This is a genomic window from uncultured Cohaesibacter sp. (assembly GCF_963556055.3).
Taxonomy (GTDB): domain Bacteria; phylum Pseudomonadota; class Alphaproteobacteria; order Rhizobiales; family Cohaesibacteraceae; genus Cohaesibacter.
The window spans coordinates 1-57671 of record NZ_CAUVYE020000020.1 but is presented as its reverse complement, the minus strand read 5'-3'; the positions used below and the strand labels follow the sequence as shown (position 1 = coordinate 57671).

Here is a 57671-nt window from a genome sequence, read left to right as displayed (position 1 = left end):
CGGCCCGAACCTGCTCATCCTCGACGAGCCGACAAACCATCTCGACATTGACAGCCGCGAGGCGCTGGTTCATGCCATAAATGACTATGAAGGCGCGGTGTTGCTCATCTCCCATGACCGTCACCTGATTGAAGCCTGCGTCGACCGTCTCTGGCTGGTCCATGATGGAACCTGCAAACCCTATGATGGCGATCTGGAGGACTATCGGCGTCTTTTGCTTGCCAATCGCAACAATCCGGATAGCACGGAAAAAGAAAAGACAAGCACCAACGACATCAATCAGGCACAGGAAAAACGTCGTTCTGCGGCCGAAAAGCGCAAGGAACAGGCTCCCTTGCGCCGGAAAATTCAAGCAGCAGAGCGTGACATGGACAAGATCCGCGAGCGTATCGGCAAGATCGACGACATGCTCGCCGACCCGGATCTCTATGCCAAATTCCCCGAAAAAGGAGCCAAGCTTTCCAAAGATCGCTCTGATCTTGCCACGCTCCTTGAAAAGCTCGAGGAAAAATGGCTGGAAATGTCCGAAGAGATTGAAGACTGAGGACTACCAGCGGTTTGCCATATCAAAACAGGACTGCACCGTACCGTTTGAAAAGCGAACAACCTTGACCTTCTGATCGTTGCTGTAAAGACCACAATAATGCTTCATGGTCGAAGTCATCTGGATAAAGAAGGCACCATGCTTCTGATTGTCCACCCAATGGCCACGGATCTGGTTTCCCTTGGTATCGTAATAGGTTCCCTGCCCATTCCGTTTGCCATCTCTCCATTGCCCGACATAGGATGCACCGTCGGCGTATGACATCTTGCCTTGCCCGTTATACTTGCCTTTTGACCAACGCCCACGATAGACGTTACCGCTGGGAAATTTGATGGTGCCCTCACCTTCTCGAATATTGCGAACAAGATTGCCTTCATACACATTGCCGTTGGAATAGGAACACACCCCGAAACCGGAGATCTTGCCATCACTGAAGACACCCCGGCACTTGGTCCCGTTGCTATATTGGAATGTGGCCTGACCTGACATCTTGCCCCAGGAAAAGCCGCCTGAATATACCGATCCGCTATTGAAACGAAAGGTTCCGGTTCCGTGAGGCAGTTTCTTTTCTCCACTCTGGATATATTTTCCCTCATAGACCCCATCCTTGAAATTGATGGTAATGGCCGAGGCACCGGTGCAGGACAGACCCGCGGAAAAGACCGAAACGACAAGAAAGAGCGCTGTTCTATTCATGAGAAACTCCCTGGAACACGTCATTTTCGACAGGATGCCCAAAACAAACGCTTCAAACAATCCATGCACATGTACTAACCAAAGACGCGCATACAAAGACAATACAGACCCTTATTCTCCATCCTGAAGTCAATTTCCCGGCACATTGCGTTCAACCGCATCCCAAAAAAGTCAGACCCGCCGGGACAGTATGATCGGGCAGCGTTCCTCAGAGGACTTATGGGCTTGAAAAGCAAAGGCTCCTCGTGAGAAAAAGGGTGAACCGCTTAAGCGCCGGGACCGAACCGAACAGGGCCCACCACAATGAAACGCTCTTTTTGTTTCGACATGCCAGAGGCCACCGAAGGAGAACCAAATGAAGTCAATAACGATTGCAAAACAGGAGCAACTCCCTGCCCTTGGTCAGGGCACATGGTATATGGGCGATAGCGCAGCAAGCAAAAAGGACGAAATCGCAAGCCTCCGTCGTGGTGTGGAACTTGGTCTCAAGGTCATTGATACTGCCGAAATGTATGGCTCGGGAAAATCCGAACGCCTGGTCGGCGAGGCGATTGAGCCAATCCGGGACGAGATTTTCCTTGTCTCCAAAGTGCTCCCCTACAATGCAAGCAGAAGCGGGACTATCGAGGCCTGCGAACAGTCGCTCAAGCGGCTTGGAACCGATCACCTTGATCTGTACCTCCTGCATTGGCCCGGCCCCAATCCGCTGTCCGAGACCATCGGAGCGTTTGAAGAGCTGCAAAAAGCCGGCAAAATCCGCTATTGGGGCGTATCCAACTTCGACCCGAATGACATGGCTGAGTTGTTGAGCACCCAAGGCGGGGAACGCGTCGCGACCAATCAGGTGCTGTATAATTTGACCCGGCGCGGCATCGAGTGGGATTTCCTGCCGCAATCCAATGCGGATGATATGCCAATTATGGCCTATTCCCCCATCGAACAGGCGCGACTGCTCAAAAGCAAGGGTTTGCAGAAACTGGCATCAGATCTCGGGATCACCGCTGCCCAGCTGGCGCTTGCATGGCTTCTGACGCGTAAAGGAGTATTGGCCATTCCCAAGGCAGGCACACCAGCCCATGTTGAGCAGAATGCCGCAGCCCTGGAAATAGACCTGTCCGAGGAAACACTGACAGAACTCGATCACCTGTTCCCCGGCCCGTCCGGCCCGATACCGCTCGAGATTCTTTAAGATACCGGCAGCGAACACTCCTCCCGATCAATTTTAACCATGATGCGCTCTAGAAATGGAGCGCATCAAGTGTCTTTTTGAGCAAGGCTGCCGACTTGCCCAAAGCCGCATGCTCTTCGTCCGTCAAATCCGGCATGAGATCGGCTTCAATCCCGTCCTGACTGATAATGCGAGGCATGGATAGAGCGACATCCTTGACGCCTTCGACCTCTGCGGTAACCGTTGAAAGCGAAAGCACGGGACGCTCATTTTGGGCAATCGCCCGCACGATCCGTTCCAGACCCGCCCCGATGCCATACCAGGTTGCCCCTTTGCCATTGATGATCTTGTAGGCAGCATTGCGAACGCCATCTTCGATCTCCGCCTTGACGACATCTGTCAGGGGGGAGTTGATGGATGTGGCAAATTTTTCAACGGTCAAAGCCCCTGCCCGCGCCGAAGACCAGGCCAGAATCTCGCTGTCACCATGCTCGCCCAATACGTAGGCATGAACATATTGTGGAGCAATCTGCAAATGCTTGCTGATCAGGTGACGGAATCGCGCCGTATCAAGGATCGTGCCCGATCCGATCACCCGATGCGGGGGAAGCCCCGAGAGCCGGGTGGCAATCTGCGTCATGATATCAACCGGGTTGGACGCAACAATAAGAAGCGCATCAGGGGCAACAGCCAGCACCTTGCCAATGATCTGTTTGAAGACTTCCGCATTTCGGGACAGAAGATCCAACCGGCTCTCACCCGGTTTCTGCCCGACGCCGGCTGACAGGATCACGACCCCGGCCCCTTCGAGCGCGTCATAGTCCCCCGCAGAGACCAGTGTCGAGGAGACGAAAGGCGTTGCATGAGCAATGTCCTGAGCCTGTGCAATTGCAAATTCCGGTTTGTAATCAACAAACACAACCTGACTGGCCGTACCTCGCAACGCAATCGCATATCCGGCCGCCGAGCCAACCATGCCAGCACCAACAATTCCGACTTTCATCCACATTCTCCTCGATTAGTGATGATTTGCCATAACCGCTTATCGCAAAAACAATCGCCAAACAGCACCGATAATATGGCAGAACCTTAATGCATAATTGCATGGCTCAAATTCATGCTATGAAAAATTGTCAGAAAAGGAGCAATAACGCACCCAGGATCCCGCCCTGAAGTCAGCCAGCACGACGATCAGGCTTTCTTTTCCCATCCACCCGAATAGGTTTGCTGCCAGTAAGTTACAGGAAAACCGGCAGCTTTGAGCGTCTTCCAGCTGCCCCTTGCCGATTGCAAGGCTTCTTCATTTCCGCCATCAAACATCAGAATGGCGCGCTCCAATCCCTCAAGCAGCGACAAGTCATCCTCAGGCCTCGCGCCATCAACAAAAAAGCGGACCGCCGCGCCATTATGCGCCAAATCTCCATCGCAGGAAATCAGAATCGGCTGAAGGTCTGCATGGGCCATGCCCGCCATGCCATGGGCAAGAAAGCTGTCTTCGCGAAAAGTCCACAGATGGGTATCAAGCACCTGGGCCCGTTCCTGACTGCCGGTTTGCACATAGGCCCGCCAGCCTTTCTCCAGACATTTTTCCAGAAGCAAAGGCAAGACCGCTTCAAGCGGCCTCATCTGCAAATGATAGAAGAATATCTCGCACGCCATCAGGACATCCAGAAAAAGACAGAATGATCAATCTGTTATTCTTAGCATGAACGCCAAGCTTTGCAAAAGGGTCCGGTATAAACCGAACCCTTTTGCGAGTCACTGGACGTCTCGGGCAATCAATTCTCGTAATGGTCCTTGACGAGCCGGTCCAGAAGCCGCACCCCGAAACCAGATGCCCAGCCTTGTGAGATCTCGGTTTTCGGAGAATCCATCGCCGTTCCGGCAACATCGATATGGACCCAGTCGACATCTCCGACAAACCGCTTGAGGAACTGAGCCGCAGTAATCGACCCGGCCCAGCGACCACCGGAGTTTTTCATATCGGCGAATTTGCTATCGATCATCTTGTCATAGTCTTTGCCAAGCGGCAGTCGCCAGACCGTCTCCCCGGTCAGCTCACCGGATGCACTGAGTTGTTCGCACAAACCATCACTGTTGGAGAAAATCCCGGCATTGTGTGCGCCGAGCGCCACGACAACCGCGCCGGTCAGGGTCGCCAGATTGATCATGAAACGCGGCTCGAACTTTTCCTTGGCATAATGCAACAGGTCCGCCAGCACCAGACGCCCTTCCGCATCGGTATTGACCACTTCAATGGTCTGACCGGACATGGAGGTGATGATATCACCGGGGCGCATGGAGTTGCCATCTGGCATATTCTCGACAAGGCCGATAATGCCAATCGCATTGAGCTTGGCCTTTCTGGCGCAAAGCGCATGCATCAGCCCCGTCACCGCAGCAGCGCCGCCCATGTCACCTTTCATGTCTTCCATGCCAGCTGCTGGCTTGATGGAAATCCCGCCGCTGTCGAACACAACACCCTTGCCAATGAAAACCACGGGGGCGGCGTCCTTGTCTCCCCCCTTCCATTTCATGACCGCTACGCGCGGTTTGCGCACAGAGCCCTGAGCCACACCAAGAAGAGCGTTCATGCCCAATTCCTCAAGCTCATCCTGCTTGAGAATGTCAACCTTGGCCCCCAAAGCCTCAAGAGCCTTGGCCTTGGCAGCAAACTCTTTCGGACCAAGGACATTGGCAGGTTCATTGACCAGATCCCGCGCCAGAAGGGCACCATCGGCAACAACGCAATCTTCTTGCCAAGCCGCTTCAGCCCCATCGGCATCAGCACACAGAATAGCGACATTGGACGCGGCTTTCTGCTCTTTCGGCTGGCCCTTTTCGGTCTTGTAGCGATCAAAATCATAGGCCCGCAATTTCATACCCATTGCGATGAGCGAGGACGCTCCCGCACCAATATCGGCGGCGTCAAGCTCAGCAATCACTGAAATCTCTTCGACATCCTTGAGGGCTCCCATCGCAGCCCCGCCCAGTTTCAGAAAATCGGTCACGCCGGGCAGACCATCACCAGCACCAATCAGCACAATGCGATCCATCGACAGCCCCGCCGGGGCCAAGATTTCCAGGCTCTTGGCAAAATCCGCCTTGAAACTGGCCGCTTTCATGGCTCGGCCAATGGCTCCGGCACTTGCCTCGTCAAGTTGTGCACCAATTGGCCCCAGAACAAGCGACTTGCCAACAAACAGAACAGTAGGAATTCGAGCTGGGAAGCTCAAGCGAAGAAAAGCGGATAATCGGTAGCTCGGACATTGAAAATCAAACCTTTCGGTTCTAGGAAAACTGAGTCTGTGAATGAAAATCAGAATGCAAAGCATCAACAGACGGAAAAGGAATCGTGAGTGAAGGGCATCTTGAGACGATATGCAACCAAGTTCAAGTCGGCAAGCGCGTTGCATTTTTCCGACAGTTCCGATTTCCAAGACCGCGCTCATGCGGAATTGGCTTGCCTGAATCCCCACGTAAGTCATATATCAACCATATTCTATCAATATTTCCATAGTGTAGTGATAACACCGAACGGCTAGCGATGAACCTGAATTGAACGATACATATTCACGCGCGCGATGACGGCTTTCCTTATGACGGTGACAGTGTTGACCGCCATTGTCTGGCTGACGCAAGCGTTGCGCGACATGGATCTTGTCACGTCCAAAGGCCAAACCTTGCTGATCTTCTTTTCCATGACATCTCTGGTTCTGCCGACCCTTGTCATGGTCATCGCCCCGTTTGCCGTTCTGATCGTCCGCCGCCTACACGCTCAATAGCCTGAATGCGGACAGCGAGCTTGTGGTCATCAACGCCACCAGCGCGCCGCCCTGGGTTGTCATCAAACCAATCATCATCCTTGGCATCATCGCGACGCTCATCGGAGCCGGGAATCAGTCTTTACGGCCGCCCCCAGAGCAATGGGGTCCTTGCGTGTCTTCATCACCCAGGTCCGAGCCGATCTGGTTGCCAACGTCGTCAAGGAAGGTGTTTTCTCCGAAATTGAAAAGGGAATGACATACCACATTCAAAAACGGGAACCCAATGGCATCAATGCGCAATCTTTTTCTCTCAGACGAACGCGATCCAGAAGAAACATGTTGTCTACTCGTCCGAATATGCGCAGATCATCGAAACGTCGAAAGGCGTTTTCCTGCAAATGGAACGCGGCACGATTCAGCAGCAGGAACGGCGAGCCAAATCCAAAAAGGATCTTGATGATCCCGTATCAAGCTTTGCGACGACAAATATCGTCGATTTTGATTCCTACGCCATCGACCTGTCGCAATTCACCGGCGTCGACAAAAGCCGCCCTCAATATTACAAACCCAGAGAGCGATCCACAGTTGACCTGCTGGGCTTGAGCGAGACGCAGAAAAACGATGCCAGATCCATAGGCAACATCCGCTCCGAATTGCATGACCGTTTTTCAAATCCGCTTTACAATCTCGTCTTCGCCACCATCACCGCAGCCTTTCTGGCACAGGTCCGCACGACTCGCGAACGCAGAGGCAACTCGATCCTGATCGTGGTCCTTCTGGTTGCAGGCATAAGGCTGATCGGTTTCGGCATGACCAGTCTGGCACTCACCAGCCCGATCGGTGTCCCCTTCATGTATCTCATTCCGATTTCGGCTATCGCGGTCAGCTTCTATCTGGCATTCACAGGTCGACGCCTTACATTGATTGACAACCTTGTACGAAAAATGGAATTGATGAATGACCACATCTTGAAAATCTTGCCAAATTTCAAGAACAGGAAATCCGGATCAAAAGCGGTCTAGAGTGTCAAAATGCTGCCAAACATCATATTCCGCTATTTTGCGAGACGGTTTTTCTGGACGATCCTGACGATCTTTCTGGGCACATTCCTGTTGATTCTTCTGGTGGACTTTGTCGAACTGTTCCGACGTGGCAGTGACAAGGAAAATGCGGACTTGCTGAGCCTGTTTCTCATGTCCCTTTTTCGCGTACCTGAGTTGAACGAGCGCATTTTGCCTTTCGCCGCGCTGTTTGGATCAATCATCGCGTTTCTAAACCTGTCCCGGCGGCTTGAACTGGTCATTGTCAGGGCTTCGGGCATGTCTGCCTGGCAATTTGTCAGCCCCGCCCTGTTCGTCGCTCTTGCCTTGGGAATTCTGGCCTCGACCGTCTATAATCCGGCAGCGTCTTTGCTCAAGGAGAAATCTCTGGAACTGGACGCAAAGATATTCGGATCCGACTTTACCTCCAGCGGTCAACAGACCAGCCAGGGCTGGGTACAGCAAAAGGGTAAGGATGGGGATTCAATCCTCAAGGCCAAAACCAGTTTCGACAATGGTCGTCAACTTGGCGGCGTCACCGTTTTCTCCTACGATGCCAATGGCAAATTCGTCGAACGGATTGACGCAAGATCCGCCAAGCTGGAAGAAGGATATTGGCATTTGAACGATGTTCTGGTCAGTTCTGCCAAATCTCCGCCCCGCCATTACAACACCTATTTGGTGAGCACACATCTCACCCCCGAAGAGGCCAATGAAACAATGGCCAATCCGGATTCAGTCCCGTTCTGGGATCTCCCGGGCATCATAGAACAGGCCAAACGGGCCGGTCTTCCGGCAAACAAGTATCGCTTGCGTTTTCAAACCCTTCTGGCCCGCCCCATGCTGCTGGCAGCAATGGTTTTGATCGCCGCAACTGTTTCCTTGAAGATTTTCCGCTTCGGAAATGTGGGAAAAATGATTCTTAGTGGAATTATCGCCGGCTTCGTGCTTTATGTTGTCACAGAATTTGCTAAAGACTTAGGTAATACAGGTTTGGTAAACCCTATCTTGTCTGCCTGGCTTCCGGCGATAGTGGCATCCTTAATTGGATTTTCGATTTTATTATATCAGGAGGACGGATAAAGTATGCGTCATACCGTCCAGATCGCATGTTTGAAGAACACACGGAGTTCGGGCTCTCTGCGCCTGATGTGTGCCTCATTGATGGCATCGGTCTTTCTGTTTTCGCCCGTTTCTCTTGTTCCGTCCGATGCCCGCGACGTTGAAGCTGCATTTAATTCTCTCAAGCCTGCCGATGACACCCCCATGCTGGTCGAAGCCGATGAGATGGTTTACGACTATGACAATGAAAAGGTATCGGCCATTGGCAATGTCCAGATCTATTATGGCGACTATACCCTGCAAGCCGATAAGGTGATCTATGATCAAAAATCTGGTCGCCTGATCGCAGATGGCAATGTGTGCATCACCGAGCCGGATGGCAATGTTCTGACTGCCAATTTCGTTGATATCACCGAGGATTTCCGGACAGGTTTTGTGCGTTCCCTGCGTGTACAGACCACTGAAAATGCCCGTTTTGCAGCCGACAAGGCCGAACGCAAGGGTGACGATATCACGGTCTTCGACAAGGGCGTTTACACCACTTGCGATGCCTGTGAGGCAAATCCCAAGAAGCCACCCTTGTGGCAGATCAAGGCGTCTCGAATTATCTACAATTCGAAAGACAAGATGGTCTATTACAAGGCCGCCAAGTTCGAATTCATGGGCGTCCCCCTGCTTTACACGCCCTATCTTGCCCATCCCGACCCCTCTCGCAAGCGCAGCTCCGGCCTTCTCGCGCCCCGAGGCGGCTACAAGGAAAATCTGGGCTACTATGGCACGCCGCGCTATTTCTGGGCTCTATCCGACAGCTACGACATAACGTTTGAGCCAACTTACTATTCCCAACAGGGGTTTCTTGCCAGCGCGACATGGCGCCAGCATCTTGGTATCGGAACCTATAGCGTCCGCGCGATGGGTATTTCGCAGCAGGACAAGGACGCCTTCGAAGGAACAAGCAGCAGCGAAGAAACACTCCGCGGCTCCGTTGAAAGCGCAGGCGAACTCAACATCACCAACCAATGGAAATTTGGCTGGGACGTGGCCGTTCTCTCAGACAAGCTCTTCCTGCGCGATTATGACTTCACAAACGACAAAGACAGACGGTCGTCCGCCTATCTGATCGGACAGGGCGAACGCAACTATTTCGAAGCCCGCGCCAGCTATTACAACATCATGACCGACAGCCTCGATCAGGGTGAACAGGCTGTTGTGCATCCCTCGATCGACTATAATGCCTATTCTTCAAAACCCCTGCTCGGTGGTGAAGGACGGCTGCAAGTCAATTCCACCTCCTTGACGCGAGATCAGTTGAGCGACAAAACCGTCGCTGGAACGACGAGAACCTTGGGAGTCGCAGGCACCTACAACCGCACCACGGTTGAAGCGAGCTGGAAACGCAGATTCATCGCACCAGGTGGTCAGTTGATCACGCCATTCTCATCTTTGCGGGGTGATTTCTATTGGATGCCGAGCCGCTCCGGCGCTCCGGCAGCTCTGGTTGATGAAAGCATAGCTTTCCGCGGAATGCCGACCATCGGTGTCGACTATCGCCTGCCAATTCTGGCGACGACGGGCAGCACATCGCATATTATCGAACCGATTGCCCAGGTTGTGGTCCGCCCCAATGAAGCACATATCGGTGACCTTCCCAATGACGATGCCCAAAGCCTGATCTTTGATGACAGCATCCTGTTCGATCCAAACAAATTCTCCGGATATGACAGGGTAGAGGGTGGAACCCGCGCCAATGTCGGCTTCCAGTATCGCATGCAGCTGGCAAATGGCTGGTCGTTGGGCGCACTGGGTGGGCGCTCCTATCATCTTGCAGGAAAGAACTCCTTTGCCGAGGATGATCTGACCAGCACCGGCCTTGGCAGTGGTTTGGACAAGGATCATTCCGACTATGTGGCACGTGTCAGTGTCAGCACCGACAGGAATATTCACGCTCTTGCCCGTGGGCGGTTTGACCCCGACACCGCAGATCTCAAATATGCGGCAGTTGCAGCGTCCGGGTCCTATGACCGTTATTCGGGATCGCTGGCCTATATCTACAACGCCAAACGTCCCGAAGCAGGTGTCGACAAGGACAGCCACGAAATTTCCACAACTGCGCGTGTGAAATTCGCCGATTATTGGGCTCTCACCGGCACCAGCAAGTATGACCTGAGCAATGATGCCTTTGTGAAGGGGTCATTGGCCTTGAAATACGAAGACGAATGCTTTGCTGTCAGTTTGAAATATTCCCAAACTCGCGATGTCTATTCGGATACAACAAGTGACCAGACGGTCATGCTTCAATTCAACTTCAAGTCTCTCGCGGAAGGCCAGATCAGCTACACCGCCGAGAATGATGACTGAAAATAAGTATCGCGTTGCCTTAGGAAGGGCGTATTGTCCTGTAGAATTGCTGCAAATGCCGTTTAACATGGATCATCGGACCCTGTTTTGTCATATCAAACAGGCAATGTGTCAGACCTTTTACTACGTGGTTACGAACTAGTCATGAAGCAACATCGATCAAACAGGCTCTCTTTGCTTATCGCCATTTTCGCGTTCGCCCTGCTGTCACTGGCTGGTACGGGACGCGGCATCGCAAGTCGCATTACTGCGATTGTGAACGGGGCCGTGATCACCGATTTCGACATCTCCCAACGTCAGCGCCTCGAACGTCTTTTGTCTGGTGGCAAATCAAGGTCCGGAACCACCGCAACCTTGAACAGCCTCATCGAAGAGAAAATCAAACTCTTCGAAGCCCGGGCAAGGAACATGACTGCGTCGGACCAGGAGATCGACAACGCCCTCGAGAACATGGCCCGCAACGCAAAACTAACCAAGAGCAAAATGTTCGGTATTTTCAAGCGTGCCGGCATCAATGATGAAACGCTCAAAGACTGGCTCAGAGTCCAGCTTTCATGGAAAAACCTTGTCAATGCGCGTTTCAACACGACGACACGGGTTGACGAAGCCGACATCTATCGCCTCTTGAGCAAAGAGTCCGAAAGCGAAAAGAACAAGGCTGACGACGCAATCCAGTTCGATATCACAAGGGTTCTTTTCATTGCCCGCGCCAAAGCCTCCAGTCAGGAAAAGAACAGACGCCTGTCAGAAGCCAAACGCTTCCGGGCCGCCTTCAAATCCTGCGAAAGCGATTTGGCCTCCGCTCGCAGACTGAAGGATGTTGTGGTCGAACATATCGGTCGAAAAATGACAACCGATCTGCACCCCGCATTGGCCAAGCGCCTGAGGGAAACGCCTATCAACGGGCTGACCACTCCAGTCACGGTAGATGACGGATATGAGCTGATTGCCATTTGTGGCAAGAAGGATCTTGGAAAACAGGAAACCCTTCGAAACGAGATTGCAACCAAGCTGAAAGACGAGCAGACCAGACGGTTGGCCCGGCAGTATCTGTCTGAGCTGAAAGCCAGAGCAATCATCGAAAAGCGCTAGATTGGTTCCTATTCTCGCAAACTCCCCTGCCGCATGGCATATGGGGACCACTGCGCAACATTGGTAACATCACTTGTCCCACCCACTGGGAAGCGGTGCCAGTTCCGGCGCCGCAAGCCTGAGGAATGCGTCCATGTCTTCTCAAACTGATATCCTTGCCATGTCAATCGGAGAGCCCGCGGGCATCGGACCAGAACTCGCACTCAAGGCATGGCTTGCCAGAGATGATGAAAACCTACCGCCCTTCGTGGTTTTCGGCGACCCACAATTGCTTGCAGAACGTGCAAAACGTCTCTCGCTCTCGGTTCCTGTCAGGGCCTGCAACTTGCGTGAAGTCACGGGAATTTTCCCCGACGCCTTGCCCGTCCTGCCACTGAACTGCGCCATGACAGACCATCCGGGACACCTACAGGTCTCCGATGCTCCAGGGGTCATCGAGGCGATAGAGAAGGCTACGATAGCGGCCATGGCAGGCGACGTCAAAGCAGTCGTGACATGCCCTATCCAGAAGAAGAACCTTTATGATTTCGGCTTTGAGTATCCCGGTCACACGGAGTTCCTCGGGGCGCTGGTTGAACGGAAAACCGGTAAAAAGGCAAAACCGGTCATGATGCTCGCAGGTCCGGAATTGCGCACTGTTCCGGTCACCTGCCATATCCCGATTGAGAAGGTTTCGGAGGCGTTGACACCGGAACTTCTGGAGGAAACCGCGCGGATCACCCTTGCCGATCTTGCAGGCCGTTTTGGCATCGCCAATCCGCGCCTCGCCATCACGGGCCTCAACCCCCATGCGGGCGAAGCGGGCAGCATGGGATCCGAGGACCTCACGGTCATTGCCCCGGTTATTGAAACCTTGAGAAAAGAAGGGTTTGAGGTTACTGGACCGCACCCGGCCGACACGCTTTTCAACCCCAGAGCCCGCAAGGGATATGACGCGGTGCTTGCCATGTATCATGATCAGGCCCTGATCCCGGTCAAGACCATCGCCTTTGATGAAACCGTCAATGTGACGCTAGGGCTGCCCTTCATTCGCACATCTCCCGACCATGGAACGGCGCTTGATATCGCGTCCAAGGGCATCGCCAACCCCTCCAGCCTGATCGCAGCGCTCAAACTGGCTGGACAATTGAAGCCATAAAAGCTTTTTGGCTTGTGTCCTCACAAGAAGGCCTGCACCATTCTCTCGATACAGTGACCGCCTAGCAGAAAAGACAAAGACCGGCATGGCCCAGATAGATTCTCTCCCCCCCTTGCGGGACGTTATTGAAAGACATGGCCTTAACGCCAAAAAGAGTCTGGGTCAGAATTTCCTGCTCGATCTCAATCTCACATGCCGCATTGCCCGCTCGGCTGGCGACCTGTCCAACCATACCATCATTGAGGTTGGCCCCGGCCCGGGTGGCCTGACCCGAGCACTTCTGCATGAAGGGGCAAAAAAGGTCATTGCCATCGAAATGGATCCCCGTGCGATGGGGGCTCTTGAGGAAATCGCCGATCACTATCCCTCACGTCTGGATATCATCCAGGGGGATGCGCTCAAGGTGCCAATGGCCGATCTTGTCCCCACGGGACCGGTCCGGATCGTTGCCAACCTTCCCTATAATGTCGGCACCCAGCTGTTGCTCAATTGGCTCGAAATCGACCCATGGCCGCCATTTTATGAGTCCCTCACCCTCATGTTCCAGAAGGAAGTTGCCGAGCGGATCACGGCTACCGAAGAGGACAAGGCCTATGGGCGCCTTGGCGTCATTGCAGGCTGGCGCACCAATGCCGAGAAACTGTTTGATGTGGCCAGGGAATGCTTCAGCCCACCGCCCAAAGTGACGTCCTCCATTGTCCATCTGACGCCGAAGGAAAAGCCCCTGCCCTGCAAACTCAAATATCTTGAGCAGGTGACGGCTGCGGCCTTCGGGCAAAGGCGCAAGATGTTGCGCCAAAGCCTCAAGAGTTTGAATGTGGATCATCTCGCCCTGATCGAAGAAGCCTGTCTTGAGCCGACACAGCGAGCGGAAACGGTGCCAATCGAAGGATTTGTCACCATGGCCAATGCCCTTGAAACGGTTAGAAACAAAGCCTGATCAGAGCCGGAAAACCGCCATTGACTAGGATTGGGCCTCGTTGATCATTCCCTCAATGAAGCCACGTGCACCGATCAGCCTTTCCCGCTTGTGGCGCTCAGCTTCGACAATCGCCGAGACGGCACCAAAGGCCCGTTCCAGATCATCATTGACGATCACATAGTCATATTCATCCCAGTGTCCGATCTCGACCTTGGCATTTTTCAGACGCCGCTCGATGACTTCGTCGCTATCTTCTGCCCGCCGAACAAGGCGCTGGCGCAATTCTGCCATGGACGGCGGCAGAACAAATATCGAAACAACATCCTTGCGAGCGGCCTTTTTCAACTGCAAGGTTCCCTGCCAGTCGATATCGAACAGCACGTCCCGGCCCTCGGACAAAGCTTCCTCGACCGGATCTCGTGGTGTGCCGTAGAAGTTTGAATGCACCTCGGCCCATTCAAGCAAATCGCCCCGATCTCTCATCGCATGAAACTGGCGCTCCGAGAGAAAATGATAATGCACGCCTTCAATCTCACTTGCCCGTTTGGAGCGGGTCGTCGCGGAAATGGAGAGTTGCAGATTTTTCTGCCGGTCAAGCAAATGCCGACAGATGGTCGACTTGCCAGCCCCTGAGGGAGAGGAGAGAACCAGCATAAGGCCGCGCCGGACGATGGAAGAATTGGACATATCAGTATCACTCAACATTCTGGATCTGCTCGCGCAGCTGTTCGATGGAAGCTTTAAGACTGAGCCCGATGGCGGTAAGGCTCGTGTCGTTGGATTTGGAACAAAGCGTATTGGCTTCGCGGTTGAATTCCTGAGCCAGAAAATCAAGCTTGCGACCAACCGGACGGTTGTCTGCCAGAAGCGCCCGCACCGCCTCGCAATGGGCATAGAGCCTGTCCAGCTCTTCGCGGATATCCGCCTTGCCAGCAAGCAAGACTGCCTCCTGATAGAGCCGATCCTCGTCAAAGCCCTTGTCTGCTTCGATAATCCGGTCTATCTGCTGGTGCAATTTGGCTCGAATGGCCTCGACAGACCGCGCAGGACAGTCCTCGGCCTCTTTGGTGAGGGTCTCGATCTCTTCGACCCGCTGCAAAACAATTTTTGCAAGGGCATCGCCCTCGGCCCGTCGCATCGATTCAAGATCAGAGACAGCATCTGCGAAGCTCTCAAGCAAGGCCTTGATCACCTCAGCCCGAACCGCTTCATCTTCCTCTTCCTCGACCTGCTCAAGAACCCCCTTGATGGAAAGAATGCCATCAAGTCCCGGTTTCTTGGCATCAATCCGGTTTTCAATCGACGTCATCGCTGCAAGAACCGCTTCGAGAACCGCCTCGTTGACCTTGACATTTTGCCCCGAATTTTCATGCTGCAAGGAAAGATTTATGAAGCAGGAACCCCGTGAGAGATGCTTGCTCAGGATATCTCTGACCGGGCGATCAAGCTCGTCAAATCCAGAGGGTAATCGCAAACGCAAATCAAGCCCCTTGCCGTTGACCGTCTTGATCTCCCATGTCCATTGATAAGTATTGGAGCGCCCCCCGGTGCGGGTAAAGCCGGTCATGCTAACAAGCGTCATAGTAAAATTCCTTCAAATGGCACCCATGCAAGAATCCTTGCAGTTCCCTGATGCACTCGCGCCTAACATCAAAAATGGTAACCAAACTGTCAAGTGGCGAAACCCATTGTCCTATCGAATGCCAGCTGTTTTGCAGCGCAAGAAGCCATTAGGCTTCGCATGACGAGCAAATGTCTAGGTTTCACCTTCAGGGTACCGGCTTTCCTGCGCTTCAAGATCAAAAAGCGAGTCTGAGACTATCAGATACAAAAAAGCCCATGCGCACCCACTTGATGGCGTGCGCATGGGCCATGAGAGAAATGAGCAGAGACCCGCCTATTGGCCGGAAACCTCTTCAGAAGCCGCAGGTGCCCCATTTGTCTCGTTTGAAGGCGCTTCGTTCTGTTTCTGTTTGAGAGCCTCGATGCGTTGTTTTTCGATCTCGCGCCAACGTTTCACATTGTCATTGTGCTGCTTGAGGGTTTCAGAGAACACATGCCCCCCCGTTCCATCCGCTACAAAGAACAGCTCCTTCGTCCGGCTCGGATTGGCAACTGCCTCCAGCGCAGCACGCCCGGGATTGGCGATCGGCCCCGGCGGCAGAGCAGTAATGTGATAGGTGTTATAGTCGGTCTTCTTGTCCAGATCGGAACGGAATATTGGCCGCCCCGTGGGTTTGCCTTCTCCACCGAATAAACCGTAAATGACGGTCGGATCGGACTGCAACTTCATCCCCTGATTGAGGCGGTTGATAAAGACGCCAGCTACGCGCGTCCGTTCAGACGCCTTGCCGGTTTCCTTCTCAACGATGGAAGCAAGGGTGACAAGTTCCTGCTTGGTCTTGATCGGCAAATCGGGCGAACGTCGCGCCCAAATCTCATTGATCGCGCGCGTGCTCGCCTCACCCATGCGCTTAACGATTTCCTGCCGGGTCGTACCGCGGGAGAATTTATAGGTCTCCGGCAAAAGAGTTCCCTCTGCCGGGACGACATCAAGTGTACCGACAAGCACCTCGTTTTCATTGATCAACTGATGGATCTGAAACGAGGTGTACCCTTCGGGCACCGTCAGGGAATGCAGAATGGACTTGCCAGAGGTGAGAATATTCATCACTTGCAGCATGGAAATCCCCGGACTGAACAGATATTCACCGGCTTTCAATTTCGCATCCTGACGATAGATCCGCACACCATACTCGAAGATGGTCTTGTTGCTGATCACATTCTGTCGCTCAAGAATATCGGCAATCGTGGCCAGGCCCGTCCCGCTGCTTACAAGGATCGTTCTCTCCTGCGTAAGAGGTCCCCCTTCTATGAAGGATTCCTTGCCATAATAAAGCAGACCACCGGCGGCCAGAACGCCCAGCAGAAAAACGGTAATGATGAAATTCAGAAAGACGACAACCGGATGGCGCACGGCTTTTGAACGGACCGGTGGTGGTGGTGGCGTATCGGGCTCGATTGCCTGACGCGCACTTCTGGGTGCTTTCAACTCGCCTGCATTTGAGTATTTTTGCTGCGAGCTGTCCTCGCCACTTATCAGGTCTTCCGCATCGGAACCACGTTGCCCCTTGTCATCCCGAACCTTGGAGCTTTGCTCAATATCAGCTTCATCCGCCTTGCTCTTTGACTGATGGACGCTTTCTTGCTCCGAGGCATGGGTGTCATCGGCAACAGTCTCGCTCTCCTTCAGATCGCTTTGACCCTCAGGCTGCTTCACCTGCTCCTCTGGAGACCCATTCTCGTCCTTCTTACCGTCTACCATGTCCGCCTCAAGTAAAATGTTCCAACATGTTCAATTTGGCCGTCTCTTCAGTCTGCCCCCATCTTTGCGAAAACAGATCAGCGCAGCAAAGCCGGCCCAAGTCATCTCAAGCATTCAATGAAAGCCAAGCATACGGGACACCTCGCCAAGGAGAGATGCTGTACGAAGTCTTCATGGCAAAAAAGAGACGGCCCCAAACCGTCTCCCTTTTTGTCTTTTAACTCAGATCCTTCGAAATGCGTCGAAAATATTCAAGTTTTCCGCGAAAAATAAACCATTTCCGGACGGCACAGTCCTATACAGCACGCAAGATCAGCGAGGCATTGGTACCACCGAATCCGAAGGAGTTCGACAAGGCAATCTTGATGTTCATTTTCTTCGGTTTGTGAGGAACCAGATCAATCTTGGTATCGACGGAAGGATTGTCCAGATTGAGCGTCGGCGGAGCAATCTGATCTCGAATGGCAAGCGCTGTAAAGATTGCCTCGACGGCTCCGGCTGCGCCCAACAAATGCCCGACGGACGACTTGGTAGATGACATGGTCAAACCGTCTGCGGCGTCTCCCATAAGACGCTCGATCGCGCGCAGTTCGATCTCGTCACCAACTGGCGTCGAGGTACCATGCGCATTCACATAGTCGATTTCGCCCGGCTCGATCCCGGCTCTGTTCAGCGCTGCCGTCATGCAGCGGAAAGCACCATCGCCATCTTCCGAGGGCGCAGTGATATGATAGGCGTCCCCTGACAGGCCGTACCCAACCACTTCGGCGTAAATCTTTGCACCGCGTGCCTTGGCATGCTCATACTCTTCAAGCACGACAACACCGGCTCCTTCCCCCATGACGAATCCGTCGCGGTCCTTGTCATATGGGCGAGATGCTTTTTCCGGCTGATCATTGTATTTGGTCGAAAGCGCCCGACAGGCAGCGAACCCGGCAAGAGAGAGGCGACCAACCGGAGACTCGGTACCACCCGCTACCATGACATCCGCGTCACCAAGGGCAATGAGTCTTGAGGCATCGCCAATCGCATGGGCACCTGTTGAACAGGCCGTGACAACCGCATGATTGGGACCCTTGAGGCCATGGCGAATCGAGACATAACCTGAGGCCAAATTGATCAACCGTCCGGGAATGAAGAATGGACTGATCCGGCGTGGCCCCTTCTCTTTAAGGTCGTAGGCCGCTTTCTCGATACCCAACAGACCGCCAATGCCGGATCCGATCAGAACGCCGCTCGTTATTTGATCCTCATAGCTTTCCGGTTTCCAGTCGGCATCAGCCAAAGCCTGATCTGCCGCAGCAATCGCATAGACGATAAAGGGATCAACCTTGCGCTGTTCCTTGACCGGCATCACCGCGTCCGGATTGAAGGTTACTCCAGAGCCGTCGCCAAATTGCAACTGGCACGCCACCTGGCAAGCCAGATCGTCAATTTCGAAACCTGTCGGATTGACTGCACCACTTTTTCCAGCCAGAACATTGGACCATGTCGTCTCAACATTGCTACCAAGTGGGCTGACCATCCCCATACCGGTAACGACCACTCGTCTCATCTTTTTGTCTCCAATTTTCTTTTATTTCGGCCTGTCCACACACTCATCAGGGCGCCTAAGCAAACTGATTTCACATTTATTACCCGGAAACACCAGTTTTGGTAAGCTTTTTTCGCCAGTTATTCATTTCTGCGGCATCCTGAACAGGAATCGGGGCAAATGCAGACCCAAGAAACAAAAATGCCGGAAGGAGATGTCTCCTTCCGGCACAAAATACATATTCGCCTCTCGAAAGAGGCTTTCTGCCGAATAGATTAGTTGGCAGCCTTGGTCAGGAAGGAGACTGCATCACCAACGGTCTGAATGGTTTCAGCAGCATCGTCCGGGATCTCGGTACCAAATTCTTCTTCAAAGGCCATAACCAGCTCAACGGTATCCAGACTGTCAGCGCCCAGATCGTCGATGAAGCTTGCAGAATCGGTCACTTTTTCAGCGTCTACGCCGAGATGTTCGATCACGATTTTTTTTACGCGTTCAGCGATATCGCTCATTTTCTTTCCTCAAAATGTAGGTTCGATCAAGTTTGGAAAAACAGCTTGTTTTGGCCAATTGCCGAACAAATCTCTTTCCCGATTTTGTAAACTGCCAATCGGCCCGCTCGATCCGGAACTGAATCAAAAATTGAGCACCTGGCTGTCCCAACCGCTTCCAAATCCAGCCAATTTGAAATGGCATTCACCGGAATTCGCGCGGTTCGTAACATACTTTCTTGCGCTTGAGAAGATCAGGAATGCGTCAGAAAAGCAATTGTTTCTTAGATATCCTGCCTTATCCAAGCAAATAAAGGAGTCTTTTGATAATTCACGATGCAAAAGACTCGCTTTAATCCTAGATCATGGCCATGCCACCATTGACATGCAGTGTCTGCCCCGTGACATAGGAAGCTTCATCACTGGCCAGATAAACGGCAGCCGCAGCAATTTCATCGGGAGTTCCCATCCGCGATGCCGGAATGGAAGCATTGATTGCCTCCTGCTGCTTTTCATTGAGCTTTTCTGTCATCGCCGTGCGGATGAAGCCCGGTGCGATGCAGTTGGCCGTAATGCCCCGGTTGGCCACTTCCTGCGCCAGTGACTTGGTCATGCCTATCATGCCTGCCTTTGCCGCAGCATAGTTGCACTGACCCGGATTTCCCGTAACCCCGACAATCGACGAGATGGAGATGATCCGGCCGGAACGACGTTTCATCATGCCGCGCAAAACAGCACGGGACAAGCGCATGGCCGACGTCAGATTGACTGTGAGAACTTGTTCCCAGTCTTCATCTTTCATGCGCATGAAAAGGCCATCTCGCGTGATGCCAGCATTGTTGATCAGAATGTCAAGCCGCCCCATTGCCTCTTCGGCTCCGCTGGCCAGAGCTGCAATAGAGTCTGCATCGGAAAGATTGGCAGGGATCACGGACACCCGCTCTCCACCAAGCTTTTCCGCGACCGCTTCAAGCACCTCGACACGGGTTCCGGACAAAACGAGCTGAGCACCCTGCTTGTGCAATGCGGTCGCAATGGCTTCACCAATGCCACCACTTGCCCCAGTCACAAGAGCGCATTTTCCGCTCAAATCAAACATTATATCTACCTCCAGGGACACAAGACCAATCTGACCTATCGCAAATTGGCAATGCCCAATTTGTGTGCCTTGCTATTATGGGTCAAGAAAGCTGTTCGACCCTGCCAGACTATCCCCGACCTTGGATATACGCTCCAATTTGGGCATTGCAACCATAATTTACGCGAATTTTCCCATTGCCGCTTCGATATCGCCGGGTTCACCGACATTTACCGTAGCGATTCCTTTGACGATGCGCTTGGCAAGTCCGGACAGAACCTTGCCGGTCCCGATCTCGAAAAGACAGTCGATCCCGTTGTCCCCAAACCAGGAAACGGATTCATTCCAGCGCACCATTCCGGTCACCTGTTCGACCAGATGCTTGCGGATGGTTTCGCCATCCTCAACTGGTGTGGCCAGAACATTCGCCACCAAAGGTACGGCAGGCTTGTTGATGGTCACAGCCGCCAGCGCTTCGGCCATGGCTTCTGCTGCGGGCGTCATCAAGGCACAATGGAAAGGAGCACTGACAGGCAACAGCAAAGCACGCTTCGCGCCTTTTTCCTTGGCCAGCGGGATCGCACGTTCAATCGCGTCCTTGGCACCGGAAATCACGACCTGTCCGGGAGCATTGTCGTTGGCAACCTGACAAACGTCACCCTCTGAAGCCGCTTGTGCGACGGCCTGCACATCATCGAAGCTGAGGCCCAGCACGGCGGCCATCGCCCCTTCGCCCACCGGAACAGCTTTCTGCATGGCATCACCACGAACACGCAACAGGCGAGCCGTATCGGCAAGACTGATCGCACCGGATGCGGCAAGAGCGGAATACTCACCAAGCGAATGTCCGGCGACATAGGCGACCTTCTCGGCCAACACCAGGCCTTTTTCTTCCAGCACACGCAAGGCAGCGATGGACGCAGCCATCAGGGCGGGTTGTGCATTGCGCGTGAGCGTCAGAGCGTCCTCAGGGCCATTCCACATAATGTCAGACAGTTTCTCGCCGAGGGCTTCATCGACCTCTTCATAGACAGCGCGAGCAACCGCGAATTCATCCGCCAGGGCCTTGCCCATACCGACTGCCTGAGAGCCTTGACCGGGAAATGTGAAAGCAATACTCATAACGTCTCCACCTCATATTATCTGGGTGCGGTATAATCCGGGCACCTCTTGCAAACGCGTCCCGCCTACCTGTCAGACGGTTCTGGATGACCCCACCAGCGAAATCCCCATCAAAGAAACACTGCTTGCTGCGGGACCGGTCACGGCCAGTCATTTTTGACAGGTCCATGACAATCATCGTTCGCTATTGAAGATTTAAAACGAAGAGTCAAGATCTTGGCGAAAATTGGCGAGAAAAACCAGCCAAACTTGTGAAGTATCGCCAATGAAAGTGTAGAAGCCCCAATATGGGCGAGCGTCGACATGGTTCCAGACTTTCAACTCCATAAAGCAAAATCAGTGAGACGAAATCACCGACGACAGGCATTTTATCATGAAAGGGACATGTCATTTCATGCCATCCTGTCACCAACACCGGAAATTTGACTTGCACAATGGGAAAAATCGTCTATAAAACGGCCAGTCAGCTTGGCGAGGCCGAGGGCTGAACGGAAGGCTATTGCCAAATTCCACTCCAATCGGGATATGGCAATGGTAGGAAAAGCAGTTTTCCGACTTTCGGTGTTCTCGCTCTTTAAAGCAAAAAAATTCTCGTAAAAGCCTTGTCTTGAGGCTTTGGGAGGCTTTGCGCCGGTCAAGTTGAAAAACGCAACCAAACAGACAAGGCAGGAACAATGGCGCTTTACGAGCACGTTTTCCTTGCTCGACAGGATATCTCTCAGCAGCAGGTTGAGGCACTTATCGAGCAATATAAAACCCTGATCAGCGAATATGAAGGCTCCGTCGGCAAAGTCGAATATTGGGGTCTCAAAACCATCGCTTATCGCATCAACAAGAACCGCAAGGCACACTATGTTCTTATGAACATCGATGCGCCGTCTGCTGCGGTCAACGAAATGGAACGCCAGATGCGCATCAACGAAGATGTGATGCGTTTCATGACCATTCGCGTTGAAGAACACGAAGAAGAACAGTCTGCCATGATGCAGAAGCGTGACCGTGATGACCGTCGTGGCGGTGGCCGCGGTGATCGTGGCGACCGCAATGATCGCCCACAGCGCGGTGACCGTCGTCCTCGTCGTGATGATCGCGATGGCAACGAGTCTTCTGAAGACAACGCAGCAGAATAAGAGGAGCAAGTATCATGTCTGGAGCACGTCGTCCTTTTTTCCGTCGTCGCAAAACTTGCCCTTTCTCCGGCGAGAATGCACCGAAAATCGATTACAAAGATGTACGCCTTTTGCAGCGCTATGTTTCCGAGCGCGGCAAGATCGTTCCATCCCGGATCACAGCAGTATCTGCCAAAAAACAGCGTGAGCTGGCTCGTGCCATCAAACGCGCCCGTTTCCTTGGCCTGCTGCCATACGTCATCAGCTAATCGCTGATTGACAAGACCTTTCTAGAGGAGGACGGACTTCTGTCCTCCTTTGCCCCTTCCGGGCACAAACCAATACAGTATCGACACGTTGGGACAGGCAATGCGACCTGCCTCTAACCGCCATCAACCGGCTCGGTGAGCCAAGCGGGACAGCCACGAGAATGAACAATTATCTGATCATAGGCATTGTTGCGGGTCTTTGTACCGCGCTGCTCAACCTGTCCGGTTATGCCGGTGGGATGGTCGGGCTTGGCATCATCCTTGTCGTTATCTCCCCTTTGCCCCTCATGATCGCGTCCCTTGGCTGGGGCAGTTTCACAGGCCTTATTGCGGTTGCCAGCGCAGGCGTGACACTTGCCGTCATTCTTGGCCCCATCGCCGGTCTACTATTCCTGATCCTGAACTGCATCCCGCCATGGTGGCTTGCACGTCTGGCAGCCCTAAGTCGCCAGAACGATGGCTCAGAGACGCTGGAATGGTATCCAACAGAGCGCATTCTTGGCTGGATCGTTGGCATTGCCGCCTTGACCAGCCTAGCGATGTTCATCCCCTTCGGCTTCAGCCTCGAAAAATATCAGGACGCCATCGCCGCCTTGATGAAGCAGATTTATGAAGCCCAGCAGGGATCCTTGCCCGGAGCTGCCAGCCTCACCTTGCAGGATGTCGTCACCATTGTCAGTTGGCTAGCTCCGACAGCATCGGCCATCACGGTTGTCTATTCATCCGTGCTGAACCTCTATCTGGCTGGCAAGATCACTCAGAAATCGGGACATCTGTCACGCCCATGGCCGGATCTGCATCAGGTCAGGGTACCTGTCACCGCTGTATTTCTTTTCACGGTAAGCCTTGGCGCCTTTTTCCTGCTCGACGGGCTACCCGGAATAATCGCTCAAATCCTGACGTCAAGCCTTGGCGCAGCATTGCTGCTCGTTGGCCTGTCGGTCCTACACTTTATGACCCGTAGCTCTCCGGCTCGCACCTTCATCCTCTGGACCGCCTATCTGCTCCTGTTCTTCATGCAGTGGATTGGTGTTCTTCTGGTCATTCTGGGTGCCGGAGACGTTCTCTTCAATATCCGTGCGCGCATGTCAGCAAAACCGAACAGGCTGCCTGACAATTCGGACGGACAATCATAATCCGGGCCCTATCGCCCGCCTTGAAACACAAAATGAGCCATCACCGTGAAAAAGATGGCAAACTGGAGACTGAAATGGAACTGATCCTGCTTGAACGCGTCGCAAAACTCGGCCAGATGGGCGAAATCGTCAATGTTCGCAACGGTTATGCACGCAACTATCTTCTGCCGCAAGGCAAAGCCATTCGCGCAACTGAAGAAAACAAAAAACGCTTCGAATCCGAACGCGCTCAGCTTGAAGCACGCAACCTTGAAGCTCGCAATGAAGCCGAAGCTCTCAGAGAAAGCATTGGTGCAAGAACTGTTGTCGTCATCCGTGCTGCTTCCGAGACCGGCCAGCTTTACGGTTCCGTTTCCACCCGTGACATTGCTGATGCCCTGACCGCAGATGGCGTTTCCATCAACCGCAACCAGGTGTCTCTAGAACGCCCGATCAAAACCATCGGCATGCACACTGTCACCATCATCCTGCATCCTGAAGTGGATTTCACCGTCACCGCAAACGTTGCTCGTTCCCAGGACGAAGCCGAACGTCAGGCTGCTGGCGAAGATCTCTCCGTTGGCGAACGCGATGAAGCATTCGAATTCGAAGAAGATCTCGAACTCGATGAAGAGCTCCTCGAAGAAATCGAAAGCGAAGACGATGGCGAAGCAGAAACAGCCGCAGATGCTGAAGCTGTTGAACCTTCCGCAGAAGAAGAAAAAGCAGAATAGTCTTGCGAAACCTTCAGGCAGCCTAGCTGCTGCCATGTTTCTACAGCACTCTGAAGGCCCGACCATTGTCGGGCCTTTTTCGTATCACTTTCGCCCGTTTCAGGCGTCGGAATATGGCTCTCCGATTCTTTTTTTCGCAGCGCATTGTCGTCAAGAGTCCAGCAAAAAGAGGCAAAAAAAAATGTCACTGTTAATTGCCGTGAATTGCCAAATGGACGCTTCAAAAGTGGTCTCTGCTGTGGCTAGGTTAAAAACCCAGAAAGACACATGAGGATTGCAATGGAAACTGCTGCCAAGCTCAAAGATGCCGACATGACCATGTCCAGACAGGCCCCGCACAATCTGGAAGTCGAGCAGCAGTTACTGGGTGCCATTCTGGTCAACAACCAGACCTTCGACCGCATTGAAGCCTTCCTGAAGCCCAACCATTTTTTCGATCCGAACTTGCGCGATATTTTCGAGAAAATCTCGGCCCTGATCAGAAAAGGCAAGGTCGCCTCTCCTGTCACCCTCAAGACTTTTTTCCCCGCCGATCACATGATCGCCGATATGCCGGTCGACCTCTATCTGGTGCGACTCGCCTCACAGGCAACTTCAATCATCAATGCCGAGGATTTCGGATTGCTGATCATGGATCTGGCAACCCGCCGCAATTTGATCGAAATCGGCACGGATCTTGTCAATGTCGCCTATGACGCTCCCATTGACAATCCACCCCGCACCCAGATCGAAGATGCAGAAAAGCGCCTGTTCGAACTGGCTGAGAAGGGTGGTGAAAGTGGCGGATTTCAAAGCTTTGCCTCGGCCGCAACCGAAGCGATCGAAATGGCTGAAGCAGCCTACAAGCGGGACGGCCAGCTCTCCGGTATTTCGACAGGCCTTCGGGATCTTGACCAGAAAATGGGCGGCCTTCAGCATTCGGACTTGATTATTCTGGCCGCTCGTCCCGCGATGGGCAAAACCTCGCTCGTCACCAACATCGCCTATAACATTGCCAGCGCCTACCGCGCCGAAGAGCAGCCCGATGGCACAATGAAAACCGTCAATGGTGGCGTCGTCGGTTTCTTCTCGCTCGAAATGTCCGCCGAACAGCTCGCCACCCGCGTCATCGCCGAACAGGCCATGGTTTCCTCGGAAAAAATCCGCCGCGGCAAGGTCGATCAGGAGGAGTTCGCCCGCATCGCGCAAACAGCACAGGCAATGCAGATCACGCCGCTGCATATCGACCCCACCGGTGGTATTTCAATTGCTCAGCTCGCAGCCCGAGCCCGCAGGCTGAAGCGCCTCAAAGGCCTTGATCTGCTGATTGTCGACTATCTGCAATTGCTATCCGGTTCCGCGTCGAAAGCCTCGCAAGGCCGTGTGCAGGAAATCACCGAGATCACGACCAACCTCAAGGCGCTGGCCAAGGAACTCAATGTTCCCATCATCGCTCTTTCCCAGCTCTCTCGTCAGGTTGAGGCCAGAGACGACAAAAGACCTCAACTTGCCGACTTGCGCGAGTCGGGCTCCATCGAGCAGGACGCCGACGTGGTGATGTTCATCTATCGTGAAGAATATTATCTCGAACGTGCTCAACCCAAAGAAGGCACCGAGGAGCATTTCGCCTGGCAAGCAGAGATGGAACGCGCGATGGGCAAGGCCGAAGTCATCATTGCAAAACAGCGTCACGGTCCCACCGGCATCGTCCCCCTCGCCTTTCAGGGCGAATTCACACGCTTCTCCGATCTGGCGCGTGACGATTATATTCCGGAAGCCTACGAATAGGCCTTCGGCATCTCCCGCCAGCCATTGCAGCATCGGACCTTTTCCAAACGCCGCTTCAGTCTCGAAGGCAGGGTACAAGATTCATGAGCCAAACATAGTCATCTACACCCTACTCGCCTTGTCCGCAGCACCGATGGTCTTCATTGGCTTTGTCATATTCTCTTTGCTGAAACCGGCATAGACCCCGAACTCGGTGTTTTCTCGTTGGATCTGTCCTTTTTGCTGTCAGGCCTGCCTTGCGATTTGTGAGCGAACTCCATTATCTTGCTATCGCGCAAGACCGGTAAGCTGGCCCAGAGGGCAGAAGGCTGGTCAGCCATATCCCCTGCGAGGCCCTTTAGGTCCCGTTGCTACTGATCAAATCAAACTCGCTGTTTCTTTTGTTTGCCTGACCGAGCCCAGATCCCTGAAGCTATTCAACGGCAAACCCGAACCTGAAGAATCGATCCGTCATGAACGACCGCCCGATGCCCACCCCATCCCACATCACTCATTTCGCGCCGTCCGACAGCCATACCGCCGGCAGTCTTCTGACGATAGACCTCACGGCTTTGGCCGACAATTACCGCCAGATGGCAGAAAGAACCGGCTCCGCCGAATGCGCCGCAGTTATCAAGGCCGATGCCTATGGAACAGGACTGGAAGCCGCCGCTGACTGCTTCTGGCAGGCAGGATGTCGCACGTTTTTTGTGGCCCATCCGCAAGAAGGTGCAAAAGCCAGAAAGCGACTGCCCGAAGCGGTCATTTATGTCCTGAATGGCCTGGTTGGTGACGACAGCGATGACTGCATGACCTACTATCGCGATTATAACTTACGCCCGGTACTTGGCTGTTTGGCGGAACTGGAAATCTGGCAGGCCTTTTGTGCAAAAAATGTCAAACCGCTCTCCTGCGCCATTCATTTTGACACCGGGATGAATCGCCTTGGCCTGAGCCATCAGGACGCTGTCGAGCTATCGAAAAGATGGAAGGAAACTCCGCCTTCCTTCGACCTGAGCCTGATTATCAGCCACCTTGCCTGCGCCGACGAGCCTGACCATTCGCAGAATCGTGACCAACTCAAACGCTTCAGTGATATCCGCTCCCTCTTCCCCGGAGTAAACGCATCTCTGGCCAATTCCTCAGGGGTGTTTCTCGGTCCTGACTATCATTTTGATCTCTGCCGTCCCGGTATCGCTCTTTATGGCGGAGCCGTGGTCGATGGCAAACCGAGCCCGATGCAGGTCGTCGCCACGCTCCAAAGCCGCATTCTGGCAACACGCGACGTGGCCGAGGGGCAGCCGGTCAGCTATGGCGCGACGCAAACCACAAAAAGACAAAGCCGTCTCGCCATTCTTTGCGTTGGCTATGCAGATGGCTTTCTTCGTACAGGCAGCAGCAACGACACCCGTGCCGGGGCAATCGTCTCGATCAACGGCCACAATGCGCCGGTGATCGGCCGCATAACCATGGACCTGATCATTGTCGATGTCACGGACATCCCGGAGGACAAGGCGCAAAGAGGAGACTGGGCTGAACTGTTCGGTTCCAAGATTGCAATTGATGACGTCGCCAAAGCCGCAAACACCATCAGTTATGAACTGTTGACGAGCCTTGGCTTACGCGCACTGCGCCGGTATCAATAGAGACAACAGAATCAGACACGATTCTCGAAATGGGAAGCTTTGCCGATGGCACGCCAGAAATCGACCTTTGTTTGCCAGGCTTGTGGCGCTGTCACCAATCGTTGGCAAGGCCGTTGCGATTCCTGCGGTGAATGGAACTCCATCCTTGAGGAAGCCGAAAGCGCCGGGATTGGCGGTTCTCCCAAGACGGTCCGAGGCAAGTCGGGACGGATTGTCGAGCTGGTTCCGCTCTCGGGCGAGGAAAAGCCGGCACCGCGCATTACGACCGGAGTAAAGGAACTGGACCGGGTCACCGGCGGCGGGTTTGTCAAGGGGTCTGTCCTGCTGCTTGGTGGAGATCCGGGCATAGGCAAGTCAACTCTCCTCATTCAGGCCTCTGCCGCCCTTACCCATCATGGCCACCGGGTCGTTTATATTTCCGGCGAGGAAGCAATTGATCAGGTTCGTATGCGTGCCGCCCGTCTCGGGCTATCAAAAGCGACGGTCAAACTCGCGGCCGAAACAAGCGTTGAAGACATCCTTGCGACCTTGGCCGCCGATGGACCACCGGAAATGGTTGTCATTGATTCGGTTCAGACCCTATGGACCGAAAGCGCCGACAGTGCACCGGGCACCGTGACCCAGGTCCGCGCGTCTGCACAGGCCATGATCCGCTATGCCAAGCAGACCGGAGCCGCCGTCATTCTTGTTGGCCATGTCACCAAGGACGGTCAGATCGCCGGCCCACGCGTGGTAGAGCACATGGTCGACGGAGTTCTGCATTTCGAAGGCGATGCAGGACACCAGTTCCGCATTCTGCGCGCGATCAAGAACCGTTTTGGCCCAACCGATGAAATCGGCGTTTTTGAAATGACCGGAAGCGGTCTGGCACAGGTTGACAACCCGTCTGCAATGTTCCTGGGTGAGCGCAACACATCAACGCCCGGAGCGGCTGTCTTTGCCGGAATGGAAGGATCCCGCCCCTTGTTGGTCGAGATTCAGGCTCTTGTCGCCCAGTCGCCCCTGGGCACGCCGCGTCGCGCCGTCGTCGGCTGGGACACCAGCCGCCTTTCCATGATCCTTGCCGTGCTGGATGCCCATTGCGGAGTTCGTCTTTCCGGTCACGATGTCTATCTCAATGTCGCAGGCGGCCTGAAGATCTCCGAACCGGCAGCAGACCTTGCGGTTGCGGCAGCTCTTGTCTCCTCTCTGGCAGGCATTTCCCTCCCCTCAGACAGCGTCTATTTCGGCGAAATCAGCCTTTCCGGTGCCATCAGGCCGGTTGCCCACGCCCCTGCAAGACTGAAGGAAGCAGCGAAGCTGGGCTTTGCCAGCGCGACACTTCCCGAAGCCTCAAGAAAGACGATCAAGTCTTCGGATCTGATGCTCACCAGCCTACCCGCACTGACCGATTTGGTTGCCCAGATTGCAACAGGGTCGGAAATCATGACAAAAGAGACAAATGAGCCTTGATAAGATACCCAAAAAGCCTTGCTCTTGCCCCTTTCTTGGTCCTATAGAATGACTGAACAACTAGCCGAGGCACAAATCGCAATCTGCCACCGCTCGGCCAAACACAGGATGACTTAACGATGCCCATCACACTCCTTGACGGGATTTTTATAATCGTCTTGCTGATTTCCGCCTTTCTGGCCATGATTCGTGGCTTTGTGCGCGAAGTCCTATCGATCGGAGCCTGGCTTGCAGCAGCTTTTGCCACCATTTATCTCTTCGACAGGGTCCTCCCACTCGTCAAGGCCTACCTCCCACAGCCGATTGTCGCTCAAGGTGCAACGGCACTCGGCATCTTCCTGATCACTCTGATCGTTGTGTCCTTCATAACCATCCAGATTTCAGACTTCGTACTCGACAGCAGCATTGGTGCGCTCGACAGGACATTGGGGTTTGTGTTCGGGGCCGCCCGTGGGGCCGTCTTGATGGCGGTTGCCATGATCTTCTTCAACTGGTTTGTCCCGACCGACAAGCAGCCAGACTGGATCGCCCAGGCCAAGGCCAAACCGCTGCTCAACTCGGTGGGAGACCGCCTCATCAATTTGCTGCCTGAAGATCCGGAAGAACAATTGATGGAAAAGCTCAAACAGCGCCGCGAAGGATCTGATGACAACGCTTGAGCCGGGCCTCGACAAAACCGACTGCCTGCGGTGAAAACACGATCTTGCCAGCACATGATTTGCCCGGCAAGACCGACCGAATCTGGTCACGACAACCAAAGCATAGATGACGGCAGGGCTTCATTATGCTAGGAATTGCATCGCATGAGATTGGCGGGGATGAACCCGCCATTCTGCATTCTAGGGTCATTGCGTCACATTTGCGCTCATCCGAGCCGGAAATGTTCTAGACATCAGAACACCACAGTTTTGCGGCAGCTCGCAGCTAAAACAGAGCTATTGCTACCAGGCCAACTTGTCCACATAGCCTGTAGCGGCCTAAACAAAGTCTTGGAACAGCAAGCGTTCCAATTGAAAGGATCTCACGCCCATGTCGGATAAGGGACACAAATCTTCGTCTCATTCCCCCTCTCGCTCCGAGCAGAGCTTTTCAATCGCGGATGCTCAAGCACTGAAGCCGCAGGAGTGCGAAATGGATGATTGGCAATGCGAGGGAGACACCTTGCATGAAGAATGTGGCGTGTTCGGAATTCACAATTACAACGACGCCTCGGCACTGACAGCGCTTGGCCTTCATGCGCTCCAGCACCGGGGACAGGAAGCAGCAGGGATTGCGACCTATGACGGTCAGCATTTCCACCTTGAGCGCAAGTTTGGGCTGGTTGGTGATAACTTCTCTGACGCAGCCACCGTCGCCAGACTGCCGGGCCACACCGCAATTGGCCACAATCGCTACTCTACCGCTGGCGGAGCAGCTCTTCGCAACATTCAGCCGCTATTTGCTGAACTGGAAGGAGGCGGCATTGCCGTCGCTCATAATGGCCAGTTCACCAATGCCATGACTCTGCGAAAATCGCTCATCAAGCGCGGCGCAATCTTCCAGTCGACGTCCGACTCCGAAGTGGTCCTTCAGCTCATTTCCAAAAGCCGCGAGTCCAACATAATTGATCGTTTCATAGACGCCATTCGGCAAATGGAAGGCGGCTATGCCCTTATTGCGCTGACACGCAAAAAACTGATCGGAGCACGCGATCCTTTGGGAATTCGCCCCCTGGTACTGGGAGACCTCAACGGTTCGCCCGTATTGGCGTCGGAAACCTGTGCGCTTGACATGATCGGTGCCGAGTTTGTGCGCGAAGTAAAAAATGGCGAGGTCGTCGTCTGCTCTGAAAAGGGCATTGAATGCTATCACCCATTTCCCGAGCAACCGGCGCGTCTCGATATTTTCGAGTATATCTATTTCTCACGCCCTGACTCCTTTATCGCTGGCAGATCCGTTTATGAAGTGCGCAAGACCATGGGGCGAGAGCTTGCCAAGGAAAAGCCACTTGATATCGATGTCGTCGTCCCGGTTCCCGATTCAGGTGTTCCCGCAGCCATTGGCTACGCGCAGGAAATCGGCAAGCCATTCGAGATGGGCATTGTTCGCAACCATTATGTTGGCCGCACCTTCATCGAACCAACCCAGCAGATCCGTGCGCTTGGTGTGCGTTTGAAGCACTCCGCCAACAGATCGCAGGTTGAGGGCAAACGGATCGTTCTGGTTGATGACAGTCTGGTGCGAGGGACGACCTCGTCCAAAATCGTTCAAATGATGCGCGACGCAGGTGCGACAGAGGTCCATATGCTTCTCGCCAGCCCGCCGATCACTCACTCCGATTATTACGGTATCGATACGCCGGACCGGGACAAGCTTCTCGCCGCCCAGTATGATCTTGAAGGCATGCGGAAATATATTGGAGCCGATTCTCTTGGTTTCATCTCCATCGATGGCATCTATCGGGCTTGTGGCTATAAAGAGCGAAACAACAAGGCACCGCAATTTACCGACCATTGCTTTACCGGCGACTATCCAACACCGCTGAAAGATCAGGAAGCTTCGGAAAACCACAGAGCTCCCGGTCTCCTGCTCGACTAGGCAAGATCCAAGAAAGGCAATTCGATGACAGAGAAGAGATTGGACGGACGCGTTGCAGTGGTAACCGGCGCATCACGGGGTATCGGTTGGCAGGCGTCCCTCGCTCTGGCCAGGGAAGGCGCTCATATCATCGCGGTTGCCAAAACCGTTGGCGCTCTGGAAGAGCTGGATGACAACATCAAGGAACTTGGCAGCACTGCAACCCTTGTCCCGCTCGATCTGTCTGACTATGACGCTATCGACCGGCTTGGAGCTGCAATTTATGAACGGTGGGGCAAACTCGACATCCTGCTCGGCAATGCTGGTCTGCTAGGCCCGATCACCCCTCTCACCCATGCCGATCCGGAGAAGGATTGGGAAAAGGTCATGGCGGTCAATCTCACCGCAAATTGGCGCCTGATACGATCACTTGATCCATTGCTCAGGCAGTCCGAAGCTGGCCGCGCCCTTTTCATGACCTCCGGTGCACCGCATAAATGCAAGCCCTACTGGGGGATCTACTCCATTACAAAAGCTGGCCTTGAAGCCATGGTTCGCACCTATGCCGGAGAAATCGAGAAAACGAACGTCCGCGTCAATTGCTTCAATCCCGGCCCGACACGAACCGGCATGCGGGCCAAGGCCTATCTCGGAGAAGACCCCATGACTGTGCCTCATCCGAGCGAATTGACACCTTACATCGTTGATTGCCTGCTGCCCCAATGCGCCGAGCATGGACGCATGTTCGACTTCCCTTCGCTCAGTTGGAAGGATTATGGCAGTCCAGTCTCCTGAGCGCCGAGACGCGCCAAGACTCGGCCAGATTGCACCCGAACGCCTTACAGACCAGAGCGTTTTTGAATCCAAAACCAGTCATTTAGAGCGAAGGCTTGAATCAAATTCGCAGCCCGCGAGGACAATAATTCCATCCCTGCGGACTGCGTCATTTTTGAAACACTCTTCCAAATCAGAATTTAGGTTCCATAACCTAGACTCACATTATTCGGCAGGCTCTCTCTCATGATCCTGTTGCGGAAGGAAACCTTGCAAATCTCCTTCAACAGCTTTGCGAAGACGTTCCTGGGCCTCACTGGCTTCGCGCTGTCGATCCCACATGGAAGCATAGAGCCCGCCCTCAGCCAACAGATCGGCATGACGCCCGCGCTCACGAATCTTGCCCGCCTCGAGCACAATGATTTCATCGGCACCGATTACGGTTGAGAGCCGGTGCGCAATCACAAGCGTCGTCCTGTTTTGCGAAACCTCATCAAGAGCTGACTGGATTTCCTGCTCGGTATGGCTATCAAGTGCGGACGTCGCCTCATCCAGCACCAGAATTGGCGGAGCCTTGAGGATTGTCCTGGCAATTGCCACTCGTTGCTTTTCACCCCCTGAAAGCTTCAAGCCGCGCTCTCCGACTTCCGTATCGAAGCCCTTGGGCAAGGTCTTCACGAAATCTGACAATTGCGCAAGACGGGCCGCTTCCTCGATATCTTCGCGAGAGGCTTCAGGGCGGCCATAACCGATATTGTAGAGCATCGTGTCATTGAACAGCACCGTATCCTGCGGCACCATGCCGATATGTTGACGCAGGCTGAGCTGTTGCACATCGCGCAGATCCTGCCCGTCGATGGTAATCGCCCCGTCACAAACATCGTAGAAGCGGAAGAGCAATCGGGATATTGTCGATTTGCCAGCACCGGACGGCCCAACAATTGCGACCGTTTTGCCCGCAGGAACATCAAAGCTGACACCATTCAAGATCGGGCGCTCGACATCATAATGGAACCGCACATTGTCAAACCGGATTGCGCCCCCAGAAACCGCCAAAGGCGCGGCAGCGGACTTGTCGATCACTTCGGCAGGTTGCCGCATGAGTTCGAACATGGATTCCAGATCGACAAGTCCCTGTTTGATTTCGCGATGCATGGACCCGAAAAAGTTGAGCGGCATGGACAGCTGCATCAAAAGCGCATTGATCAGAACAAAGTCGCCTACCGTCTGGGTTCCATTCAGGACTCCCATCGCCGAAAGCCCCATGCAAAGAGCCATGCCGGTTGAGAAAATGGCTGCCTGACCGAAATTGAGCCAGGCCAGAGACACCCATGTCGTGATTGCCGCTTTTTGATAGACCGCCAGCGAGCGGTCATACCGCTCCGTTTCCAACGCTTCATTGCCGAAATATTTTACGGTCTCATAGTTGAGCAGACTGTCCACGGCCTTTGAGTTGGCATCATTGTCTGACTCGTTCATCTTTCTGCGGATATCGATACGCCAGGTCGTAACCCGGATGGTGAAGACCACATAAAGGGTGATCATCACGATGACGATCACCACATATTTGATTTCAAACTGATAAGCGATGACCGCAGCCATGAAGAGAAACTGCAACAGGGTCGGCACGGCATGCAGAATCGTATGTCTGACAACCGCTTCAATGGCGCGGTTTCCCCGCTCGATAATGCGCGACAGCCCACCGGTATGTCTTTGCAGATGGAACCGCAAGGACAGGTCATGCATATGCTGAAACGTCTTGTAGGAGAGGTTGCGCACGGCATGCTGCCCAACCCGAGCAAAGAGCGCATCGCGCATCTGGTCGAAAGCCACGTTGGTTATCCGCGCCACCCCATACGCTGCGACCAGCATCACGGCAAGACTGGCCCAGGTTGAGACCGTCCCTGTATCGGCAAGAGGTTGCACCTCACTGCCGGTCGGAGAGGACAGGGAATCCGTCGCCCACTTGAAGAAATAGGGTGTCAGCACATTGACAACCTTACCCAGCGTCAGAACGACAAGGGCCAACGCCACACGCGACTTGAGATCGGGCCGGTCCGATGGCCAGATGTAGGGCCACAAATTACGCAATGTCTGAAAAGCGGACGCTTCGGCGTCCACCTTGGGGCGTCCCGAGCTATGCGCCTGAGCGTTTGAAGGCAATTTTCTCATTGAATATCGGTCCTGCTTGGTCCTGTTTTATTGGTCAAAATCGAGAAATGGCAAAACAAATAGGTCAGATTTGCATTCAATCCACTTCGATTGTCTTGCTAAGGTGATCAAAGAACACATGGCTTTGATCCAGAAACTCGGCGAGCTTCTCAGTATTCACACGATAACGGGATTGCTGCCCGGCAGCTTCCAGCGTGATGAAGCCGCTTTCGCGCAGCACCTTGAGATGCTGGGAAACCGTTGACTGGGCAAGCGGCAAGCCTGAACAGATATCACCACAGCAAGACTTGCTCTGTTTGCTGAGCTTGAGCAGGATGGCAAGTCGCGCAGGATGTCCAAGCGTCTTGTAGGCCTGCGCCAACTGGGCGTGTTCATCACAACATTTCAGATCGGACGAAGACGAGCAGCAGGCGTGATTTTCTTTTTCACTGGCCACAAGGCCCTCCATAGCGCCCCCCCCCGGATCGCGATCCAGACCGTTGCGCGAAAGCACGTTCATGATAGAAACCTGGCATTCCCAAGACAGGGAATAGTCCGGCGGTGCATTGTCACCATGAATGCGAAATTTTCGCGAAATGGGCTTCGCTCTGGGCTTCACGAGGCAGGCTTGCCTTTTATCGTATTTTTACGATTAACACAGATTCCGATCAAAGAAAACTGACAATCCCGATGATTACCGAAAAGCAGCCATTCTTCTCTCGCAGTTCTTGCCCCTTGCGCGTACCAGCCCCTTCGGACTGCCAGTCAACTGTCTTCATGCTGTTTTGAGTGCACAATGAAAAGCCCGGAGCGCAATGTCCGGGCTTCTGATCTGCTCCAAGAAAGCAACAGGATCCTATCCTGCCACAGATTCAGCAGTCTTACCCTGTTTACCCGCGTCAAGACTGGGGCTTTCGATTGACTCGAAATTATTCTCCCAACCATCCTCACCCCGCGGCAACTCGAACACCTGTCCGGGATAGATCCAATGCGGATCCCGAATCTGATCGCTGTTATTATCGTAAATGGTCGAGAAGCGAATCCCCGCTCCATAGACACGTCGGGCAATGGTCCAAAGATTGTCGCCACGCCGGATAATCACTTTCTGGGTACTGACCGGACCGGATGTGGCCGAAGCACTTACACCGCGCTGATATTTGTCGCCAAGCGTACCGCTTGCATCGACGGTCTGAACTGACGTGCTCTGTTTGGCAAAGGAAACCTCTGCCCGTTTAAGCACCGTTCCATTGACGGGATCAAGCAAATCGACGCGAGCCACGTGATCTCCGGTTGCCAGCGTCAAGGTGTCATCAAACAGGAAACGCCCGGTCTCACCACTGCGGCTGCTAGCGATTTGATCATTATCGACATAAAGACGCAAAAGAGAGCCCGCCGGTTCGGCTGCCCCGGCAACGAACAGAGTATCCCCTTCAATTTCAACAGCCTCGATCGAAACACTTCGTTCGACCATGATGACCGGTTTCGGATCTTCCGAAGCTTTTGCAATGGCAACTTTAGTTTCGGCCGGATCGCCGGTCTGAGCAACGGTGTTTTCCTTTGCGACCGGAACGCTCGGTGTTTCCACCGCTGCATTCGCTTGATCAGAACTCGAGACCGTATCCTGAGGCGACGTCACGACCGGATTAGCTGCGGGTGCGCTTGCTTCGTTGCCTGCCGGTTTGGCAATCGGATCCTTGGGCACTTCAACCTGGGCCACCTGCATGACTTCCGGTTTGCTCGCATCGGCACTGCCTGAGGCCTGATCTGCGCCCACGTTGGTTGCAACAGTTTGACCCTCATCAGTAACTGGCGTCTCGGTTGCCGGGGTTATGCTGGCGAGAACTTTCGAAGCCTCGCCCGGCGTGCTTTCGACCACCAGCAATTCGCCCTCGCCTTCCTTGGACAGAGCAACAGAAACGGAGCTCGGCGAAACCACAGGGTCTCCGCCATCCTTGGACTGTGCGGAAAGAGACAGGTCAGACACCCCTTCCCCAAGAGGATCGTTAAGCACCATGACCCATTCGCCATTGGCATCAGCAACCGCCTTGGACAATATCGCGGATCCGTTCTTCAACTCCACGGTCCAGCCCGGACTGGCCCGTCCCGCAACCAGCGTATTGCCATCCGGCTCGACCCGCACGATATCGAAGGTCGGCGCGTTATCGGCGCTGCCTTTCTGTGATGCAGGATCTGCCGCAGTCACCGGTGTCTTGCTTTCGGAAGCGGATGCATCCTGACCCTTGACCTCGGTTACCGGCTCTTTGGGAGGTACGATGAAGGAGGTGACATCTGAAACGCGATCATTAAGAACAGAGGCAACATTCCCAAGTCCAATCTTGTCGCCAAACACGGCGACCCCGACCAGCACAGCAATGACAACACCGCCAATAGCAGCGATAAACGGAGCAGCAGCTTTCATTCTTCTACCACACTTCAGTTGTGCCTGTCGCCAGGACCACCCCGGCTCATGGCATAGCCATCAACGCTTTCAAACCGAGAATACAACCGCAACAAAGCAAAATTCGGCTCAGTCGGTCTTCCCTCTGATTGTCGTCAAGGGCTGTAACATTTTGATGCACTTAACTAATCGAAAATCATAAGATTCTCGGCTCTCTTGAGTAATTCCTAACCTTTTTTTAAGGCCTTAACAAGGCCACGCGCATTTTTGACCCCGAGCAGAGAGCCGGGGCCTTGCATGAATGTCACAACGAAATGACATACGGAAGCGACTGAATTCGGGAAAGGCTCCAAAAACATGCCGACACCGGGAAAGCGAAGAACTTGATGTCGACATCAATGCAAAAAACGGTCTCCTAAGAAAATGAACGTGTCTGGCAGTTTGATCTTTCTGGCCAAAAGCTCAAACAGCCCAGAAGTAAAAACCGATATAATACAAGTACAAAGATAGTTACTCATTCCATCGCGGGCATTTACTCGGTTTTTAAAAAAATATTTCCGCTTCAAATCATGAGCTTCATCCGCTAGAGCGACAGAGCCCCTTCCAGTTTTCCTTGATCACAACAGGATCGGGCAAGAAGGAAGGGCGTTGGTGGATATCACTCGGATTGATAAGGGCAATTGCCCATTGTCTCATGAGTAAAATATATCCACACCCATGTTGCAGCCTTGATGTCAGATAACTAGAGTTTGCAAGCTTATCAGAACGAACGGACAAACAGACCGAGCATGATGAATCACTTTTCACTATTTGGGGTAGCCACCGCACTGATCGTCGGTGCAGTCATCGGGTTTCAGGCGATTCTCGCAGCACGCATCAGCCTTGCCGACAATGCCGTCAGCACCGGTCTTGTCATGTATTTCGCAGGTGGACTGATTGCGGTGTGCCTGCTTGCCCTGTTTTACGGCTCGGGTCAGTTGGTGATTGCACATCTTGACGGGATACGCATCTTTCAGATGTTTCTGGGGGGTGCCGCTGGTGTCATCATCGTTTCCGGCTCTGCCTTCGCCTTTTCAAGGGTCAGTCCGGCAGCAGCTGCGGCCATTGTCATATTCGGCCAGATGGGCGTCTCCCTGATAGCAGAGCATTTCGGCTGGACCGGCCAGACCCCGCAATCCATCGATTGGCGCCGCCTGCTTGGTCTCGTTCTTTTTGCCGGAGCAATCTGGCTGCTGATCATGCCAAGAAATGATTGAAGACTATGACCGGCGCGCCTTTTTGCGGCGGATTTCGATGACAGCATCGTAGGAATAGACCGCAACGGAAAGCCAGATCAGGGCAAATGTGATCATCTTGCTGGGAGATACAGCCTCATGCAGCAAGAACACGGCAATCAGGAACTGTATGCTGGGATTGATATATTGCATGATGCCAACCGTTGCCAGATTGAGCCTTTTTGCAGCCGCAGAAAACCAGATCAATGGCAGGGACGTGATCACACCTGTAATGACCAACAAGGATGTCGTGCCCAAGTCGGAAAACCCCAGATGACCGACACCCATCGCCTGCAAATAGACAATGTAGCCGAGCGCAAACGGCGTGATGGCAATCAATTCGACAAGCAGCCCCAGATTGGCCCCAACGGGCAATATCTTGCGCAGATAGCCATAACATCCGAACGTGAAGGCAACCAGCAATGACACCACAGGGACAGTGCCCAGCAAGAGCAATTGAACCATGATCGCAGCCACGGCAAGCACAATCGCGACCATTTGCAACCGTGATAGCCGTTCAGACAGCAACAGATATCCCGTGGCAACGTTGAACATCGGCACGATGAAATAACCAAGGCTTGCCTCCGTCGCATAGCCATGACCAACGGCCCAGACATAAGTCAGCCAGTTTCCGCTGACCAGAACACCGGTAAGCACCAGCACAAGCACGATCCTTGGCTGTTTGAGCGTTGCCCAAACCTCTCCCAGTCGCCCCCGCAAAAGAAACCAGAAGCTCATCAAGACCAGCGACCAGAATATCCTGTTGGCAACCACTTCCAGTGCAGGCACATGGGCAAGCATGATGAAATACAGAGGAAACAGCCCCCAGAATCCATAAGCCGCAGCAGCCAGCAAAAGACCGGCACGCGTCTCGTCCGCCGGTGCGGTCTGAGCAGTCTCCAACATTGCGTCGACAGGCGTGGAGCTGCCCAGCTCACTTTTCTGGCTCATGTTGCCTCATTTCTCATCTGTTGGCCGATGAGGGGCAACAGATCGTCTGGATCAGGAGAATTTCAATAGCTTATAGGTTATGGAATCGAGCAAAGCCTGGAAGGATGCATCGACAATATTCTCCGAAACGCCGACTGTAAACCAGCGATGACCCATCCCGTCCCGGCTTTCGATCAAAACGCGTGTGATCGCTCCCGTGCCGCCGTTGAGGATTCGAACCTTATAGTCGACCAGTTCGAGATCTTCTATCTTGTCCTGCAAGCGCCCCAGGTCCTTGCGCAAGGCAATGTCAAGCGCGTTGACGGGGCCAGCCCCTTCTGCCACCGACATGTGTCGCTCGCCATCGATGATCACCTTGACCACAGCCTCGGAAAGCGTGATCAGTTCACCACGGGCATTGTGGCGACGCTCCACGCCAACCCGGAAGCTCTCAACCGTAAAATAGGTTGGAACAGACCCCAGATGACGCCGGGCGAGCAGTTCAAGCGATGCCCCGGCCCCCTCATAGGCATAGCCCTCGGCTTCCCTCTCCTTGACGATGGCAAGCAGGTCGACAAGGCGTGGATCGGCCTTCTCCACTTCAATGTCCATGCGTTGGAGTTCGTCGATCAGGTTTGACAACCCGGCCTGATTGGACACCAGAACGCGGCGATGGTTACCCACTTTTTCCGGCTCGATATGCTCATAAGTCTGGGGATCCTTGAGAATGGCAGACGCATGAATGCCAGCCTTGGTGGCAAAGGCACTTGCCCCCACATAGGGTTGATGCCGGTTGGGAGCCTTGTTCAGCAACTCGTCGAATTGGCGAGAAATGGCGGTCAGCTTCCCAAGCGCCTTGTCATTGACACCAATCTCAAACGCCTGAAAGAATTCAGGTTTCAGCTTCAACGTAGGAATTAGGGAAATCAGGTTGGCATTGCCGCAGCGCTCACCAATACCATTGAGCGTACCCTGAACCTGACGCACGCCGGCACGCACCGCCGCCAGTGAATTGGCCACTGCCTGCTCGGTATCGTTGTGAGCATGAATGCCGAGGTGGTCACCCGGAACATGGCTTATGACGTCACTTACGATGTCGTGTATCTCATGTGGCAGTGTTCCGCCATTTGTGTCGCAGAGAACAACCCAACGAGCACCGGCTTCATAGGCGGTTTTAACGCAGGCGAGCGCATAGTCGCGATTTGCCTTGTAGCCATCAAAGAAATGCTCGCAATCGACCATGGCAACTTTACCCACCGCAATCGCGGCCTTGACCGAGTCCGAAATGCCTTCAAGATTGTCTTCATTGCTGCATTGAAGGGCCACTTCAACGTGATAGTCCCAGCTTTTGGCAACAAAGCAGATGGCATCGGCGGACGAGTTCAGCAGCGCCTGGACGCCGGGATCATTCTCCACCGACCGCCCCGCCCGCTTTGTCATGCCAAACGCGGTAAAAGTGGCCTCATTTGTGCGCTTTTCCGAAAAGAACACATCATCTGTCGGATTGGCACCGGGATATCCCCCTTCGACATAATCCACGCCAAGCTTATCCAGAATGTCGGCAATCAAAATCTTGTCTTCAACGCTAAAATCGAGACCGCTGGTCTGGGCACCGTCTCTGAGGGTTGTATCAAAAAGATAAAGACGCTCTTTTGTCATGACTTCTGGTCCTGTATGGCAAAGGGTATGCGTTTGCGTCGACTTGTGCCGACAAGATGGAAACAAAGGCCCTCACGGGCCCTTGCGGGGTTATGGCCTCTAGATATCGAGGCTCCAGGTTGTTTCGAACAAGCCGGTTTCCTTGTTCTTGCTATCTTTGAGCGAAACGCCCATCTCGGCGAGCTTGTCGCGCAATTCGTCAGATTTTGCGAAATCCTTGTTGTTGCGGGCCTCCAGCCGTTCATCAACGAGCGCCTGTATCGCTGCGTCATCAACGTCACCGGCCGAAGCAGCGCGCCAATTGGCCCATTCTTCAGGATCCTGCCCCAGAACACCGATCAATTGTTGCAGCGAGGCCTTGAGTGAAGCCGCTGCGGCCTTGTCTCCGCCCTGCGCCTTGCTCCGCAGACCGTGCAACTCGGCAATTGCCTTTGGCGTGTTGAGATCATCCGACAGCGCCGCCACAACAGCAGCATCCGGTTCGGAAGCCTCTACGTCTGCGGTCAGGGCATACCACTGATCCAGCGTTTTCTTGGCTTCCTTGACACCGTCCGCTGTCCAGTTGAACGGCTTTGCATAATGGGTGGTCAGCAAGGCAAGCCGGATCGCTTCGCCGGGATAATGGTCGATCAGGTCATGCACGGTCGTGAAATTGCCAAGCGACTTGGACATTTTCTCTCCCTCGACCTGGACAAAACCGTTGTGCATCCAGACATTTGCCATTCGGTCATTGCCATGGGTACAGCAGGACTGGGCAATCTCGTTTTCATGATGAGGGAAGGTCAGATCAATGCCCCCGCCATGAATATCAAACAACTCGCCAAGATGCTTTTCACTCATCGCGGAGCATTCGATATGCCAGCCGGGACGCCCCTCACCCCATGGCGACGGCCAGCGCGGTTCACCTTCCTTCGAGGGTTTCCAGAGCACGAAATCCATCGGATTGCGTTTATAGGGAGCCACTTCAACGCGCGCGCCTGCAATCATGTCATCAACGGAACGCCCTGAAAGCTCGCCATAGTTCTTCATGCTATCGACAGCAAAAAGCACATGACCCTCGGCAGCATAGGCATGCCCCTTGTCGATCAGGGTGCCGATCATCTTGAGCATGTCCTCGATATGCTCGGTTGCCCTTGGCTCGATCGTTGGCCGCATGGCACCAAGCGCGTCCATATCCGCATGATAGCGTGCTGTCGTCTCGTCGGTCAGCTCGCGAATGGAAATGCCGCGTTCCGCCGCCCGCGCGTTGATCTTGTCGTCAACGTCGGTGATGTTGCGCACATAGGTGACGTGATCTGCACCATAAAGGTGGCGCAGCAGTCGAAACAGCATATCGAACACCACCACCGGCCGGGCGTTGCCGATATGGGCGGTGTCGTAAACCGTTGGTCCGCAGACATACATGCGAACATTGTCAGCATCAATTGGTTTGAAAATTTCTTTTTGTTTCGTCAGTGTGTTGTAAAGCGACAACTGAACGTCTTCAGTCTTTTTGGTCATCGACCTGTTCCCAATTTCCTAATTGCCTGTCGGCAAACACCCTAGATGCAAAAACTTCGCGCTTTCTAAACACAAAAGCGTCAAACCGTCGCGCAACCGCACAAGAAGCCCGCAGCCGGAAATCGTTTCATATTTTCGAGGGATGAGCGAAACGGCTCCAGCCAGCAAGTTGCTAGTGGATAATAATCAAGCCAATAATGCAGCAGTTGATAAGACGATCCGTTTTCATGGGCGTCACAATGACCAAAATGACCAGCAACGTCAACCGCTCTTTTCCGCTCTTTGTGCGATTTGCGGGACTTTACCCGGCAAAAAGATCAAGGCTCTTCATGAGAGGGGGGACATCATCTCCGAAAATCAGCCCCGGACCAGTCGGCTTTCTCGTCCATTGATCAAGATGCCTGTTCATCAAGATGAACTTCCAATGAATGACAACCTCAGTCTTCATTCAGATCGAATCTCCTATGTTGGATCCAACAAACGCCCTTGTCGCGAACGCGGCCCAGACCAAGGGCAAAGGAATACGGCAAAGAACCCATCCCAAAGGCATTATGCCTTGAACCAGTCGCACCCAATCTTTGCCGCATGGAAGCTCCTGACAGAAATCTGCCAGGAGCTTTTCCATTTTGAGTCTCACCGATAAGATGAAATCCCCGCTTTTCCTCCCTTTCGGTGGTAAAAAACAACCCAAGGATTGTCAGCTTTGACATCTCGTCATTCCATTTTTGCCAAAAATCGAAATTTCAATTGAAACGTTTCCCATGTTGCAACAATATGGCTTCACTAATTCGGGACAAACGATATAGTGCCGATAACGCGCGGGAATCCCGATCTCAAATCACTCAGATCGGGTATTTTTGTTCCGCGTTTGAAACAATCTGGTTCCCCGAGCCGTTTGTCAAAGACCGAGCCGAGCAAAAAGAATGACAATGAATTTCCAGAATCTCGAACAAAATGCGGAGGAAGCGGCAAGCTTCCTGAAACTTCTAGCATCAGGCCCACGGCTTTTGATCCTTTGTCAATTGATTGGGGGAGAGCAGAATGTGGGGACACTCGCCGAGAAAACCGGCCTGAGAATGACGACAGTTTCCCAGCATATGGCCCTCATGCGGGCCCAGAACATCGTCTCCACCCGCCGCGACGGCACCACCATCTATTATTCTTTGGCCAGCCCCATGGTCGAAGAAGTCCTTGCAGTCCTCTATAAAAGCTTCTGTAACGTCTGATCCTGCATGCGCCCATGATCGCCAGCAACAGCGAAAAGCCGATTGCTCCGCTCTTTCAGAAAGTGCCTTTCACAGATCCGGTGCATCTGCTGCCTGCACTTGCTGACATGCCCATGCTCGCCTTTCTTGATAGCGCCTTGCCATCAAGAAGGCTGGGGCGGTATTCCTATCTCGCCTTTTCCCCATTCGCGACTTTCAGAGTAACAGACGGCAAGGCCTATTGGGATGACACCGAGCTACCCGACGCGCCCTTCCCGGCCCTGCAAAAGAAGCTGAACGCTTTCAGATTGGCAACCGCAGAGGGATCACTCCCTCCCTTTCAAGGGGGAGCGATGGGGTATCTGGCCTATGAGGCAGGACGTTTGCTTGAGCGCCTGCCCGAAACGGGTCAGGAGTTACACAAGAGTCACGACATCCTGTTGCCCTTTTATGATTTGGTGCTCGCCATTGATCACTTTCCTGACGAGTGTCAAAACAACGGCTTGGCAAAAGCCTGGATATTCTCCTCCGGCTGGCCGTGTGAAGGCAAAGAACGACAAAACCATGCAGAACAAAGGCTTGTCTGGTTCCGAGATCAATTGGAGCAAGCAAAAAACACAGGCAAACGCCTTTCCTCTCCACCACCTGTCACGCGCTGGCGATCCAATTTCTCTCGAAAGAACTTCGAGCAGGCAATAGCGCGAACGCAAGACCATATCCGTGAAGGCGATATCTTTCAGGCCAATATCACACAGCGTTTCTCTGCACCTAGACCGAACGTTTCGACGGCAACGCCGCTCGCCTATTACCAATCCTTGCGCAAGAATAACCCGGCCCCCTTTGCCGCCTTTCTGAATTTCAAAGACCATGCCGTCGCTTCAAGCTCACCGGAACGCTTCATAACGCTTGATGCAAAGGGTCGGGTTGAAACAAGACCGATCAAAGGCACAGCCCCGCGAAATTTGTCGGATAAAGTGCAAGACGAAGCCTCTGCGAAAGCCCTCGAAAACAGCGAGAAAGATCGCGCCGAGAATATCATGATCACGGATCTGATGCGCAACGATCTCTCCCGTGTTTGCCTGCCGGGAACCATAAAGGAGCCACAAGTCTGCGCTCTGGAGAGCTACGCAGCGGTTCATCATCTGGTTTCCACCGTAACCGGAGAGATGAAAAAGGGGCTTGGAGCGGTCGCACTTTTGGGCGCGAGCTTTCCCGGAGGCTCGATCACCGGCGCTCCAAAGATCCGCGCCATGGAAATCATCACCGAACTGGAAGACCTACCCCGAAATGTCTATTGCGGCTCCATAGGTTATATTGGTTTGAACGGTGCCATGGACACCAACATCGCGATCCGCACCGCAACATTCAAAGACAACATGATTCATTTCAATGTGGGAGGCGGCATCACGATTCTGTCAGACCCGGCAACAGAATATGAAGAATGCCTGCACAAGGCAGCCGCCATCTTCAAGGGATTCGGAACATCGGCAGAAGCCGAAAGAGAAAGTCTGGAAGAAGCTCCCGTCGAGAAAGCAAGGCAAGAGGATGACAAGAGCCGATGATTCTCATCCTTGATAACTACGACTCGTTTGTCTTCAATCTGGCCCGCTATTGCGAAGAGTTGGGCTATCCGGTTGCCGTCTTCCGAAACGACGCATTGGAATTGGAAGATATTGGCAAGCTTGGCCCCGATGCGATTATCCTCTCCCCCGGTCCGGGCAGACCCGAAGAGGCGGGGATCATGGTCGATCTGGTTAAGAGCTTTTCAGGCGAAATTCCCATTCTCGGCGTATGCCTTGGCCATCAGGCAATCGGCAAGGCATTTGGTGCAGACATCATTCACGCACAAGAACCGATGCATGGGCGGGCCAGCCTTGTAACCCACACCCGAGACGGGATATTCCATGATATGCCTCAGCCCATGAGCGTGGCACGCTATCACTCGCTGGTCATTGCAAAGACGTCCCTGCCCGATTGTCTACACGCCACAGCCTATTCTGAGGATGGCGAGATCATGGCAATCCGCCATCTTGCCCATCTGACAGTAGGCGTGCAATTTCATCCAGAGTCGATCCTCACTCCGAACGGGCAAACCTTGTTGCACAATTTTCTGGAGCAAGCTCATGCCTCATAAACGGGAAAGCAAAATGATCGCGGTCAGCCTCAATGGCAGTCTCTATCAGGACGAAGGGGACGCAGCCCCCCGGCTTTCCGTCACAGACCGTGGCTTCCTGCTTGGAGACGGTCTGTTTGAAACCTTGCCAATCCTTGGCGGGCATCCGCTCTGGTGGCCGGAGCATTTAGCGCGCCTCAGAAGGGCTGCAAAATGGATCGGCTTGCCACTTAACGAAGTCCTGATCGACGAAATGCTTGTGCAGATGTGCAAAGAGAGTGCCGGGCAAAACGCCATTCTGCGCTTCACGATCAGCCGCGGATCTGGCGGGCGCGGGCTTCTGCCCCCCGACATGCCGAAACCAACCGTGCTTGCGACCCTGACCCCATTGCCCGAAAGGCTGGCCTTCGAGGAGATGTCCCTTGTCACCAGCACGATCCGGCGCAATGAAACCTCCCCGACATCACAGATCAAAAGCCTCACATATCTGGACAATATCCTTGCCGCCAGACAAGCTGGCCAGAGCAAGGCAGACGATGCCCTGATGCTCAACACAAGCGGAAATGTGGCTTGCAGCACCATTGGCAACCTCTTCGCCCTCTATGATGATCTGCTCGTAACCCCCCCTTGTTCGGATGGTTGCCTTCCCGGTATCCTGCGCCAGAATTTGCTGACACTCGCACCGGAATGGGGCTTCCGGGTCAAGACCGCATCCCTGACACCGCAGGAATTGAAAAAGGCTGATGGTCTGATCATGACCAACAGCCTTCGCATCATCCGGCGTGTCTCCCGCCTTGACAGCCATCCCTATGACCCCTCCAGAAACAAGGCCATCGGTTGCCTGCAACAGCGCATGAGAGACGAGATAGAAAAGCAGACCCGCGTCTCACTAACATGAAGTCCTGACCAGAACTACTTGTCCAGCCAATCCTCACAGCGCGGAGCGCCATGCTCACCCCATGGCATGATTGGCACGGTCGAGGTCGAGTTTTTCGGGCTCCCCTCGATCAGCTTGTCCGAATAGATCAGATAGACCAGCACATTGCGGGTCTTATCGCAACCGCGCACGATTCGCGTCTTCTTGAAAAAGAGCGAACGGCGCTGACGGAACATTTCATCACCTTGCTCGAACTTTTCCTTGAAGACCACAGGGCCAACCTGACGGCACGCAAGAGAAACATCCGAGACTTCCTCAGCCACGCCCAGCATGCCCGATATGCCACCCTTTTCCGGCACAGTAAAATGGCAGGCGACGCCGTCGATGATGGGATCATCAATCGCATAGGTCGCCAATTTGTGGTCCGGGGTCAGCAATTTCCAGACGGTTGACTTTTTGAAAATCAGTTCCGGGTCGTCACTGGCCTGAGCAGTCGGCAGGCTCGCAGCCAGCGCCAGGCTTGCAGCCAATAGAATACGAAGCATAATCAATTCCTGTTTTCTACAGACAGCTTGCACGATATGAGACCATGCAAACGGCCAGATTTCAAATTTGAGTTTTCTCTTACCAAACAGATATAGGAAGACCAAACGCGATTACGAGTAAAGCAAAGCGACTGAAGACAGTTCGGATCTTTTCAGGCGCCTTCACGCATCTGAAGGTGCGAGTTCGCGATAGCCTCCGGCATAATAAAGAAGCGGCTCGCCCTCTTTCGCCCCAATGGAGACAACGCGCCCCAGAAGGATCAAGTGATCACCACCCTCAATAATCGTTTCGGTCTTGCAATCAAGACAAACCAGCGCATCCTTGAAAAGCGGAGCGCCTGTTTCCCCTTGTTCCCAATCCACCTTTGAGAAGCGGTCATCTGACAGTCCGGCAAACAGATTGGAAATGTCCACCTGCTCCTTGGCAAGGATGTTGACCCCATAGAAACCGCTGGAACAGAACGCATCGAGCTGGCCGGATCGCTTGTCCAGCGACCAAAGCACGAGCGGTGGATCGAGTGAGACCGAATTGAAACTGTCGACGGTCAGTCCGCACGGTTGATCGCTCCCATCCATCGTTGTCACAACGGCAATCCCCGTTGCAAACTGGCCGAGTGCGCGGCGATAGTCTGCTGCATCAATCATTTTTTATCCGGTTCCCTGGCAATATCGGTTCAACGAGTGGATGCAAGGCTGGCTTTCGCCGCACATCCGGAGTTCGTGGGTGTCTTATATGAATTCGGCAAGAAAGAACAGGAAAATTGAAGCAATGCCAGCCAAGCCATGACTCAGTGGAGGCGCCTAACAGGGGGACAGTTTTTAACATCCGCCGGTTTGAAGACATCAAATTGAAGTCCTTTCCCGCCCTTTATCAAGAATTGACTAAACTTTTGCCCCAATCTGGGGTGATTGTATGCGAGCAAGTTTGATATCCTTCGCACGCGATTCTTGTGTTTGCCAAAGAGACGCTGCCAAAAGACTGACAATCAGATCTCTGATTGAGAAAAACTTCGGAACCTGACTATGAAAAGCTGCGCGCATATTGTCGGACTTGTTGCCATGTCCCTATTGGCATCGAGTCCGTTGAAAGCTCAAACGAGTTGGTCATCCAATGCCCAATATTGCGCACAGCTCGAAGGCGAATTGGCCCGACTGCAAAGGACAAGCAATTCAGGCTCCAGCCAGAATTTCAAGAAATATGATGCCGCCTACCATAAGCAACTTTCGGAAATCGACAGCGCCAAAACACGCGCCAAGAGAGATGGCTGCTATGGAGGGCGTGTCTTCCTGTTTCGCCGCAAGGAAAAGGCAACCTGCCCGGCGTTGCTCAAACGCATCGATAAAATGGAGAAAAATCTCGAAAGCCTTGAAAAGAAGAGAAGTCGTTTCACCCCTCCACCAAGCGAAACGGGCCCTCTGAAGGCAGAATTGCTCTCCAAACTCGCGCAGGCCAACTGCGGTGATCAATATGAACAATTCTCCCAGATCAGGCAGCCCCGTCAGCGCCGAGGCATCTTTGGCACATTGTTCAACTCCAACAGCCGCTATTCCGTGCGTGAATATGGCTTGAAAGACTATGACATTCCGGAAATCGGAACCTATCGTACGGTCTGCGTGCGCGCCTGCGACGGCTTCTTTTTCCCGGTCAGCTTTGCAACAACCGAAAGCAGCTTCCAGCGTGATGCCCAGGCTTGTGAAACAAGCTGTCCCGGCGGCAATGCGGAACTCTATGTCTACAGAAATCCGGGCGAAACCACAGACGACATGGTCTCGCTTTCCGGCCAGCCCTATACGGCTTTGGAAACCGCCTTTCTCTATCAGAAGGAATATGTGCAGGGCTGTTCCTGTCAGGTCCCGGCGAGCCAACTGCAAGCCCTCACCAACTCCGACACCGATACCGGAATGGGCACAGATTGGAACACGGATCCGACTGCCGGCATAGCTGCGCCCCCCTCCTTGCCTGCGCAAGACATGACAGACAGTCAGGAGCAGGCTTTGCCGGGTTCAACGATCCCCCTGCCGCTGCCCAAACAGGCGGCCATGCTCGACCCCGATACCTTGGCAATGCAACGGCTGGGCATGGCTTTCGAGCCCTACCGGCCACCGGAGGTCAGCAAGGACAGCAACTCCGTTCAGACAGCTGACGGCCGCTCGATCAGGATAGTCGGTCCACGCTTCTTTGGTACCCAATGATTGGCAGGAAGGCCGCCAGTTCCGGGCCGTGAGAGCGTCCGGTAAGGGCCACACGCAGTGGCATGAAAAGCCCTTTGCCCTTCCGTCCCGTTTCGGCCTTGAGAGCACTCGTCCAGCTTTTCCATGTTGTTTCATCCCATGGCTCTCTGGGCAAAAGCTCAGTTGCCTTGGCATAGAAATCCGCATCTTCCGCTGATTTTTCAACCGCATCGGCGCCAAGGCCGTTGCTTGCAATATCCCACCACTCCCTGGCCTCGGGAAAGCGCTCGATATTGCCCCGGACCGCAAGCCAGAAGACATCGCCCCCTTCAACGCCAAGTGACGCAAGGCGATCGGAAACGGCGTCAAATTCGGTCTCATGCAGAATACGTGCATTCAGATGTCCAAGATCGGCCATATCGAATTTGGAAGAGGACCGCGACACCTTATCAAGAGCGAACAGATCGGCAAGAGCATTCATGTCGGCAAGCGGCTGCACAGGATCCGAGGTGCCGTTGAGCACCGCAAAAATCGCAACGGACAAAGGCTCATAGCCTTCCTCTCGCATGGTTCGGATCGACAAGGACCCAAGGCGTTTCGACAACCCCTCACCGCTCGCATTGATGATGAGGTTATGATGAGCAAATTTCGGGCTTTTTCCAGACAGCAACTCAAACAGCTGAATCTGAACCGCCGTGTTGGTCACATGATCATCCCCACGAATAACCATCGTAACCCCCATATCGATATCATCGATCACCGAGGGCAAGGTATAAAGATAGGTGCCATCTTCACGGATCAGCACCGGGTCTGAAACACTGTCGCATTCAATACTCTGGTCGCCGCGCACTCCGTCTTGCCATGAGATCGTTTTCTGATCGAGCATGAAACGCCAATGGGGCTTTCTGCCCTCTGCCTCATAGGCCGCAATCTGATCATCGGTCAAGGTAAGCGCAGCTCGATCATAGACCGGCGGCAAGCCGCGCGCGCGCTGGCGTTTGCGTTTCCGGTCAAGTTCGTCCGGTGTTTCATAACAGGCGTAAAGCCGACCCATTTCCCTCAGTTTGTTGGCAACCGTATCGTAAAGCCCCATACGCTTGGACTGCCACTCAACCCGATCCGGTTTGACCCCGAGCCATGCGAGATCCTCGGCAATATTCTCGGCATATTCCGTCCGCGAACGCTCCGCGTCGGTGTCATCATATCGCAGAATGAATTGGCCTCCGGTCTTCATCGCGACAAGCCAGTTAATCAGCGCAGGACGCGCATTGCCAATATGAATATTTCCCGTCGGTGACGGGGCGAAACGAACGACTTCGGCCATAGGGCTGTCTTCCTTTGAAAATCTCTGTCACGAGGGCTTGCGACGAAACCCTCTAGTCCCTGTCGCGGAACGCATTGGTAATCGGATAGCGGCGATCGCGACCAAAATTCTTCTCGCTCAGCTTGACGCCCGGAGCGGATTGTCGCCGCTTGTATTCCGCTATATAGAGCAAATGCTCGATCCGTCTCACCACAGCGATGTCATGGCCACGCTCGACAATCTCATCGATGCTCATTTCATTCTCGACCAGACATTCCAGAATATCGTCAAGAACGGGATATTCGGGCAAGCTGTCCTGATCGGTCTGATTTTCGCGCAGTTCCGCCGTCGGTGCCTTGGAAATGATGTTGGCAGGAATCACCTCACCCCCCGGCCCCATCACCCCATGCGGTACATTCTCATTACGCCATGCCGCCAGATGATAGACCTGCATCTTGTAAAGATCCTTGATCGGGTTGAAGCCACCATTCATGTCGCCATAAAGGGTCGCATAGCCCACCGACATTTCGGATTTGTTGCCAGTGGTCACAACCATATTGCCAAACTTGTTGGAAATGGCCATCAGGATCGTGCCGCGTGCGCGGGATTGCAAATTCTCTTCCGTCACACCGGCCTCGGTGCCCGCGAACAGATCCGAAAGTGCGTGCGCGAAGCCTTCAACAGGTTCGGCAATATCGACGATGTCATAGCGCACACCCAGCGCCTTGGCACAATCAGCAGCATCTTTTAGGCTTGCCTCTGATGTGTAGCGATAGGGAAGCATGACACAATGCACCCGATCCGCCCCCAAGGCATCAACCGACAAGGCGGCACAAATGGCAGAATCAATCCCGCCGGACAGGCCCAGAACAACACCAGGAAAGCGGTTCTTGTTGACATAATCCCTGAGACCGAGCACGCAAGCGCTCCAGGCGCTGGCATCCCGATCCATCAGCGGCTCGATCTCGCCCGAAAGGGTCCAGCCATGTTCGCCACGCTCCGCTGTCACGATCTGCTGATCCTCGACGAATCCCGGCATCTGCATCGCAAGAGAGCGGTCGGCATTCAGCGCAAAAGAAGCTCCGTCAAACACCAACTCATCCTGACCACCGACCTGATTGAGATAGACGAGCGGCAGTTCGGTTTCGACGACGCGCTGAATGGCCACTTGCTGTCGCGTATCCCACTTGTCGATATTGAACGGTGATCCGTTGGGCACCACAAGCATCTCAGCCCCGGTCTCTGCCAGACATTCGCAAACCTCGACATCCCAGATATCTTCGCAAATCGGCACACCAACCGCCACACCGCGCAAATTAATCGGGCCGGGCATCGGACCTGCGGCAAAAATGCGTTTCTCGTCAAACACCCCGTAATTGGGAAGATCCGCCTTGAAGCGCACTGCCTGAACTTCGCCATTGTCGAGCAGACAGACCGCATTATAGAGATTATCATCATGAACCCATGGCGTCCCGATGAGAATCGCCGGCGCATCCCCTTCGGTTATGACGGCCAGCTCTTCGACTGCCATTCGGCAGGCTTCCTGAAAAGCGGGTTTGAGCACCAGATCTTCCGGCGGGTATCCGGAAATGAAAAGCTCACTCAAGACAAGACAATCGGCCTCTTGTGCCTGTGCCACCTTATGTGCGGCGCGTGCCTTTTCGGCATTTCCTGCGATATCACCCAAATGGGGATTGAGTTGCGCAAGGCTGAAAACGAGTCTGTCGGTCACGGCTTGATCCTGTTGTGCCAATTTCAATGAGAGAGGAAGAGCTTACACGCTCTTGTGCAGAGATATAAAGGCAACAGAGTCAAGAATCCAATGCAATCTGCAACAAAAAGCCCGGCGCATGGCCGGGCTGCTTGTTGATTGTAATCCGTTACTCTCGATCAGGGCACGATCTTGTCATGAGCCTGACGGCTGACACGCTCTTTTTTGATATTGTCAGCAATGAGGAACGCCAGTTCCAGAGCTTGATCGGCATTCAAACGCGGATCGCAAACCGTATGATAACGATCTGTCAAATCATCCTCGGTGATGGCATGAGCACCACCTGTGCATTCGGTCACATTCTTGCCGGTCATTTCGACATGCACACCACCCGGATAGGTACCTTCCGAATTATGCACGGCAAAGAAGCTTTCGACTTCTTTCAGAATGCGCTCGAATGGACGCGTTTTATAGCCATTGTTGGCCTTGACCACGTTGCCATGCATCGGATCACAGGACCAGATGACCTTGTAGCCCTCCCGCTTGACGGCCTTGACCAGACCAGGCAGGTGATCAAACACCTTGTCGGCACCAAAGCGCGTGATCAGCGTCAGGCGACCGGCTTCATTCTCAGGATTGAGCACATCGATCAGACGCAGAAGCTCGTCAGGAGAAAGGCTCGGCCCACATTTGAGCCCGATCGGGTTTTCGATGCCGCGGAAGAACTCCACATGTGCATGATCGATCTGACGGGTTCTGTCACCAATCCAGAGCATGTGGCCAGAGGTTGCATAATGCAAACCGGTCGTTGAATCGACCCGTGTGAAGGCCTCTTCATAGCCAAGCAGCAAAGCTTCGTGAGAGGTGAAGAAATCAGTCGACCGCAAGGCTTCGGTATGAGAGGGATCGATACCGCAGGCACGCATGAAACCGAGAGTTTCGGTGATCCGGTCAGCCAGTTCCCTGTAACGGGATTCTTGCGGGCTGTCCTTGAGGAAATCCATTGTCCAGCGATGCACATGATCGAGATTGGCAAAGCCACCCTGAGCAAATGCGCGCAACAGATTAAGGGTCGCCGCAGACTGGCGATAGGCCATCTCCATACGGTTTGGATCCGGGATGCGAGACTCTTCGCTAAAGCCCGTGTCGTTGATGATGTCGCCGCGATAGCTTGGCAGTTCCACACCGTCAACAGTCTCTGTCGGCGAGGAACGCGGCTTGGCGAACTGACCAGCAATGCGGCCGACCTTGACCACCGGAGAAGCGGCGGCATAGGTCAAAACGGCTGCCATTTGCAGGAAGACGCGGAAGAAATCGCGAATATTGTCGGGATGGTGCTCCACAAAGCTTTCGGCACAATCGCCGCCTTGCAGCAGAAAACCATTACCCTCAGCAACTCTCGCCAGTTGCTTACGCAACCTGCGAGCCTCGCCAGCAAAGACCAAAGGCGGATAGGTTGCAAGCCTGCCTTCAACAGCGTTGACTGCTTCGGCGTCGGGATAATCCGGCACCTGCTGGATCGGAAGGGATCGCCAGCTGTCCGGTGTCCATGTCTTGCTCATTTTATCCTCTTTCACTTTGCTGTTGGCCAAAAAGAAAGGCCATACTAAAAAACCAACCCTGAATGTCGATGGACAATGTCCAGGGAATGGATCAACATCTCAGGGCCGGGCGATTGGAGTTATACACATCTCAATGCTGCAATGCCACATCCGTTTGTATTAGAATTGAAGCTTTTACCCGTTTGATATGCCAACAAATTCTCGTTTCGATGACAAGGAATGTATAAATGACCAGCAAACCGGCAAATGGCGGATGCCTTTGTGGCACCATTCGATTTGAAATTACGCCCCCCAGTCGGGCGCAACCTATTGCCATTGCTCCGATTGCAGGAAAACATCCGGCAGTGCCTATGCCGTCAGTTTTCCGGTGAAACGACACGATTTCAAAATGGTGCAAGGTGCAGCCAAAGGCTTTGCCAAAAAGGGAGAGAGCGGAAACGAAGTGATCCGCTATTTCTGTCCTGAATGCGGATCACCTGTCTATTTGTCCTCGGCCGCCCATCCGAACATTATCTATGTCAATGCCGGATCACTCGACGAGCCCAAGGCCGTTGACCCTCGATGTGAAATCTGGACACAATCCAAAGTCCCATGGGCCACGATCCCCGACGCGATAAATAGCCACGCAAAGGAACGGACTTAGCAGGATGTCTTTCCCACCTGCCCGCCCCCTCAGGATCGATATCAAGCCTTCAAACCTATTGGATCTTCCGCTTTGCGGCCTTCGCCGCATAGGGATTGTCGCCTTTGCGCATCAACATGCGCACAGGTACGGCAGGAATATTGAAGCTGTCCCTCAGATCATTGAGCAGATACCGAGCATAGCTTTCAGGAAGATCATCGGGCCGGGAACACATCACCACGAAGGTCGGCGGACGGGTCTTGATCTGCGTGGCATAGCGGATCTTGATGCGGCGCCCACCAACGGCAGGCGGCGGATGGCCCTGCGTGGCTCCATCCAGCCAGCGGTTCAGCTTGGCCGTTGAGATACGACGGTTCCAGATCTCATAGATGTCGAGAATGGACTGCATCAGCCGGTCCATATTCTTGCCTGTCAGCCCGGAAATCGGAATAAGCGGCACATTGCGCATTTGCGGCAACAAACGGGTCGCCTTCTCGCGCAGATCAGCCAGGGTTTCCTGAGGATTTTCAACAAGATCCCATTTATTGAGCGCGATGACAATGGCCCGCCCTTCCCGCTCGATAAGATCGGCAATTTGCAAATCCTGCTTCTCGAACGGCTTGGTCACGTCGAGCGTCACGACGACGACCTCGGCAAACTGGATCGAGCGCAGGGCATCGGAAACCGACAGCTTTTCGAGCTTTTCCTGCACACGCGCCTTGCGCCGCATGCCCGCAGTGTCAAACAGCTTGAATTTCCGGCCCCTAAATTCCCAATTGACGGAAATGGAGTCGCGCGTGATCCCCGCTTCGGGTCCCGTCAGCAAGCGATCCTGCCCGATCAACTGGTTGATCAATGTCGACTTGCCGGCATTGGGGCGGCCAACAATGGCAACCCGCAAGGGTTTGGTCGGGTCATAAAGAGGGGTCTCGCTTTCGTCATCCTCTTCAATCTCCACATCGACAAGAGGACCATCATCCTCTTCAAGCAGCTCTTCGTCTTCCGCTCCGATTGGCAAACCGAGAGAGGCTCGCTTTGCATCGTCAAATTTGACGAGTACTTCATAAAGATCTGCCATACCGATGCCATGTTCGGCAGAAAGTGGCACTGGCTCGCCAAGACCGAGTGAAAAGGCCTCGTAATAGCCAGCATCAGACGCCCGCCCCTCGGACTTGTTGGCAAGCAATATGGTCGGCTTTCCTGCCTTGCGCACGAGCGCCGCGAAATGTTCGTCCATTGGCGTGATGCCTGCGCGGGCATCCATCATGAACAGCACAACATCGGCCAACGCAATCGCTTCTTCTGTCTGAAGCCTCATGCGCGTTTCAAGTGCATCCTCTTCAGCGACTTCGAGACCGGCTGTATCAATGATATTCAGAGTGATGTCGCCAAGTCTGGCTTCACTCTCGCGTCGGTCTCTCGTCACTCCGGGTCGATCATCGACCAGCGCAAGTTTCTTGCCAACCAGACGGTTGAACAAGGTCGATTTGCCAACATTGGGTCGGCCCACAATGGCCACGTTCAATTTCATTCCGCTTCGTCCAAACTATCGCAATCCGATTATGCAACCTCATTGCAGATCGTCAACATCTGCCTTGGCCACCATCAAATTGCGGATCAGAGGCACAGAGCGATCATTCAGAAAGACCGCTTCACTGTCACCCCTCCAAATAGCACAGAACCCCGAAGCTGCCAAAACAGCTCCGGGGCAATTGATAAAATCTGTTGTGACGGAAAGCCCGAGCCTAGCGATAGGCCGCCAGACGTCCGGCACCACTAAGGGTAATCAGGCGTCCACTCACCGCGATCGGAGCGATGAAGACAGGATCCTTGATATCCCGCGTCAGCACGATCTGCCCGTTGTTCGGATCGACTGCCGCCAGTTTTCCATCATTGGAAGTGAACCACAAGCGGCTTCCGGCCAAGGTCGGCCCTGCCCAGCTCGTGGATTTTTTCTTGGTTCTAACCGAAGGCAACTGGCTTGACCAGCGAATTTTGCCGGTCTTGCTATTGAGCGCTACGGCACGGTCATCAAGATCCAGCAGGAACACCGTGTTGCCAGAAACGGCCGGTGCGTTCACAGACCCCAAAGCCCGGTTCCACAAACGCTCACCATCCTTGAGCCGCAAAGCGATCATGTTGCCACCCACGCTTGCGACATAGGCAACGCCATCGGAGACAACCGGACCACCGGCGACCGAAGAAATACCGGAAATGGCAAACCGCCGACTGCCTTGCGCAATGGTGTCGGACCAAACCATTTCACCATCTTTCAGATTGAGCGCAACCAGTTCACCCGATGTGCCTGAAAACAGCACACGATTGCCACTGACAGCCGGAGCACCGGAGCCAAGCAACCCGGTTCCCTGAGGAATTCCCTCGAACGTCCACATTTCCGTACCGTCGGAAGCATTGACCGCAAACAGCGAATTGGTGGCAGAAACACCCAGCACGATATTGCCAGCAACCACCGGGGCACCTCTGGCAGGAGCGTCCATTTGATAGGTCCACAAGCGCCGACCAGAGCCCGCATCAAGTGCAACCAGTTCGCTAAAGCCGGTCGCAGCAAAAACCCGCGCACTGTCCATCGCCACAGCACCGCCAAGAGAGATGCCTTTTTCATTCTGCGGACGTACAGACACCGACCAGAGCCGCCCCCCATTGGACGCATTGAACAGTGCGACCTGTCCGTCCGGGCTGTAGACGGCAACACGACCGGCAACAGAGACCGGACGAGCAGCAGCTCGCTCATCGGAATCGCGCCCCTGAATGGCTGCATTGGCGCTCCAGATACGCGTTGCCTGTCCACCAAACGTCACATTTGGAGGATTATTGGTCAAGGGACCACCAGCCTGTCCCCAGGATGTGAAGTCAACTGCGGGCGAAATGGAAACCGGAGAGGTATCCTCGA

Annotated in this window: 51 protein-coding genes and 1 pseudogene (1 of these 52 running past the window's edge); 27 read left to right on the top strand and 25 right to left on the bottom strand. The window is 53.9% G+C overall.

Annotation, left to right across the window (positions count from 1 at the left end; translation table 11 throughout):
• On the top strand, positions 1-544 hold the 3' portion of the coding sequence (locus ACHZB8_RS14235) for an ABC-F family ATP-binding cassette domain-containing protein (RefSeq protein ID WP_316861282.1). The gene continues 1337 nt to the left of window position 1, outside the view; 544 of the gene's 1881 nt are visible here — the last part of the coding sequence; the start codon falls outside the window, past its left edge; the stop codon is at positions 542-544.
• 3 nt (positions 545-547) lie between these two features.
• Here the strand turns inward: ACHZB8_RS14235 and ACHZB8_RS14230 are convergent, their stop codons facing one another.
• Complete coding sequence (locus tag ACHZB8_RS14230; RefSeq protein WP_316861281.1) at positions 548-1240, bottom strand: hypothetical protein; 693 nt, start codon at positions 1238-1240, stop codon at positions 548-550.
• A 355-nt stretch (positions 1241-1595) separates the two neighbouring features.
• On the opposite strand from ACHZB8_RS14230, the gene ACHZB8_RS14225 reads away from it, so the two are divergent.
• Positions 1596-2429, top strand: coding sequence for an aldo/keto reductase (locus ACHZB8_RS14225; protein ID WP_316861280.1), 834 nt, complete (start codon positions 1596-1598; stop codon positions 2427-2429).
• A 49-nt stretch (positions 2430-2478) separates the two neighbouring features.
• Here the strand turns inward: ACHZB8_RS14225 and ACHZB8_RS14220 are convergent, their stop codons facing one another.
• From ACHZB8_RS14220 to ACHZB8_RS14210, 3 genes are all read right to left on the bottom strand, one after another.
• Entirely contained in the window at positions 2479-3411 is a 933-nt protein-coding gene (locus ACHZB8_RS14220) for an L-lactate dehydrogenase (RefSeq protein ID WP_316861279.1), read from the bottom strand.
• Positions 3412-3599: 188 nt separating this feature from the next.
• The gene (locus tag ACHZB8_RS14215; protein WP_316861278.1) at positions 3600-4067 is read right to left on the bottom strand and encodes a DNA polymerase III subunit chi; all 468 of its coding nucleotides are present in this window, start codon (positions 4065-4067) and stop codon (positions 3600-3602) included.
• A 119-nt stretch (positions 4068-4186) separates the two neighbouring features.
• The gene (locus ACHZB8_RS14210; protein ID WP_394706203.1) at positions 4187-5614 is read right to left on the bottom strand and encodes a leucyl aminopeptidase; all 1428 of its coding nucleotides are present in this window, start codon (positions 5612-5614) and stop codon (positions 4187-4189) included.
• A gap of 351 nt (positions 5615-5965) precedes the next feature.
• Here ACHZB8_RS14210 and ACHZB8_RS14205 point away from each other — a divergent pair, with 351 nt between their 5' ends.
• From ACHZB8_RS14205 to rsmA, 7 genes are all read left to right on the top strand, one after another.
• Positions 5966-6193, top strand: coding sequence for an LptF/LptG family permease (locus ACHZB8_RS14205; protein ID WP_316861293.1), 228 nt, complete (start codon positions 5966-5968; stop codon positions 6191-6193).
• Positions 6194-6432: 239 nt separating this feature from the next.
• Positions 6433-7197, top strand: coding sequence for an LptF/LptG family permease (locus tag ACHZB8_RS14200; protein ID WP_316861291.1), 765 nt, complete (start codon positions 6433-6435; stop codon positions 7195-7197).
• Between the two features lie 9 nt (positions 7198-7206).
• Positions 7207-8298, top strand: coding sequence for an LPS export ABC transporter permease LptG (gene lptG, locus ACHZB8_RS14195; protein WP_316861277.1), 1092 nt, complete (start codon positions 7207-7209; stop codon positions 8296-8298).
• Positions 8299-8301: 3 nt separating this feature from the next.
• Complete coding sequence (locus ACHZB8_RS14190) at positions 8302-10635, top strand: LPS-assembly protein LptD (RefSeq protein ID WP_316861276.1); 2334 nt, start codon at positions 8302-8304, stop codon at positions 10633-10635.
• A 144-nt stretch (positions 10636-10779) separates the two neighbouring features.
• Complete coding sequence (locus ACHZB8_RS14185) at positions 10780-11727, top strand: peptidylprolyl isomerase (protein ID WP_316861274.1); 948 nt, start codon at positions 10780-10782, stop codon at positions 11725-11727.
• Positions 11728-11860: 133 nt separating this feature from the next.
• Positions 11861-12865: a 4-hydroxythreonine-4-phosphate dehydrogenase PdxA gene (gene pdxA / locus ACHZB8_RS14180; protein ID WP_316861273.1), complete on the top strand. Its 1005-nt coding sequence runs from the start codon at positions 11861-11863 to the stop codon at positions 12863-12865.
• 85 nt (positions 12866-12950) lie between these two features.
• Positions 12951-13805 carry a 16S rRNA (adenine(1518)-N(6)/adenine(1519)-N(6))-dimethyltransferase RsmA gene (gene rsmA, locus ACHZB8_RS14175; RefSeq protein WP_316861271.1) on the top strand — a complete coding sequence of 285 codons (855 nt, stop codon included), beginning with the start codon at positions 12951-12953 and terminating at the stop codon, positions 13803-13805.
• Positions 13806-13829: 24 nt separating this feature from the next.
• Here the strand turns inward: rsmA and gmk are convergent, their stop codons facing one another.
• The 7 genes from gmk to fabD all read right to left on the bottom strand — a co-directional run bounded on the left by gmk (position 13830) and on the right by fabD (position 21337).
• Positions 13830-14489, bottom strand: a complete 660-nt coding sequence (gene gmk / locus ACHZB8_RS14170; RefSeq protein WP_394706202.1) for a guanylate kinase — start codon at positions 14487-14489, stop codon at positions 13830-13832.
• Positions 14482-15369 carry a YicC/YloC family endoribonuclease gene (locus tag ACHZB8_RS14165; RefSeq protein WP_316861268.1) on the bottom strand — a complete coding sequence of 296 codons (888 nt, stop codon included), beginning with the start codon at positions 15367-15369 and terminating at the stop codon, positions 14482-14484. The genes gmk and ACHZB8_RS14165 overlap by 8 nt, the downstream gene beginning before the upstream one ends.
• Positions 15370-15684: 315 nt before the next feature.
• Positions 15685-17112 (bottom strand): endolytic transglycosylase MltG, encoded by a 1428-nt coding sequence (gene mltG, locus ACHZB8_RS14160; RefSeq protein ID WP_316861267.1) that lies wholly within the window; start codon positions 17110-17112, stop codon positions 15685-15687.
• Between the two features lie 295 nt (positions 17113-17407).
• Positions 17408-18667: a beta-ketoacyl-ACP synthase II gene (gene fabF, locus ACHZB8_RS14155; RefSeq protein WP_316861265.1), complete on the bottom strand. Its 1260-nt coding sequence runs from the start codon at positions 18665-18667 to the stop codon at positions 17408-17410.
• Between the two features lie 254 nt (positions 18668-18921).
• A complete protein-coding gene (locus tag ACHZB8_RS14150; RefSeq protein WP_316861264.1) occupies positions 18922-19158 on the bottom strand; it encodes an acyl carrier protein in 237 nt (78 codons plus the stop codon).
• A 337-nt stretch (positions 19159-19495) separates the two neighbouring features.
• The gene (fabG, locus tag ACHZB8_RS14145) at positions 19496-20236 is read right to left on the bottom strand and encodes a 3-oxoacyl-[acyl-carrier-protein] reductase (RefSeq protein WP_316861262.1); all 741 of its coding nucleotides are present in this window, start codon (positions 20234-20236) and stop codon (positions 19496-19498) included.
• Between the two features lie 159 nt (positions 20237-20395).
• Positions 20396-21337: an ACP S-malonyltransferase gene (gene fabD / locus ACHZB8_RS14140; protein ID WP_316861260.1), complete on the bottom strand. Its 942-nt coding sequence runs from the start codon at positions 21335-21337 to the stop codon at positions 20396-20398.
• A gap of 674 nt (positions 21338-22011) precedes the next feature.
• Here fabD and rpsF point away from each other — a divergent pair.
• The 11 genes from rpsF (at position 22012) to ACHZB8_RS14085 (ending at position 32759) form a co-directional block, all read left to right on the top strand.
• Positions 22012-22467 (top strand): 30S ribosomal protein S6, encoded by a 456-nt coding sequence (rpsF, locus tag ACHZB8_RS14135; RefSeq protein ID WP_316861258.1) that lies wholly within the window; start codon positions 22012-22014, stop codon positions 22465-22467.
• A 14-nt stretch (positions 22468-22481) separates the two neighbouring features.
• The gene (rpsR, locus tag ACHZB8_RS14130) at positions 22482-22715 is read left to right on the top strand and encodes a 30S ribosomal protein S18 (RefSeq protein WP_316861257.1); all 234 of its coding nucleotides are present in this window, start codon (positions 22482-22484) and stop codon (positions 22713-22715) included.
• Between the two features lie 161 nt (positions 22716-22876).
• Positions 22877-23851: a DUF2232 domain-containing protein gene (locus ACHZB8_RS14125; protein ID WP_316861255.1), complete on the top strand. Its 975-nt coding sequence runs from the start codon at positions 22877-22879 to the stop codon at positions 23849-23851.
• A 74-nt stretch (positions 23852-23925) separates the two neighbouring features.
• Positions 23926-24564: a 50S ribosomal protein L9 gene (rplI, locus tag ACHZB8_RS14120; protein WP_316861290.1), complete on the top strand. Its 639-nt coding sequence runs from the start codon at positions 23926-23928 to the stop codon at positions 24562-24564.
• Complete coding sequence (locus ACHZB8_RS14115; protein ID WP_316861297.1) at positions 24494-24835, top strand: hypothetical protein; 342 nt, start codon at positions 24494-24496, stop codon at positions 24833-24835. The genes rplI and ACHZB8_RS14115 overlap by 71 nt, the downstream gene beginning before the upstream one ends.
• A gap of 8 nt (positions 24836-24843) precedes the next feature.
• Entirely contained in the window at positions 24844-26331 is a 1488-nt protein-coding gene (locus tag ACHZB8_RS14110; RefSeq protein ID WP_316861254.1) for a replicative DNA helicase, read from the top strand.
• 452 nt (positions 26332-26783) lie between these two features.
• The gene (gene alr, locus ACHZB8_RS14105; protein ID WP_316861253.1) at positions 26784-27956 is read left to right on the top strand and encodes an alanine racemase; all 1173 of its coding nucleotides are present in this window, start codon (positions 26784-26786) and stop codon (positions 27954-27956) included.
• A gap of 45 nt (positions 27957-28001) precedes the next feature.
• Positions 28002-29408, top strand: coding sequence for a DNA repair protein RadA (gene radA, locus ACHZB8_RS14100; protein ID WP_316861251.1), 1407 nt, complete (start codon positions 28002-28004; stop codon positions 29406-29408).
• A gap of 119 nt (positions 29409-29527) precedes the next feature.
• The gene (locus ACHZB8_RS14095) at positions 29528-30067 is read left to right on the top strand and encodes a CvpA family protein (protein ID WP_316861249.1); all 540 of its coding nucleotides are present in this window, start codon (positions 29528-29530) and stop codon (positions 30065-30067) included.
• 472 nt (positions 30068-30539) lie between these two features.
• Complete coding sequence (gene purF, locus ACHZB8_RS14090; RefSeq protein ID WP_316861247.1) at positions 30540-31985, top strand: amidophosphoribosyltransferase; 1446 nt, start codon at positions 30540-30542, stop codon at positions 31983-31985.
• A 24-nt stretch (positions 31986-32009) separates the two neighbouring features.
• On the top strand, positions 32010-32759 hold the full coding sequence (locus tag ACHZB8_RS14085; RefSeq protein ID WP_316861246.1) for an SDR family NAD(P)-dependent oxidoreductase: 750 nt from the start codon (positions 32010-32012) through the stop codon (positions 32757-32759).
• Positions 32760-32963: 204 nt separating this feature from the next.
• On the opposite strand, the gene ACHZB8_RS14080 is transcribed toward ACHZB8_RS14085, so the two are convergent.
• The 3 genes from ACHZB8_RS14080 to ACHZB8_RS14070 all read right to left on the bottom strand — a co-directional run bounded on the left by ACHZB8_RS14080 (position 32964) and on the right by ACHZB8_RS14070 (position 37308).
• On the bottom strand, positions 32964-34910 hold the full coding sequence (locus tag ACHZB8_RS14080) for an ABC transporter ATP-binding protein/permease (protein ID WP_316861245.1): 1947 nt from the start codon (positions 34908-34910) through the stop codon (positions 32964-32966).
• Between the two features lie 76 nt (positions 34911-34986).
• Positions 34987-35409, bottom strand: a complete 423-nt coding sequence (locus ACHZB8_RS14075) for a metalloregulator ArsR/SmtB family transcription factor (protein WP_316861244.1) — start codon at positions 35407-35409, stop codon at positions 34987-34989.
• Positions 35410-35745: 336 nt separating this feature from the next.
• Complete coding sequence (locus ACHZB8_RS14070; protein ID WP_316861242.1) at positions 35746-37308, bottom strand: LysM peptidoglycan-binding domain-containing protein; 1563 nt, start codon at positions 37306-37308, stop codon at positions 35746-35748.
• A 767-nt stretch (positions 37309-38075) separates the two neighbouring features.
• Here ACHZB8_RS14070 and ACHZB8_RS14065 point away from each other — a divergent pair.
• Positions 38076-38543, top strand: a complete 468-nt coding sequence (locus ACHZB8_RS14065) for a DMT family transporter (protein ID WP_316861241.1) — start codon at positions 38076-38078, stop codon at positions 38541-38543.
• Positions 38544-38546: 3 nt separating this feature from the next.
• Here the strand turns inward: ACHZB8_RS14065 and rarD are convergent, their stop codons facing one another.
• From rarD to ACHZB8_RS14045, 4 genes are all read right to left on the bottom strand, one after another.
• Positions 38547-39512 (bottom strand): EamA family transporter RarD, encoded by a 966-nt coding sequence (gene rarD, locus ACHZB8_RS14060; RefSeq protein ID WP_316861240.1) that lies wholly within the window; start codon positions 39510-39512, stop codon positions 38547-38549.
• Between the two features lie 51 nt (positions 39513-39563).
• The gene (gene cimA, locus ACHZB8_RS14055; protein WP_316861238.1) at positions 39564-41150 is read right to left on the bottom strand and encodes a citramalate synthase; all 1587 of its coding nucleotides are present in this window, start codon (positions 41148-41150) and stop codon (positions 39564-39566) included.
• Between the two features lie 99 nt (positions 41151-41249).
• Positions 41250-42650 (bottom strand): cysteine--tRNA ligase, encoded by a 1401-nt coding sequence (gene cysS, locus ACHZB8_RS14050; protein ID WP_316861237.1) that lies wholly within the window; start codon positions 42648-42650, stop codon positions 41250-41252.
• Positions 42651-42951: 301 nt separating this feature from the next.
• Positions 42952-43098 carry a hypothetical protein gene (locus ACHZB8_RS14045; RefSeq protein WP_316861235.1) on the bottom strand — a complete coding sequence of 49 codons (147 nt, stop codon included), beginning with the start codon at positions 43096-43098 and terminating at the stop codon, positions 42952-42954.
• 475 nt (positions 43099-43573) lie between these two features.
• Here ACHZB8_RS14045 and ACHZB8_RS14040 point away from each other — a divergent pair, with 475 nt between their 5' ends.
• From ACHZB8_RS14040 to ACHZB8_RS14025, 4 genes are read left to right on the top strand one after another with little or no spacing between them, the layout of a single operon-like run.
• A complete protein-coding gene (locus ACHZB8_RS14040; RefSeq protein WP_316861233.1) occupies positions 43574-43876 on the top strand; it encodes a metalloregulator ArsR/SmtB family transcription factor in 303 nt (100 codons plus the stop codon).
• Between the two features lie 14 nt (positions 43877-43890).
• Entirely contained in the window at positions 43891-45417 is a 1527-nt protein-coding gene (gene pabB / locus ACHZB8_RS14035; protein ID WP_316861231.1) for an aminodeoxychorismate synthase component I, read from the top strand.
• Positions 45414-45989, top strand: coding sequence for an aminodeoxychorismate/anthranilate synthase component II (locus ACHZB8_RS14030; RefSeq protein ID WP_316861229.1), 576 nt, complete (start codon positions 45414-45416; stop codon positions 45987-45989). Before pabB ends, ACHZB8_RS14030 begins: the two co-directional genes overlap by 4 nt.
• Entirely contained in the window at positions 45979-46866 is an 888-nt protein-coding gene (locus ACHZB8_RS14025; protein WP_316861227.1) for an aminodeoxychorismate lyase, read from the top strand. The genes ACHZB8_RS14030 and ACHZB8_RS14025 overlap by 11 nt, the downstream gene beginning before the upstream one ends.
• Positions 46867-46880: 14 nt before the next feature.
• On the opposite strand, the gene ACHZB8_RS14020 is transcribed toward ACHZB8_RS14025, so the two are convergent.
• Together ACHZB8_RS14020 and ACHZB8_RS14015 are read right to left on the bottom strand one after the other, a co-directional pair.
• A complete protein-coding gene (locus ACHZB8_RS14020; RefSeq protein WP_316861225.1) occupies positions 46881-47390 on the bottom strand; it encodes a CreA family protein in 510 nt (169 codons plus the stop codon).
• Positions 47391-47552: 162 nt separating this feature from the next.
• Positions 47553-48035: a flavin reductase family protein gene (locus ACHZB8_RS14015; RefSeq protein WP_316861223.1), complete on the bottom strand. Its 483-nt coding sequence runs from the start codon at positions 48033-48035 to the stop codon at positions 47553-47555.
• A 378-nt stretch (positions 48036-48413) separates the two neighbouring features.
• Between ACHZB8_RS14015 and ACHZB8_RS14010 the strand changes: the two genes are divergently transcribed.
• A complete protein-coding gene (locus tag ACHZB8_RS14010) occupies positions 48414-49583 on the top strand; it encodes a DUF2865 domain-containing protein (protein ID WP_316861221.1) in 1170 nt (389 codons plus the stop codon).
• Here ACHZB8_RS14010 and gltX read toward each other — a convergent pair.
• The 3 genes from gltX to ACHZB8_RS13995 form a co-directional block, all read right to left on the bottom strand.
• On the bottom strand, positions 49546-50886 hold the full coding sequence (gene gltX, locus ACHZB8_RS14005) for a glutamate--tRNA ligase (RefSeq protein WP_316861219.1): 1341 nt from the start codon (positions 50884-50886) through the stop codon (positions 49546-49548). The two genes, ACHZB8_RS14010 and gltX, sit on opposite strands and share 38 nt — an antisense overlap.
• Before the next feature lie 52 nt (positions 50887-50938).
• On the bottom strand, positions 50939-52597 hold the full coding sequence (locus tag ACHZB8_RS14000; RefSeq protein WP_316861217.1) for an NAD+ synthase: 1659 nt from the start codon (positions 52595-52597) through the stop codon (positions 50939-50941).
• Positions 52598-52755: 158 nt separating this feature from the next.
• Complete coding sequence (locus ACHZB8_RS13995) at positions 52756-54138, bottom strand: class II 3-deoxy-7-phosphoheptulonate synthase (protein WP_316861215.1); 1383 nt, start codon at positions 54136-54138, stop codon at positions 52756-52758.
• A gap of 319 nt (positions 54139-54457) precedes the next feature.
• On the opposite strand from ACHZB8_RS13995, the pseudogene ACHZB8_RS13990 reads away from it, so the two are divergent.
• Positions 54458-54781: pseudogene (locus ACHZB8_RS13990) on the top strand (GFA family protein); the annotation flags it as partial.
• A gap of 55 nt (positions 54782-54836) precedes the next feature.
• On the opposite strand, the gene der reads toward ACHZB8_RS13990, so the two are convergent.
• Both der and ACHZB8_RS13980 read right to left on the bottom strand, forming a co-directional pair.
• Positions 54837-56291 carry a ribosome biogenesis GTPase Der gene (gene der, locus ACHZB8_RS13985; protein WP_316861213.1) on the bottom strand — a complete coding sequence of 485 codons (1455 nt, stop codon included), beginning with the start codon at positions 56289-56291 and terminating at the stop codon, positions 54837-54839.
• Positions 56292-56505: 214 nt separating this feature from the next.
• Positions 56506-57671: PQQ-binding-like beta-propeller repeat protein (locus tag ACHZB8_RS13980; protein WP_316861211.1), on the bottom strand; the 1166-nt coding region annotated here is incomplete at its 5' end.

Excerpts from the sequence above, each read along its gene's own strand:
- ACHZB8_RS14225 (WP_316861280.1), top strand. The coding sequence starts at position 1,596 with ATGAAGTCAATAACGATTGCAAAACAGGAGCAACTCCCTGCCCTTGGT.
- ACHZB8_RS14045 (WP_316861235.1), bottom strand. The coding sequence starts at position 43,098 with ATGAAGACTGAGGTTGTCATTCATTGGAAGTTCATCTTGATGAACAGG.
- ACHZB8_RS14110 (WP_316861254.1), top strand. The coding sequence starts at position 24,844 with ATGGAAACTGCTGCCAAGCTCAAAGATGCCGACATGACCATGTCCAGA.
- ACHZB8_RS14065 (WP_316861241.1), top strand. The coding sequence starts at position 38,076 with ATGATGAATCACTTTTCACTATTTGGGGTAGCCACCGCACTGATCGTC.
- ACHZB8_RS14115 (WP_316861297.1), top strand. The coding sequence starts at position 24,494 with ATGGCGAAGCAGAAACAGCCGCAGATGCTGAAGCTGTTGAACCTTCCG.
- ACHZB8_RS13995 (WP_316861215.1), bottom strand. The coding sequence starts at position 54,138 with ATGAGCAAGACATGGACACCGGACAGCTGGCGATCCCTTCCGATCCAG.
- ACHZB8_RS14075 (WP_316861244.1), bottom strand. The coding sequence starts at position 35,409 with ATGAACGTGCTTTCGCGCAACGGTCTGGATCGCGATCCGGGGGGGGGC.
- gltX (WP_316861219.1), bottom strand. The coding sequence starts at position 50,886 with ATGGCCGAAGTCGTTCGTTTCGCCCCGTCACCGACGGGAAATATTCAT.
- fabD (WP_316861260.1), bottom strand. The coding sequence starts at position 21,337 with ATGAGTATTGCTTTCACATTTCCCGGTCAAGGCTCTCAGGCAGTCGGT.
- ACHZB8_RS14020 (WP_316861225.1), bottom strand. The coding sequence starts at position 47,390 with ATGCTTCGTATTCTATTGGCTGCAAGCCTGGCGCTGGCTGCGAGCCTG.
- rplI (WP_316861290.1), top strand. The coding sequence starts at position 23,926 with ATGGAACTGATCCTGCTTGAACGCGTCGCAAAACTCGGCCAGATGGGC.
- alr (WP_316861253.1), top strand. The coding sequence starts at position 26,784 with ATGAACGACCGCCCGATGCCCACCCCATCCCACATCACTCATTTCGCG.
- rpsR (WP_316861257.1), top strand. The coding sequence starts at position 22,482 with ATGTCTGGAGCACGTCGTCCTTTTTTCCGTCGTCGCAAAACTTGCCCT.
- cysS (WP_316861237.1), bottom strand. The coding sequence starts at position 42,650 with ATGACCAAAAAGACTGAAGACGTTCAGTTGTCGCTTTACAACACACTG.
- pdxA (WP_316861273.1), top strand. The coding sequence starts at position 11,861 with ATGTCTTCTCAAACTGATATCCTTGCCATGTCAATCGGAGAGCCCGCG.
- ACHZB8_RS14150 (WP_316861264.1), bottom strand. The coding sequence starts at position 19,158 with ATGAGCGATATCGCTGAACGCGTAAAAAAAATCGTGATCGAACATCTC.
- lptG (WP_316861277.1), top strand. The coding sequence starts at position 7,207 with ATGCTGCCAAACATCATATTCCGCTATTTTGCGAGACGGTTTTTCTGG.
- pabB (WP_316861231.1), top strand. The coding sequence starts at position 43,891 with ATGATCGCCAGCAACAGCGAAAAGCCGATTGCTCCGCTCTTTCAGAAA.
- radA (WP_316861251.1), top strand. The coding sequence starts at position 28,002 with ATGGCACGCCAGAAATCGACCTTTGTTTGCCAGGCTTGTGGCGCTGTC.
- cimA (WP_316861238.1), bottom strand. The coding sequence starts at position 41,150 with ATGACAAAAGAGCGTCTTTATCTTTTTGATACAACCCTCAGAGACGGT.
- ACHZB8_RS14040 (WP_316861233.1), top strand. The coding sequence starts at position 43,574 with ATGACAATGAATTTCCAGAATCTCGAACAAAATGCGGAGGAAGCGGCA.
- ACHZB8_RS14080 (WP_316861245.1), bottom strand. The coding sequence starts at position 34,910 with ATGAGAAAATTGCCTTCAAACGCTCAGGCGCATAGCTCGGGACGCCCC.
- ACHZB8_RS14125 (WP_316861255.1), top strand. The coding sequence starts at position 22,877 with ATGAACAATTATCTGATCATAGGCATTGTTGCGGGTCTTTGTACCGCG.
- purF (WP_316861247.1), top strand. The coding sequence starts at position 30,540 with ATGGATGATTGGCAATGCGAGGGAGACACCTTGCATGAAGAATGTGGC.
- rpsF (WP_316861258.1), top strand. The coding sequence starts at position 22,012 with ATGGCGCTTTACGAGCACGTTTTCCTTGCTCGACAGGATATCTCTCAG.
- ACHZB8_RS14190 (WP_316861276.1), top strand. The coding sequence starts at position 8,302 with ATGCGTCATACCGTCCAGATCGCATGTTTGAAGAACACACGGAGTTCG.
- ACHZB8_RS14085 (WP_316861246.1), top strand. The coding sequence starts at position 32,010 with ATGACAGAGAAGAGATTGGACGGACGCGTTGCAGTGGTAACCGGCGCA.
- ACHZB8_RS14185 (WP_316861274.1), top strand. The coding sequence starts at position 10,780 with ATGAAGCAACATCGATCAAACAGGCTCTCTTTGCTTATCGCCATTTTC.
- ACHZB8_RS14025 (WP_316861227.1), top strand. The coding sequence starts at position 45,979 with ATGCCTCATAAACGGGAAAGCAAAATGATCGCGGTCAGCCTCAATGGC.
- ACHZB8_RS14030 (WP_316861229.1), top strand. The coding sequence starts at position 45,414 with ATGATTCTCATCCTTGATAACTACGACTCGTTTGTCTTCAATCTGGCC.
- ACHZB8_RS14230 (WP_316861281.1), bottom strand. The coding sequence starts at position 1,240 with ATGAATAGAACAGCGCTCTTTCTTGTCGTTTCGGTCTTTTCCGCGGGT.
- rsmA (WP_316861271.1), top strand. The coding sequence starts at position 12,951 with ATGGCCCAGATAGATTCTCTCCCCCCCTTGCGGGACGTTATTGAAAGA.
- rarD (WP_316861240.1), bottom strand. The coding sequence starts at position 39,512 with ATGAGCCAGAAAAGTGAGCTGGGCAGCTCCACGCCTGTCGACGCAATG.
- fabG (WP_316861262.1), bottom strand. The coding sequence starts at position 20,236 with ATGTTTGATTTGAGCGGAAAATGCGCTCTTGTGACTGGGGCAAGTGGT.
- ACHZB8_RS14095 (WP_316861249.1), top strand. The coding sequence starts at position 29,528 with ATGCCCATCACACTCCTTGACGGGATTTTTATAATCGTCTTGCTGATT.
- ACHZB8_RS14220 (WP_316861279.1), bottom strand. The coding sequence starts at position 3,411 with ATGAAAGTCGGAATTGTTGGTGCTGGCATGGTTGGCTCGGCGGCCGGA.
- ACHZB8_RS14015 (WP_316861223.1), bottom strand. The coding sequence starts at position 48,035 with ATGATTGATGCAGCAGACTATCGCCGCGCACTCGGCCAGTTTGCAACG.
- der (WP_316861213.1), bottom strand. The coding sequence starts at position 56,291 with ATGAAATTGAACGTGGCCATTGTGGGCCGACCCAATGTTGGCAAATCG.
- ACHZB8_RS14070 (WP_316861242.1), bottom strand. The coding sequence starts at position 37,308 with ATGAAAGCTGCTGCTCCGTTTATCGCTGCTATTGGCGGTGTTGTCATT.
- ACHZB8_RS14215 (WP_316861278.1), bottom strand. The coding sequence starts at position 4,067 with ATGGCGTGCGAGATATTCTTCTATCATTTGCAGATGAGGCCGCTTGAA.
- ACHZB8_RS14010 (WP_316861221.1), top strand. The coding sequence starts at position 48,414 with ATGAAAAGCTGCGCGCATATTGTCGGACTTGTTGCCATGTCCCTATTG.
- ACHZB8_RS14165 (WP_316861268.1), bottom strand. The coding sequence starts at position 15,369 with ATGACGCTTGTTAGCATGACCGGCTTTACCCGCACCGGGGGGCGCTCC.
- mltG (WP_316861267.1), bottom strand. The coding sequence starts at position 17,112 with ATGGTAGACGGTAAGAAGGACGAGAATGGGTCTCCAGAGGAGCAGGTG.
- fabF (WP_316861265.1), bottom strand. The coding sequence starts at position 18,667 with ATGAGACGAGTGGTCGTTACCGGTATGGGGATGGTCAGCCCACTTGGT.